This is a genomic window from Kamptonema formosum PCC 10802 (assembly GCF_000332335.1).
Lineage (GTDB): Bacteria > Cyanobacteriota > Cyanobacteriia > Cyanobacteriales > Oscillatoriaceae > Oscillatoria.
Genome location: NZ_KB235948.1, coordinates 2,936,570 through 2,994,240 on the forward strand (window position 1 = coordinate 2,936,570; position 57,671 = coordinate 2,994,240).

Annotated in this window: 53 protein-coding genes (1 of these 53 cut by a window edge); 24 read left to right on the plus strand and 29 right to left on the minus strand. The window is 54.2% G+C overall.

Annotated elements, in window-relative coordinates:
- The first annotated feature begins 303 nt into the window (after window positions 1-303).
- From sixA to OSC10802_RS0112570, 7 genes are all read left to right on the plus strand, one after another.
- The gene (gene sixA / locus OSC10802_RS0112535) at window positions 304-807 is read left to right on the plus strand and encodes a phosphohistidine phosphatase SixA (protein WP_017717112.1); all 504 of its coding nucleotides are present in this window, start codon (window positions 304-306) and stop codon (window positions 805-807) included.
- Between the two features lie 91 nt (window positions 808-898).
- Complete coding sequence (locus tag OSC10802_RS0112540; protein ID WP_017717113.1) at window positions 899-2,056, plus strand: citrate synthase; 1,158 nt, start codon at window positions 899-901, stop codon at window positions 2,054-2,056.
- Window positions 2,057-2,640: 584 nt separating this feature from the next.
- Window positions 2,641-3,759 carry an NADH-quinone oxidoreductase subunit NuoH gene (gene nuoH, locus OSC10802_RS0112550; protein ID WP_017717115.1) on the plus strand — a complete coding sequence of 373 codons (1,119 nt, stop codon included), beginning with the start codon at window positions 2,641-2,643 and terminating at the stop codon, window positions 3,757-3,759.
- Window positions 3,760-3,955: 196 nt separating this feature from the next.
- On the plus strand, window positions 3,956-4,540 hold the full coding sequence (ndhI, locus tag OSC10802_RS0112555; protein ID WP_017717116.1) for an NAD(P)H-quinone oxidoreductase subunit I: 585 nt from the start codon (window positions 3,956-3,958) through the stop codon (window positions 4,538-4,540).
- A gap of 92 nt (window positions 4,541-4,632) precedes the next feature.
- A complete protein-coding gene (locus OSC10802_RS0112560) occupies window positions 4,633-5,250 on the plus strand; it encodes an NADH-quinone oxidoreductase subunit J (protein ID WP_017717117.1) in 618 nt (205 codons plus the stop codon).
- A 121-nt stretch (window positions 5,251-5,371) separates the two neighbouring features.
- On the plus strand, window positions 5,372-5,677 hold the full coding sequence (gene nuoK / locus OSC10802_RS0112565) for an NADH-quinone oxidoreductase subunit NuoK (protein WP_198525267.1): 306 nt from the start codon (window positions 5,372-5,374) through the stop codon (window positions 5,675-5,677).
- A 272-nt stretch (window positions 5,678-5,949) separates the two neighbouring features.
- Window positions 5,950-6,870, plus strand: a complete 921-nt coding sequence (locus OSC10802_RS0112570) for an NAD(+) kinase (protein WP_017717119.1) — start codon at window positions 5,950-5,952, stop codon at window positions 6,868-6,870.
- Between the two features lie 47 nt (window positions 6,871-6,917).
- Here the strand turns inward: OSC10802_RS0112570 and OSC10802_RS55580 are convergent, their stop codons facing one another.
- Complete coding sequence (locus tag OSC10802_RS55580; RefSeq protein WP_255349133.1) at window positions 6,918-7,046, minus strand: hypothetical protein; 129 nt, start codon at window positions 7,044-7,046, stop codon at window positions 6,918-6,920.
- 271 nt (window positions 7,047-7,317) lie between these two features.
- Window positions 7,318-8,388, minus strand: a complete 1,071-nt coding sequence (locus OSC10802_RS44315; protein ID WP_017717120.1) for a peptidoglycan recognition protein family protein — start codon at window positions 8,386-8,388, stop codon at window positions 7,318-7,320.
- Between the two features lie 664 nt (window positions 8,389-9,052).
- Between OSC10802_RS44315 and OSC10802_RS0112585 the strand changes: the two genes are divergently transcribed.
- Both OSC10802_RS0112585 and OSC10802_RS56440 read left to right on the plus strand, forming a co-directional pair.
- Window positions 9,053-9,298 (plus strand): DUF433 domain-containing protein, encoded by a 246-nt coding sequence (locus OSC10802_RS0112585; RefSeq protein WP_017717122.1) that lies wholly within the window; start codon window positions 9,053-9,055, stop codon window positions 9,296-9,298.
- On the plus strand, window positions 9,298-9,588 hold the full coding sequence (locus tag OSC10802_RS56440) for a DUF5615 family PIN-like protein (protein ID WP_198525111.1): 291 nt from the start codon (window positions 9,298-9,300) through the stop codon (window positions 9,586-9,588). Before OSC10802_RS0112585 ends, OSC10802_RS56440 begins: the two co-directional genes overlap by 1 nt.
- A gap of 93 nt (window positions 9,589-9,681) precedes the next feature.
- On the opposite strand, the gene OSC10802_RS49655 is transcribed toward OSC10802_RS56440, so the two are convergent.
- Window positions 9,682-9,855: a hypothetical protein gene (locus OSC10802_RS49655; RefSeq protein WP_155967654.1), complete on the minus strand. Its 174-nt coding sequence runs from the start codon at window positions 9,853-9,855 to the stop codon at window positions 9,682-9,684.
- On the opposite strand from OSC10802_RS49655, the gene OSC10802_RS49660 reads away from it, so the two are divergent.
- Window positions 9,845-9,982, plus strand: coding sequence for a hypothetical protein (locus OSC10802_RS49660; RefSeq protein WP_155967657.1), 138 nt, complete (start codon window positions 9,845-9,847; stop codon window positions 9,980-9,982). The genes OSC10802_RS49655 and OSC10802_RS49660 overlap by 11 nt on opposite strands.
- A gap of 382 nt (window positions 9,983-10,364) precedes the next feature.
- Here the strand turns inward: OSC10802_RS49660 and OSC10802_RS49665 are convergent, their stop codons facing one another.
- Window positions 10,365-10,658, minus strand: coding sequence for a hypothetical protein (locus tag OSC10802_RS49665; protein WP_155967660.1), 294 nt, complete (start codon window positions 10,656-10,658; stop codon window positions 10,365-10,367).
- Window positions 10,659-10,696: 38 nt separating this feature from the next.
- Between OSC10802_RS49665 and OSC10802_RS0112590 the strand changes: the two genes are divergently transcribed.
- Complete coding sequence (locus OSC10802_RS0112590; RefSeq protein ID WP_017717123.1) at window positions 10,697-13,156, plus strand: serine/threonine-protein kinase; 2,460 nt, start codon at window positions 10,697-10,699, stop codon at window positions 13,154-13,156.
- A gap of 204 nt (window positions 13,157-13,360) precedes the next feature.
- Here OSC10802_RS0112590 and OSC10802_RS0112595 read toward each other — a convergent pair whose 3' ends face one another.
- Window positions 13,361-15,160 carry a DUF262 domain-containing protein gene (locus tag OSC10802_RS0112595; RefSeq protein ID WP_017717124.1) on the minus strand — a complete coding sequence of 600 codons (1,800 nt, stop codon included), beginning with the start codon at window positions 15,158-15,160 and terminating at the stop codon, window positions 13,361-13,363.
- Between the two features lie 245 nt (window positions 15,161-15,405).
- Here OSC10802_RS0112595 and OSC10802_RS0112600 point away from each other — a divergent pair, with 245 nt between their 5' ends.
- Window positions 15,406-16,734 carry an ATP-binding protein gene (locus OSC10802_RS0112600; protein WP_017717125.1) on the plus strand — a complete coding sequence of 443 codons (1,329 nt, stop codon included), beginning with the start codon at window positions 15,406-15,408 and terminating at the stop codon, window positions 16,732-16,734.
- 169 nt (window positions 16,735-16,903) lie between these two features.
- On the opposite strand, the gene OSC10802_RS0112605 is transcribed toward OSC10802_RS0112600, so the two are convergent.
- The 6 genes from OSC10802_RS0112605 to OSC10802_RS0112625 form a co-directional block, all read right to left on the minus strand.
- Window positions 16,904-17,776 (minus strand): lysophospholipid acyltransferase family protein, encoded by an 873-nt coding sequence (locus tag OSC10802_RS0112605; RefSeq protein ID WP_017717126.1) that lies wholly within the window; start codon window positions 17,774-17,776, stop codon window positions 16,904-16,906.
- Between the two features lie 165 nt (window positions 17,777-17,941).
- Window positions 17,942-18,166, minus strand: a complete 225-nt coding sequence (locus tag OSC10802_RS54340; protein WP_255349190.1) for an alpha-hydroxy-acid oxidizing protein — start codon at window positions 18,164-18,166, stop codon at window positions 17,942-17,944.
- Between the two features lie 6 nt (window positions 18,167-18,172).
- Window positions 18,173-18,391 (minus strand): hypothetical protein, encoded by a 219-nt coding sequence (locus OSC10802_RS54345; protein ID WP_017717127.1) that lies wholly within the window; start codon window positions 18,389-18,391, stop codon window positions 18,173-18,175.
- A 66-nt stretch (window positions 18,392-18,457) separates the two neighbouring features.
- Window positions 18,458-19,195 carry a DUF8692 domain-containing protein gene (locus OSC10802_RS0112615; RefSeq protein WP_017717128.1) on the minus strand — a complete coding sequence of 246 codons (738 nt, stop codon included), beginning with the start codon at window positions 19,193-19,195 and terminating at the stop codon, window positions 18,458-18,460.
- Window positions 19,192-21,180 (minus strand): excinuclease ABC subunit UvrC, encoded by a 1,989-nt coding sequence (gene uvrC / locus OSC10802_RS0112620; RefSeq protein ID WP_017717129.1) that lies wholly within the window; start codon window positions 21,178-21,180, stop codon window positions 19,192-19,194. Before uvrC ends, OSC10802_RS0112615 begins: the two co-directional genes overlap by 4 nt.
- A gap of 393 nt (window positions 21,181-21,573) precedes the next feature.
- Complete coding sequence (locus OSC10802_RS0112625; RefSeq protein ID WP_017717130.1) at window positions 21,574-21,981, minus strand: nuclear transport factor 2 family protein; 408 nt, start codon at window positions 21,979-21,981, stop codon at window positions 21,574-21,576.
- A 178-nt stretch (window positions 21,982-22,159) separates the two neighbouring features.
- Between OSC10802_RS0112625 and OSC10802_RS0112630 the strand changes: the two genes are divergently transcribed.
- Entirely contained in the window at window positions 22,160-23,980 is a 1,821-nt protein-coding gene (locus OSC10802_RS0112630) for a M3 family oligoendopeptidase (RefSeq protein ID WP_017717131.1), read from the plus strand.
- Between the two features lie 405 nt (window positions 23,981-24,385).
- Here OSC10802_RS0112630 and OSC10802_RS0112635 read toward each other — a convergent pair whose 3' ends face one another.
- From OSC10802_RS0112635 to OSC10802_RS0112670, 7 genes are all read right to left on the minus strand, one after another.
- Window positions 24,386-25,270, minus strand: a complete 885-nt coding sequence (locus OSC10802_RS0112635) for an NF038130 family PEP-CTERM protein (RefSeq protein WP_017717132.1) — start codon at window positions 25,268-25,270, stop codon at window positions 24,386-24,388.
- Window positions 25,271-25,614: 344 nt separating this feature from the next.
- The gene (locus tag OSC10802_RS0112640) at window positions 25,615-26,787 is read right to left on the minus strand and encodes an LL-diaminopimelate aminotransferase (protein ID WP_017717133.1); all 1,173 of its coding nucleotides are present in this window, start codon (window positions 26,785-26,787) and stop codon (window positions 25,615-25,617) included.
- Between the two features lie 99 nt (window positions 26,788-26,886).
- Entirely contained in the window at window positions 26,887-27,210 is a 324-nt protein-coding gene (locus OSC10802_RS0112645) for a thioredoxin family protein (RefSeq protein WP_017717134.1), read from the minus strand.
- A gap of 656 nt (window positions 27,211-27,866) precedes the next feature.
- Window positions 27,867-28,640 carry a PspA/IM30 family protein gene (locus tag OSC10802_RS0112650; RefSeq protein WP_017717135.1) on the minus strand — a complete coding sequence of 258 codons (774 nt, stop codon included), beginning with the start codon at window positions 28,638-28,640 and terminating at the stop codon, window positions 27,867-27,869.
- Between the two features lie 512 nt (window positions 28,641-29,152).
- On the minus strand, window positions 29,153-29,926 hold the full coding sequence (locus OSC10802_RS0112655; protein ID WP_017717137.1) for a PspA/IM30 family protein: 774 nt from the start codon (window positions 29,924-29,926) through the stop codon (window positions 29,153-29,155).
- 1,152 nt (window positions 29,927-31,078) lie between these two features.
- Entirely contained in the window at window positions 31,079-31,798 is a 720-nt protein-coding gene (locus OSC10802_RS39965) for a PspA/IM30 family protein (RefSeq protein WP_017717139.1), read from the minus strand.
- A gap of 265 nt (window positions 31,799-32,063) precedes the next feature.
- Window positions 32,064-33,329, minus strand: a complete 1,266-nt coding sequence (locus OSC10802_RS0112670; RefSeq protein WP_017717140.1) for an SPOR domain-containing protein — start codon at window positions 33,327-33,329, stop codon at window positions 32,064-32,066.
- Between the two features lie 376 nt (window positions 33,330-33,705).
- Between OSC10802_RS0112670 and OSC10802_RS0112675 the strand changes: the two genes are divergently transcribed.
- A complete protein-coding gene (locus tag OSC10802_RS0112675) occupies window positions 33,706-34,245 on the plus strand; it encodes a DciA family protein (protein ID WP_017717141.1) in 540 nt (179 codons plus the stop codon).
- A gap of 678 nt (window positions 34,246-34,923) precedes the next feature.
- On the plus strand, window positions 34,924-35,238 hold the full coding sequence (locus tag OSC10802_RS54350; RefSeq protein ID WP_026098422.1) for a hypothetical protein: 315 nt from the start codon (window positions 34,924-34,926) through the stop codon (window positions 35,236-35,238).
- 754 nt (window positions 35,239-35,992) lie between these two features.
- On the opposite strand, the gene menB is transcribed toward OSC10802_RS54350, so the two are convergent.
- The 6 genes from menB to OSC10802_RS0112720 form a co-directional block, all read right to left on the minus strand.
- Entirely contained in the window at window positions 35,993-36,826 is an 834-nt protein-coding gene (menB, locus tag OSC10802_RS0112690; protein ID WP_026098423.1) for a 1,4-dihydroxy-2-naphthoyl-CoA synthase, read from the minus strand.
- A gap of 116 nt (window positions 36,827-36,942) precedes the next feature.
- Window positions 36,943-37,167: a hypothetical protein gene (locus tag OSC10802_RS0112695; protein WP_017717145.1), complete on the minus strand. Its 225-nt coding sequence runs from the start codon at window positions 37,165-37,167 to the stop codon at window positions 36,943-36,945.
- A 389-nt stretch (window positions 37,168-37,556) separates the two neighbouring features.
- Entirely contained in the window at window positions 37,557-38,939 is a 1,383-nt protein-coding gene (locus OSC10802_RS0112705) for a hypothetical protein (RefSeq protein ID WP_017717147.1), read from the minus strand.
- On the minus strand, window positions 38,887-40,122 hold the full coding sequence (locus OSC10802_RS0112710) for a protein phosphatase 2C domain-containing protein (protein WP_017717148.1): 1,236 nt from the start codon (window positions 40,120-40,122) through the stop codon (window positions 38,887-38,889). The genes OSC10802_RS0112705 and OSC10802_RS0112710 overlap by 53 nt, the downstream gene beginning before the upstream one ends.
- A 9-nt stretch (window positions 40,123-40,131) precedes the next feature.
- Entirely contained in the window at window positions 40,132-40,845 is a 714-nt protein-coding gene (locus OSC10802_RS0112715; protein WP_017717149.1) for a VWA domain-containing protein, read from the minus strand.
- A gap of 73 nt (window positions 40,846-40,918) precedes the next feature.
- Window positions 40,919-43,786, minus strand: a complete 2,868-nt coding sequence (locus OSC10802_RS0112720; protein ID WP_017717150.1) for a right-handed parallel beta-helix repeat-containing protein — start codon at window positions 43,784-43,786, stop codon at window positions 40,919-40,921.
- A 211-nt stretch (window positions 43,787-43,997) separates the two neighbouring features.
- Here OSC10802_RS0112720 and OSC10802_RS0112725 point away from each other — a divergent pair, with 211 nt between their 5' ends.
- Both OSC10802_RS0112725 and OSC10802_RS0112730 read left to right on the plus strand, forming a co-directional pair.
- On the plus strand, window positions 43,998-44,207 hold the full coding sequence (locus OSC10802_RS0112725; RefSeq protein WP_017717151.1) for a hypothetical protein: 210 nt from the start codon (window positions 43,998-44,000) through the stop codon (window positions 44,205-44,207).
- A gap of 127 nt (window positions 44,208-44,334) precedes the next feature.
- Window positions 44,335-44,658, plus strand: coding sequence for a hypothetical protein (locus OSC10802_RS0112730; RefSeq protein ID WP_017717152.1), 324 nt, complete (start codon window positions 44,335-44,337; stop codon window positions 44,656-44,658).
- Between the two features lie 83 nt (window positions 44,659-44,741).
- Here OSC10802_RS0112730 and menD read toward each other — a convergent pair whose 3' ends face one another.
- The gene (menD, locus tag OSC10802_RS0112735; RefSeq protein WP_017717153.1) at window positions 44,742-46,508 is read right to left on the minus strand and encodes a 2-succinyl-5-enolpyruvyl-6-hydroxy-3-cyclohexene-1-carboxylic-acid synthase; all 1,767 of its coding nucleotides are present in this window, start codon (window positions 46,506-46,508) and stop codon (window positions 44,742-44,744) included.
- Window positions 46,509-46,569: 61 nt separating this feature from the next.
- Window positions 46,570-47,988, minus strand: a complete 1,419-nt coding sequence (locus OSC10802_RS0112740) for an isochorismate synthase (protein ID WP_017717154.1) — start codon at window positions 47,986-47,988, stop codon at window positions 46,570-46,572.
- A 191-nt stretch (window positions 47,989-48,179) separates the two neighbouring features.
- Here OSC10802_RS0112740 and OSC10802_RS49675 point away from each other — a divergent pair, with 191 nt between their 5' ends.
- From OSC10802_RS49675 to OSC10802_RS0112765, 5 genes are all read left to right on the plus strand, one after another.
- Window positions 48,180-48,485 (plus strand): hypothetical protein, encoded by a 306-nt coding sequence (locus OSC10802_RS49675; RefSeq protein ID WP_155967663.1) that lies wholly within the window; start codon window positions 48,180-48,182, stop codon window positions 48,483-48,485.
- Between the two features lie 11 nt (window positions 48,486-48,496).
- Window positions 48,497-49,405, plus strand: coding sequence for a 2-carboxy-1,4-naphthoquinone phytyltransferase (gene menA, locus OSC10802_RS0112750; protein ID WP_026098425.1), 909 nt, complete (start codon window positions 48,497-48,499; stop codon window positions 49,403-49,405).
- A gap of 160 nt (window positions 49,406-49,565) precedes the next feature.
- Window positions 49,566-50,369 carry a 2-succinyl-6-hydroxy-2,4-cyclohexadiene-1-carboxylate synthase gene (gene menH, locus OSC10802_RS0112755; protein ID WP_044170931.1) on the plus strand — a complete coding sequence of 268 codons (804 nt, stop codon included), beginning with the start codon at window positions 49,566-49,568 and terminating at the stop codon, window positions 50,367-50,369.
- Window positions 50,370-50,379: 10 nt separating this feature from the next.
- A complete protein-coding gene (locus OSC10802_RS0112760) occupies window positions 50,380-51,384 on the plus strand; it encodes an o-succinylbenzoate synthase (protein WP_017717158.1) in 1,005 nt (334 codons plus the stop codon).
- On the plus strand, window positions 51,369-52,787 hold the full coding sequence (locus tag OSC10802_RS0112765) for a 2-succinylbenzoate--CoA ligase (protein ID WP_017717159.1): 1,419 nt from the start codon (window positions 51,369-51,371) through the stop codon (window positions 52,785-52,787). The genes OSC10802_RS0112760 and OSC10802_RS0112765 overlap by 16 nt, the downstream gene beginning before the upstream one ends.
- A 16-nt stretch (window positions 52,788-52,803) precedes the next feature.
- On the opposite strand, the gene OSC10802_RS0112770 is transcribed toward OSC10802_RS0112765, so the two are convergent.
- The 3 genes from OSC10802_RS0112770 to OSC10802_RS0112780 form a co-directional block, all read right to left on the minus strand.
- Window positions 52,804-53,205 (minus strand): acyl-CoA thioesterase, encoded by a 402-nt coding sequence (locus tag OSC10802_RS0112770; RefSeq protein ID WP_017717160.1) that lies wholly within the window; start codon window positions 53,203-53,205, stop codon window positions 52,804-52,806.
- A gap of 671 nt (window positions 53,206-53,876) precedes the next feature.
- Window positions 53,877-54,065: a hypothetical protein gene (locus tag OSC10802_RS49680; RefSeq protein ID WP_155967666.1), complete on the minus strand. Its 189-nt coding sequence runs from the start codon at window positions 54,063-54,065 to the stop codon at window positions 53,877-53,879.
- A gap of 407 nt (window positions 54,066-54,472) precedes the next feature.
- The gene (locus OSC10802_RS0112780) at window positions 54,473-55,885 is read right to left on the minus strand and encodes an LCP family protein (protein WP_232731669.1); all 1,413 of its coding nucleotides are present in this window, start codon (window positions 55,883-55,885) and stop codon (window positions 54,473-54,475) included.
- Between the two features lie 241 nt (window positions 55,886-56,126).
- Here OSC10802_RS0112780 and OSC10802_RS0112790 point away from each other — a divergent pair, with 241 nt between their 5' ends.
- Entirely contained in the window at window positions 56,127-57,191 is a 1,065-nt protein-coding gene (locus tag OSC10802_RS0112790; protein ID WP_017717164.1) for a mannose-1-phosphate guanylyltransferase, read from the plus strand.
- Between the two features lie 186 nt (window positions 57,192-57,377).
- Window positions 57,378-57,671, plus strand: partial view of an ABC1 kinase family protein gene (locus tag OSC10802_RS0112800; RefSeq protein WP_017717166.1) — the 5' end (the start) only. The gene runs 1,356 nt beyond the window's last position; 294 of the gene's 1,650 nt are visible here — the first part of the coding sequence; it begins with the start codon at window positions 57,378-57,380; the stop codon falls past the right edge of the window.

Sequence of the window (57,671 nt, forward strand, 5' to 3'; positions counted from 1 at the left end):
GATTTGAGTTAGATATAGCAGTATGCACTTAGGTTAGAACATTAGACCTTCAGGGGGGGCGGGACGCCTGCCCTACGTCTATATAGCAGTAAGCATTTAGGAAACCTACATTCCGGCCTCCCTTGCTCCAGAGCTCCCGAAGCTTCTATTGTTCTAACCAATATGATTGCTGCTATAATGTCCGTTCCCTAAGGGGCTACTCCCCTACCCCAGCGGGGAACCTTTTGCTGTTACAATTTTTACAAATTGTCAATTTAGAATCACCGATTGTCAAGAGTAAATAAGTGTTGTGGGGAGAAGCAAGTGGCGACCGCAAAACTGTATTTAATCCGTCACGGAATCGCAGCTGACCGGCAAGACCGGCAAAAAGACGAGGAGCGAGCGCTGACGGAAGAGGGGACTCGCAAAAGCAAGCAAGTGGCCAAGAAGCTGCGGGATTTGGATATCCGCTTCGATTTGATTTTGACAAGTCCCCTGGTGCGGGCGCGGCAAACTGCTGAAATTCTGCGGTCTGCCGGCCTGTCGGGGAAAATAGAGGAATCTGCCTATCTGGCACCCGATGGCGATATCAACAGCTGGCTGGAGACATTAGAAAGCTGGCGCGATGGGGGTGGCAGCAGCTTGGCACTGGTTGGCCACCAGCCGGATTTGGGGAACTGGGCGGAAATCTTGGTCTGGGGGGAAGCGCGACAGGGGCTGGTGCTGAAAAAGGCGGGGATCGTTGGGTTGCTCCTCCCCGACACCGGCACCGCCGCCGGTCGCTGCGCCCTGTTCTGGCTGACTTCGCCCAAGTTGCTGGCCGTGTGACAGGGCATTAAATAATCCTTGCGAAAAAGGAACATTCTATGGACTTCTGGTAAAGTACCCACAAGACACAACGAAAGCAAAGGGTACAGCAATGACTGTCGCCAACGAAGTTAAGGCAGGGTTTGAATTTAAGCCCGGATTAGAAGGTGTTCCCGCCACGATGTCCAGCATCAGCTACGTCGATGGCAAGAAAGGAGTGCTGGAATATCGGGGGATTCCTATCCAAGAGCTGGCAGCAAAAAGCACCTTTTTGGAAACTTCCTATCTGCTGATCTGGGGGGAACTTCCCACCCAGGAAGAACTGGAAGCCTTTGAGCATAAAATCCGCTACCACCGGCGGATTAAGTACCGCATCCGGGACATGATGAAATGCTTTCCGGAGAGCGGGCACCCGATGGACGCCCTGCAAGCTTGTGCGGCGGCCCTCGGTTTGTTCTATTCCCGCCGCGCTCTGGATGACCCCACCTACATCCGGGCGGCTGTCGTGCGGCTGCTGGCGAAAATTCCTACAATGGTGGCGGCTTTCCAGCTGATGCGCAAGGGCAACGACCCGGTGCAGCCTCGCGATGATTTGGACTACTCGGCTAATTTCCTGTATATGCTTAAGGAGCAGGAGCCAGACCCCCTGGCGGCTCACGCCTTTGATGTCTGCCTGACGCTGCACGCCGAGCACACGATGAATGCTTCTACCTTCTCGGCACGGGTGACGGCTTCTACCCTCACGGACCCCTACGCCGTGATCGCCTCAGCTGTGGGGACTTTGGCCGGCCCGCTGCACGGGGGTGCCAATGAAGAAGTGATGACGATGCTCGAGCAAATTGGCACGGTGGATAATGTCCGCGCATTCGTGGAGAATTCCATTGAGCGCAAAACTAAAATTATGGGCTTTGGCCACCGGGTCTACAAGGTGAAAGACCCGCGAGCCATTATCCTGCAGCACTTGGCGGAACAGCTGTTCGAGAAGTTTGGCCACGACCGGTACTACGACGTTGCCCTGGAGCTGGAGCGCATTGTTGAGGAAAAATTGGCTCACAAAGGAGTGTACGCCAATATCGATTTCTACTCCGGTCTGGTCTACCGGAAACTGGGCATTCCGGATGATTTGTTCACGCCGATTTTTGCCATCGCCCGCGTCGCCGGCTGGCTGGCTCACTGGAAAGAACAGCTGGGAGAAAACCGCATCTACCGGCCCACCCAGATTTACACCGGCTCGCACAGCGCTCCCTACGTTCCTATGGAAGAGCGCTAGCCGGTGGGAACGGTACTGTCACTTTCGATAGGTTACTCATTTCATGAGGTTAGGGTGCAAAATCGGGAAGAGTCAATCTACAAAGCAATTCCTGGTTTACACCCTCTTCTATTTTTGGAGAGTAAACAGCCGGAAATGATAGCGGGGAGCCTGGCGCGCCCTGACTGCGCCCAACCCCTAAAGCCCGCTTGGGGAAAGCGCAAATTTCAATCCCTGACAGGGATTGGAGAAAAACAAACTCAGCGCCATTGCTCCGTAACAGCACATTCCCGGACCGGGATTGCATTCGGCCCTTTGTAAAAACCCCTCCCCTCTTCCCTCCCCACAGAGATCTCGGCTCAACCGGCCCCTATCTCTGGGAGCCCTTGAGGCCCTCTCTGCGCCCGCTACAAACCATCACGACGCCGCAGGGAAGAATATTATACAGCTTTAGGGGAAAAGTTTCAATATTTACAATAAAAATTTACAATGGCAGGTCAGCAGGATGTCTGATTGGAGATAGTCTTGTGCCAGCCGCGCAGCGATATACTGGAATGCGGTGGGGCAGTAAAAAATCTTCATAATCTGTGATCTAAACGGGAAACATGAACCCAGGAATCGACCTGCAAGGAAGTTTTGTACAAGCCCTCAAGGATTTGGGGGTGCCGCCGGATGTGGCCAAAGCGATCTGGATACCGCTGCCAATGTTGCTGATGCTCGTCGCGGCAACGGTGGGGGTGCTGGTGACGGTTTGGCTAGAGCGAAAAATTTCAGCCGCAGTCCAACAGCGGATTGGCCCAGAATTTGCAGGCCCTCTGGGCGTGCTGCAACCGGCAGCGGACGGACTGAAGCTGCTGTTCAAAGAGGATATCGTGCCGGTGAAAGCCGACGCGCTGCTGTTCACCCTCGGGCCGGTGATTGTCGTGATTCCAGTGTTTGTGTCCTACCTGATCGTGCCCTTCGGACAGGACCTGATCGTCGGCAATCTGGGAACAGCAGTGTTTCTGTGGATTGCCCTGTCCAGCATTCAGCCGATTGGCTTGCTGATGTCAGGCTACGCATCCAACAACAAATACTCCCTGCTGGGGGGATTGCGGGCGGCGGCGCAGTCGATCAGTTACGAAATTCCCCTGGCGCTGAGCGTGCTGGCCATCGTTATGATGTCCAACAGCCTCAGCACCATCGACATCGTGCAGCAGCAATCGGGCTACGGCATTCTCGGCTGGAATATCTGGCGTCAGCCGGTCGGCTTCCTGATCTTTTGGATTGCCGTGCTGGCAGAGTGCGAGCGCCTTCCCTTTGACTTGCCAGAAGCAGAAGAAGAACTGGTGGCGGGATACCAGACTGAGTATGCCGGCATGAAATTCGCCCTGTATTACTTGGCGTCCTATGTCAACCTGGTTCTCTCTTCCCTGCTGGTTGCAGTCCTGTACCTGGGGGGGTGGGAGTTCCCGATTCCGGTTGGGTTGCTAGCTGGCTGGCTCGGCGTCAGCGAGACGACGCCTTGGCTGCAGGTCGTGACGGCAACGCTGGGCATTACCATGACGCTGCTGAAGGCTTACTTTTTCGTGTTCCTGGCCATCCTGCTGCGCTGGACTGTGCCTAGAGTCCGCATTGACCAGCTTCTGGATCTGGGCTGGAAGTTCCTGCTGCCGGTGGCTCTGGTGAATCTGCTGCTGACTGCCGGTTTGAAGTTGGCTTTTCCTTTTGCTTTTGGGGGTTAATTAGAAAGGAACCGCCATAGGCGCGTCAGCGACTTCCCGTAGGGTAGACGCCAAGAACGCCAAGAGAATAGAGAGTTTTGGGGTTTGAGTTTTTGAGTAGCTCAGTCCTCAAGGCTCCTAACTTTATCTGACAGGAAAAAGAGCGGGAAGCAGAGAGTTTTAAGCGGTTAGCGAAGAAAGAGAGAGTGAGAGCGCGATGCTAAAGTTCCTCAACCAAGTTGGCGATTACACGAAAGAGGCGATTCAAGCTGCTAAGTATATCGGTCAGGGGCTGTCGGTGACGTTTGACCACATGCGCCGGCGTCCGATTACGGTGCAGTATCCTTATGAGAAGCTGATTCCTTCGGAGCGGTTCCGGGGCAGGATTCACTTCGAGTTTGACAAGTGCATTGCTTGCGAAGTGTGCGTGCGGGTGTGTCCGATCAACCTGCCGGTGGTGGACTGGGAGTTCAATAAGGAGACGAAGAAGAAACAGCTGAAGCATTACAGTATTGACTTTGGCGTTTGTATCTTTTGCGGGAACTGTGTGGAATACTGCCCGACGAACTGTCTGTCGATGACAGAAGAGTACGAACTGGCGGCGTATGACCGGCACGAGTTGAATTATGATAGCGTCGCCCTGGGACGGTTGCCTTATAAGGTGACGCTTGACCCAATGGTGACGCCGCTGCGAGAGCTGGCTTATCTGCCGAAGGGGGTGACGGAACCTCACGATTTGCCGGCTTCCTCTCGTCGCGCCGGTCAGCGCCCAGAGGAAATTCTGGAGCAAATGGAAAAGTAGGGTGCGGGCGCGTTTGGGCTAGGGGCTAGCAAGGTTTCCTAGCAACTAGCCACAAGCATGCAGGTAAAGGACAGAGGAGAAAGGACAAAGAAGTGAATTTAGCGGAAGGCGTTCAGATTGTTTCGTTTGGCTTGCTGGCTGTGATGATGATTGGAGCGGCTTTGGGGGTGGTGCTGCTCTCCAATATTGTCTACTCAGCCTTTTTGCTGGGGGGCGTTTTTATTAGCATTTCCGGGATGTACCTGTTGCTGAATGCCGATTTTGTGGCGGCGGCGCAGGTGCTGATCTATGTGGGCGCAGTTAATGTGCTGATCCTGTTTGCCATTATGCTGGTGAACAAGCGGGAGGATTTTCCATCCCTGGCCAATGCCTGGATTCGCAGAGGGGCAACGGCGCTGGTTTGTGCCGGCTTGTTTGCGCTGCTGAGCGCTATGGTCCTGTCCACTCCCTGGGCGGTGTCAGCTGCTCCGGCTGCTGGAAATTCTTCGATTGTGGTGATCGGAGAGCATTTCTTCAGCGACTTTTTGCTGCCGTTTGAGCTAGCCTCTGTGCTGTTGCTGATGGCAATGGTGGGCGCGATTATTTTGGCGCGCCGGGATTTTGTGCCGGAGGAGATTTCTCCGGATCTGCCCCAGCCGCCGGTGCTGACTCTGCCAGAGCGCCCTCGCGAACTGGCCGCCGCATCGAAAGATCGCACTCCATCTCCCTAAATCAGATAGGTTTTGTGGCGCAGGCGTCTCGCCTGCGCTGCCGGTCCGGTCTGGAGAATTTTAGTTCGGGTAAGGCGCTCAGCCTGCAGACATGTCGTAGAAAGTAAGAGGACTCATGCAACTGCAACTCCAGTATTTCCTATTGTTGGCGGCAGCGCTTTTCTGCATTGGCATTTACGGTTTGATTACCAGCCGCAACGCGGTTCGGGTGCTGATGTCGATTGAGTTGCTGCTCAATGCTGTCAATCTCAATTTAATGGGTTTTTCCAACTTCCTAGACCCGCAAAATATTAAAGGCCAGGTGTTTTCCGTGTTTGTGATTACAGTGGCGGCTGCTGAGGCGGCAGTGGGTCTGGCGATTGTTCTGGCCATCTATCGCAACCGCGATACGGTGGATATGGAGCAGTTTAATTTGCTCAAGTGGTGACATCTATTTGATTTGGACCTGTCAGCCGCAGATAAACCCGGAGGCAGCCGCGCAAGAGCGTTTCTGTTCGTGCCGGCTTCCCGCAGGATACGCAGATTCTATTTTAGCGCGTTTCTCATATTAGTCAGGTACTGAGAAACCCGGTTTCTTAAAGAAACCGGGTTTCTAGGCCGCAGTTCATCCAGCTGAGAGCGGCTATATCTGCTTTGCTCTGCGTTTATCTGCGGTGGCAAAAATATAATATGAATATATAAAAGCTTAAACTCTATAACGTGCAGCTAAAACAGGTTATTATTGCTCATAAGGCGGGAGACGCCCTGAGCCAGCGCTCGGCAGAAAAATGGGCGCGACAGCTGGAAAGTCGCGGGTGCCAGGTGCTGATTGGCCCGAGTGGGCCGAAAGATAATCCCTATCCGGTTTTTTTGGCGTCGGCAGCGCAACAGATCGATCTGGCGATCGTCCTGGGTGGAGATGGCACGGCGCTGACTGCAGCCCGGCAGGTGGCTCCGGATGGCATCCCGATTTTGGCAGTCAATGTGGGTGGCCATCTGGGGTTTTTGACGGAGCCGGCTGAGTTATTCCAAGACAGTGAGGGGGTTTGGGACCGGCTGGAGCTGGATCTCTATGCCGTTCAGCGGCGGATGATGCTGCAAGCGAGGGTGTTTGACGGGGGGCGCGAAAACCTCTCACCGGCAAGCGACAGATACCTAGCACTCAATGAGATGTGTGTCAAGCCGGCTGCTCTTGACCGCATCCCCACTTCGATTCTGGAAATGGAGGTGGATGGGGAGGTGGTCGATCAGTACCAGGGGGATGGGCTGATTGTGGCGACTCCCACCGGCTCCACTTGCTATACGGCTTCGGCCAATGGCCCGATTCTGCACGATGGCATGGAAGCGATTGCGGTGACGCCTATCTGCCCCCTGAGTCTCTCCAGTCGCCCGATTGTCCTCCCTCCCGGTTCGGTGGTCAGCATTTGGCCTCTGGCAGATCGGGATCTGAGCACCAAGCTGTGGATGGATGGGGTGCTGGCCACTTCTATCTGGCCCGGACAGCGGGTGGACGTGCGGATGGCGGACTGTTACGCTAAGTTTATTATTTTGCGGGAAAATTATTCCTACTATCAGACGCTGCGGGAAAAGCTGCACTGGGCGGGAGCGAGGATTCGCTACAGCAACAATCACCGCAATTAAGCAGTAAATGGGATGAGTGCCGGCGCGGGCGCATCGCGTTTTTGCAATTATGCCCCAGCGATTTTAAAGATGCTGTTTCCTCGTTCCGGGGCGTGGCGGGACGCGCCCCTACTGCCTGGGAACGCCTGAAAGGAGGCTCCGCCGACTTCTCTCCAACCAATTATAGCAGCAGTCATATTGGTTAGAACAATAGAAGCTTTGGGAGCGGGGGAGCAAGAGAGGGCCGAATGTAGGTTTCCTAAATGCTTACTGCTATATAGAGGTAGGTACGGCGTCCGCCGAGCCTGAAGGTCTAATGTTCTAATCTAAGTGGCTACTGCTATATAGCCTTTTTCATATTAATGATGTACTGAAAAACCCGGTTTCTTAAAGAAACCGGGTTTCTGGCATGTAGGATGCTCCCCACGGGCGCACCCCACTTCACAGCCTGAGTCTAGGATTTAGCCATCACTTTGTGGCCGGTGCCGCACCCATCCGAATGGAGCGGTCAGCGTTCCGATAGGTGAATGGAATGCTTAACTCCTTGCAGAAATCAGCCATCAAGACATAGGTTAAATTATTAATAATAATGCCTTGCATAAAAGGCCGGACGGGATACTTAGGGTCACTAATGGTTTGTCCTTCTGCGTCTTGTGGGCGGTTCATGTAAACATCAACAACGGGGTATCCGGAGATAAGAGGAGAGTCAGCCAGATACTTGGGGGTAAATTTAGACGTCAGCAAATTAACGTACCGGTGATTCTGGCTAAAGGTTACCGGAACGCCATAGGCGGCTGCCAGTTTAGAAAGCTGAGCGTAGCAGCGATTGTCGGGCAAAAGGTAGCCGGTGGTAATTAACTGAGACTCCAGATATATCTTGCATTCATTCGATGTCCCCGCCGGCGGTGCCGGTGAGTTGACGCTGATTTCTGGAACCGACATCTGACTCAGGTATTTTTTTATCTTGTCCCGCAAGATAAACCCTCCCTTACCTTCGGGATCGGAGGGTTTCAGCTGCCACAAATCCCAGCGCTCGACAAATCCCCCTGGCCAGCCGTCAAACCAAGAATAGGGGCCATAGTTTTCGTGCGGCATTCCCAACTCGCGAGCTTTGCGCACATAGTCCTCAACTTGCGGTGTGGAACTAGGCCACTTCCACTCTGATACCAGCTTGGCTTTTTCTAGGGGGAAGTCTCGATTTGCCGCGGCTTCCGCGTGAGTCATTACGCGAGTAATGGTGATCTCTTCTGGCTTCCAGCCTAATTTAAAGGCGAGTTGAGCGGCTTCCTTACACATATTCTCAATTTGAATATTGGTGGGAGGGTAGTCTTCCCAACCCCTTTCGCCCATACAGGATATAGCGATAGAAACCGACTCTTCATTGCGCCCTGCTGTGTGTTCTTTGAGCGGCTGGTCGTAGCCGGTGAGATGTTTAACTGCGCCATTTCCTAAAATGACGGTGTGATAGTGGCCCGGTTGCGCCCAGGAGTAATCTGTCGCTGTCCAGTGCAGGTAAATCTTTTTGATGTTTTGACCCATTTTTTTTGCCTTTATTGGATTGGATCTAAGAATAATAGAGAGTGCGATTGCATGAGAAAAAATTCGCCTCTCCAAATGGCTCGTGCGCCTCGCCCCGGCTGTTCAGTTTCTCTATACACCGGCTTTTTCAGCTCGCCGGCACAGGAAAAAAAAACCTAACAGCTAACAGGGAAAAATTCCCGAGCCGCGCTGAAGCCCCCGGCTGTTCGGTTTCTCTATACACCGGCTCGTGCCTCTCACCGGCACAGTTGGGAAAATAGCTAACAGCTAACAGCAATGAACAGCACTGCCGCTCCCGCACGGCTGCTTGCTACTTCAAGAGCCCGCTCCCGAAGCGGGGGATGGGGCGGAAAGACTTTTGGCGCAGGCGTTGCAGCTGGATACAGCAGGTAAGGCAGCCGCACTCCGGTGAGCCCTCACCCGCAGCGACGAGAATGGTTGTAGCAGGCGGGAAGACTGCTCTCCCCTTCGAGAGCGCGCAACTTCAGTCACACCGGCTCCCTTGAAAGGGCGGGTTTCTGGGGGGGAGAGTGCGGCTTTACTCCTGTGGGGACGGATTTTCGCGGCAGCTTCCAGAGCGCGGAAGTTTCTTGGCAGCAGCGTTTGCCTGACTATTTAGGCAAAAAATATGGTATAATTTCTAGGAAACTTTGGGCGAGCGCAAATGGACTGGCGAGAATACATTCACTCTGACCCCAAAATCTTGGTGGGGAAGCCGGTTGTAAAAGGAACTCGGCTGTCAGTGGAGTTCATTCTGGGGCTTTTTGCGGCAGGATTGACCCAACAGCAAGTGCTGGACAGCTATCCCACCCTGACACCAGAAGGATTGCGGGCTATATTTGCCTTTGCCGCTGAGTGTATGCGCGAGGAAGTGCTGTATACCATCTCGCTATCGAATCAGGCAGGTTGATGCGGTTTCTAGCGGATGAGAACTTCCCACTGCCGGGGGTGAGACGCTTGCGCGCTGCTGGAATTGACATCGCCTCTGTGAGCGAAGGCTCTCCAGGAGTGGCAGATTCCGATGTGCTGGCGCGTGCCGTTCGTGAGGGGCGAGTCTTACTCACTTTCGATATGAGGAACCCCACCCCCGAGCCCCCTCCCCGCTGGCGGGGAGGGGGAGAATTTATCGGCGCAGATGCCATCTCCAGTATGTGTCGTCTACTTTCGATATCAGCCGCTTGCGCCCGAGGATCCGGCTGAACATTTGCTTCGCCTGCTGCATGTAGAGGGGCTCTCTTTTGAAAGAAGGTTTACCGTTGTGGATCGCGAACGAGTGCGCCAGCGCCGGCTGCCTTAGAGCGCAGTTACAGATGGTGGAATCGTGCTAGTAAATCTTTGAGTCGCCTGCACTTTAGTTGGGCGGATGGAGAGTGTGGCGGTGCCGGTGTGGGAGAAGTGGCGATGGGTGACGGTGCTGCCGGTTGTGACAGGTGGCTGCGGTGGGGATTGAGGGCGATTGAGCACCACCGGCAACGGCTCCGATTCCCACTCCAATTGCCAGTCCGATGAAAGCTTCGAGAGTTTCGGCGGTGCCGGTGGCGGCGCGACAGTGGGGGTGAGGGCTCTTAACGCCTGTGCGGAGCGCGTGCCTTAGGCTGAACCGACTGGCGCACCATTGTGTCTACAGCGCCAGCTGGCCTGTAGCTCACCTGTGGCCGGTTCCTTACGCTGGTCTGTCCAGTCAAGCCAGAATTTCCTCACTCCTATGCAAAGAAACCCGGTTTCTAGTATTATTTAACTCAAGTTGTTACTGACAAGCCGTGAGCTTTTCCATCCCCCCAGACGGGGCGGGCGCGGGGGCACCCACGGAGACTACAAAAGGGGTGCGTTTCAAGTCCCCTCCTTCTCAAGGGGGGGCCAGGGGGAGGGAAGCCAGAATTTTTTGCAATCAGCGACTTGGGTTATTGAACCAGCGCCGGCTCGCCCTGCTGTCCCACCCTCTGACTCTCCCTGCCCAGTGGCGGGTGGGGGAATATTTATCGGACTTGACACATTTTGGCCTCACTCTCTGTCCCCTCTGACACCGATTCCTGTCTCCTTTCCTCCTTCGCCCCTCTTGCCGGTGGCAAAGGGCACCAGCGAGTGGGGGCGTCAGGGTGATTCTCCTGTGTGCCGGTGGCAGAGGGGCGTCTGGTAAGGGCTGGAGAGGGAGCGGAAAGTGGCGGAAAGTGAGGGGGTGTGAGGGCTAGCGGCATCCCGGCGGTCAAGTGCGCTCTTTGACTCCGATATAATATCAGCAATCCCTTCCCCGAATCTCCAAACTCTCTCACCGCTATGACTCCTGCAATCCCAAGAGTCTTAGTGTTTTATGTCACAATCTACCAACAAAGAGCTGGGGTGTGCCGTTATGCTTGGCCAACTTTTAAACAGACGCTATCGAATCACTGAAGTCTTAGGCGCAGCGGAATTTGGACAAATCTATCTGGCAAAAGACACTCACCGTCCCGGGCACCCCGAATGTTTTGTCAAGCACCTGAAGCCGTCGAGTGAGGAGCCTAAGCTTCTGGAAACTGCCCGCCGGCTCTTTGACAAAGAAGCGGAAATCCTGGAAAAACTTGGCCAGCACGACCAGATCCCCCAGCTCTTCGCTTATTTTGAGGAAAATAAAGAATTTTACTTAGTAGAAGAGTTTGTTCCCGGTCATTCCCTAGCGACTGAGATTTTGCCAGGGAAACCCCTGTCTGAGGAGCAAGTCGGCAGAGTGTTGAGGGAGGTGCTGGAGATTTTGGCCTTCGTGCACGGGAGTGGGGTGATTCACCGGGATCTGAAACCGAGTAACTTAATCCGACGCCACCCAGACGGCAAGTTAGTCCTGATTGACTTTGGCTCAGTCAAAGAAATCGGCACTCAAATCGCTCAGGGGCAAATGCCCCCGACCGTGCGCGTCGGCACCCTGGAGTACATGCCGGTGGAACAGTTCCAATACAACCCGCAGTTTAATAGCGATATCTATGCTTTGGGGATGATCGGCATCCAGGCGCTCACCGGCTTGCCGGTTTACGACCTGCCAAAATTGCGAGATCCCTACAATCCCAACAAGGGCGAAATCTTCTGGCGGCACCTCGCTATTGTCAGCCACGACTTGGGAGATATTATAGACAAAATGGTGCGCCATGACTACCGGCAGCGCTACCAGTCGGCAACAGAAGTTCTGGCTGACCTGATAAGAAGCAGCGATCGCTCTGGATTTCGACTGCCGAAACTAACAATATACCGCGAAGAGGTGGAGCGCCGCGTCACGCATCGCGGCGAGATTTCCGTGGTGGGGCGCAGCATACTGGACGCGCTGCGCAGCAGTCTGGAACTGAAGCCGGAAGAAGCTGAGTCCATCGAAGCAGAGATTTTAAAACCTTACCGCGATTACAAGAGCAAATTCCAGCGCTATGAGCAGGCGCTGGTAGAAGCGAAAAACCATGAAAACCCTCTCTCTGAGGCGACTCACGACGAGTTGAAGCGCTTGCAGCAAGTTTTGGGGTTGAGAGATGAAGATGTCGCAAAGATAGAAGAGAAAATAGCCCCGAATGCTATAGTAGTAAAGTTCCCCAACCCCTTTCCGGCGTTTATACGGGCGAAGGCTACGGCCTTGGGGCTAACCCGCAAGAACCTGGGGCCGGCCCTGAAAATGGCGCAAGGAATGGTTGGCCCCTACTTTGGCCCCAGTATTGCTGGGGGTGTGGCTCTGATCGCTGCCATCTACGGATTTGTCCGCTGGACAGATTTTTTACAGCGCCGGCAGCTGGAAACCCGACAGCTGAATGCGCTCACCGAGCTTTACGCGCAGAGGAACTATGAGGAGTGCCTCACGGAAGCGCCAAAAATCCCCACGCGCTCTAGCAAGTACGCCGGGGTTCAGAACGTTTTCAAACAGTGCGAAGCGGGCATTAACTGGAAAAACCTCGAAGTCAAAACCCTGGTTGCGCACTCAGACATTGTTGGCGCTGTTACGTTCAGTCGGGACGGGCGACTGCTGGCCAGCGGCAGTAAAGACGGGACGGTCAAGCTTTGGGATGTGGCTCAAGGCAAGCTAAGCCGCTCTTTTAACGGAGATTCATCGCCGGTTTGGGCTGTTGCTTTTAGCCCTGACGGCACTCAACTCGTTACAGGCAATTTTTTCTGGCGGTTAATGCTGCTGGACCTGACTGCAGGGGAAATGCTTCGCACTTTTGAGCACGACGGTGCGGTTTGGTCTGTGGCCATCAGCCGCAATGGCAAAACTCTCGCCAGCGGCAGTGAGGACAAGAAAATCAATATCTGGAATTTGGAGACAGGCAAACGCACTCACACTCTCTCCGATCATACAGACTATGTGTATTCCCTTGCTATCAGCCCCGATGGCAAAACTCTTGTCAGCGGCAGTAAGGACAAGACCGTCAGGATTTGGAATCTCGATACGGGGGAGCTGATTCGCACTCTTGAAGGGCATTCAGGTGAGGTGAGGTCTGTGGCCATCAGCCCCGATGGGAAAACAGCAGTCAGTGGGTCATATGACAATACCATAAAAATCTGGAATCTGGAGACTGGGGAGCTGATCCGCACCCTTGAAGGGCATTCAGACGATGTTGTCTCGGTGGCGATTAGCCCGGATGGGAAGACAATCGCCAGTGGCAGTAAGGACAAGACTGTCAAGATTTGGAATCTCAGCACTGGAGAAGCGATCAACACGCTGTCTGGGCATTCAGATGAGGTGTATTCAGTGGCCTTCAGCCCTGATGGCAAGACTCTGGCGAGTGGCAGCAAGGACAGTACAATTCGACTCTGGCGGCGATAGAGCCCGTGGGCTCACTCCCGCCGCTATCTACCTATTGTTTGCATATTTTAATATCAAGTCCGGTGGCACCGCTATTGCCCAATCGCTTCCTTTGTCACCGCCGATAGGGGCTGGAATTGCCAGCGCCCAGCGCCGGACGCCCGGTGCCCCGCACCGCAGGCATTGCAAAATCGATGCTAGCGGACATGATATCATACCTGCCGGTTACAAGCGCCAAGCCTTCCTGAGCATATCAACCAGCTCTTTCTGCCGGCCCTCAATGACTGCCGGTGTCCACTCCGGCTCTTCCAGCACTCGGGCCGTCAGCGCCAGGGGTGGTGCGCCTGTTTTCACGGTGAAATACTGCTCCTTTTTCATCTCAAAGTCGAAGCTTTGCGCTTCGGTGTTTTTCCGGCGCGGGAGCAAAACCAGGTTTCCCAAACAGTCCGCGTATTTCGGGCGCTCTCGGGCGTCGGGGAACCATTTCGCCCACATACTTCCAGGCGCTGGATTGAGCGGCAGCACCTGCTCCACCGTCAGGGGGCTTTCTTTGTAGGACGCTTCATTCCCCGATATCTCCGCCTCCAGGCGCAGCAAGACATACAGGCGAATTTTCTCATTTAAAAAGTCTGCGTCAAGGTTTCTGAGGATATCGATCCGCTCTTCGTGCACAAGCTGGAGTGGCGAGTCCTCTGCGTACAGGTTTTCCCCTGACTCAATCGCCGTTAGCAACCGGGCGTAGCGATCGATGCGCTTCTCCCGGTGCGTCCGCCGAATAAAGAACCCCGCCGCCAGACGCTCCAGATCCGCAAAGAAACACACCAGCTCCTCAGGGCTGTTATAATTCTCTGAGAGGTAGAGAATGGCCGGCGGCACCCAGTCAAAATTATCCAGCCAGTTTAACCAATTAAAGATTCTCTTCAGTTCCTCCCAGCCTACATCGCTTTGATAGGTCGCATTCTTGATATCATAAAAAGCATCGGCAAGAGGGTTCAGGGTTTTATCGATGAACAGCTGAGGGTTCTCAGACGGGCGGACATATTGCCGGAATTCCTTGAGGAGGCTTTCCCGCAGCTTGGCCTTCCGCTTAATCATTCGGATGTGCTCGAAAAGCTCTTGGAACATCTCTCGCCCCAGGTTAGTTTCGATGTCCTCCCACTTGACGCTGTAGGCTTCCTGTTCCTTGATGTCAGGGATTTTTCCAATGATCTCTGCTTTCAAGATGTCGGTGTGGGACAGATCCAGTCCCCGGTCGTTGAGCACGGAAAAGATCCGGTAGGCGGAGTCAAAGTCTGGCGTGGACACCACGACCAAAAAACAGCGGGTAATGATAAATTGCGCGAGGCGAAGTCGGTGAGCGTCGCTAAAGTCTTGCAAGCGCTGCGCGAACAGCTGGGCGTTGTCTTTGATGTTTTGCCGGCTGTCTGAAAGCTTGACATCCTTTAACTCTTCCAGCCTGTTAATCCCGCCCTCATCCTGAATGTATTCCTTAAAAAACTCCGCATCTCGCTCGCGCAAACTCAGACGGTAGCGGTTGGGGATGCCAGAAATCTTGCTGCCTTTTTGGTAGAGATAAGTCGTCAAGTCGTTGAAGTGCTCCTCCGGCACGGACGCCCGCAACGCCGCCAGCAATATGGTCAGGGTGGTGAGTCGCTGCTGTCCGTCCACGACTTGCGCGTCTGGCGTATCTCCCTTAATCAGCACGATACTCCCCAGGAAGTAGGGATTCACTTCCTCGATGGGCTGGCTGTCATCTTCCAGCGATATGATAAAGTCTTCCAGCATTTCCCCCGCCTGCTCTACAGTCCAGGCATAGGGGCGCTGGTACAGGGGAATGGTGAAGGCAAAGTCATCGCTGAAGACTTTCCCGATCGGGTACTCCTTTCCCTCGATTTTCACATTGCTCATGCTAACCTCTTCCGTTACGCGCAGCTGGCGATCGTCTCCCGAAACGGGATTGTCCCTGTGACTGGGCACAGCGTCAACCCTGGGAAAGCCGCCTAAATATTCTAATCCCCAGCTCACAGTATGAGCGGGGTTCCCCCACACACCAGCCTTTTTTAGAAGATGGAGTGGGGGCGACCCTTCTTGGCCCAGACCTTTTTGGCCCAGCTTTTAGTTTCCCGCCCCAGTCCACTCCCTCTCGCGAGGGGTGCGACGGCAATTCGCCGGCAACTGCGGTCTTGACCCTTCCCGGCGCGCGCGGATAGGGACGACCAATGCAACTGCTCCCTGATGTCAGGAACACCCATTCCAGTACAATTGCAATTATGTCATCCCCAAACACTCAAACTCTCTCTTCTATCCGATTTCTCCAGCGCCAAGCCGCTTCCCTGCTGCTCTACCAAGGCACACTCACCGGCCCCATCGGGAAAGCCTTCCTCAACCTGTTGCAATCCCTCCACCACAGCGATGCCGGCGGTACCGATTGCTCGCACGCTTACGGCAGCTGGTTCCAATCCCTAGCTGCCAAAAATCTCAGCTGGCAAGATTACCTGATCGAGCGAATCCTCCTCGACACGAACCCCTTCACCCTGCACGCTCAGCAAGCAGAATTAATTAGTTTGCCACCGGCACTGCTCGCCGCTGCCAAGCATGACTTGCAAGCTTTGCAAAGTCTCTACCAGTGCGCCGGAGAACAGCTGAGCCGGTGGGTGCAAACCGCCTCCGGGCTGCCGGTGGCACCCCCCGTCTGGGATTGCCGGCAAAATGGAGCCGCACCCGAGCGCTCACTGCCGATAATAACCTCTCTGCAAAAAGAAAGCAACTGGGCTGACATTCTAGAAGAGTTAGCAGCCCACTACCGCCAATATGGCACCGGCCTTTTTGCCGAATATCGCGCCCTGCGCTGGCAGTCCGGGCAACTCACCGGCATCGCGCACCCCGACCCAGTGAGGATCGCTGATTTAGCCGCCTGCGAATTCCAGCGCGACACCCTGCTGAAAAATACCGAATTTCTCCTAGCCGGACTGCCGGCACTTCACGTTTTGCTGTACGGCAGTCGCGGTTCCGGCAAATCTTCTTTGGTGAAAGCCCTCTTAAATGCATTCGGCGAGCGCGGTTTGCGCCTCATCGAAGTTGCCAAATCTGACCTCAAAGATTTGCCGGCAATTGTCGATATGTTGCGCGGCGCACCCCAGAAATTTATCATCTTTGTAGATGACCTCTCCTTTGAGGAGGATGACGACGCTTTCAAAGCTCTAAAAGTGGTTTTAGAAGGCAGTCTGACCGCACGACCGGCAAATGTGGCAGTCTATGCCACATCCAACCGGCGTCACCTGATTCGGGAGTTTTTTGACGACCGCCCCCGCCCGGGGGCCGGTGAGGAAGTTCACGCCTGGGATACGGTTCAGGAAAAGCTTTCCTTTAGCGACCGTTTCGGCTTAACTTTAACCTTCGAGCCGGCGAATCAAGACACCTACCTCACCATTGTCCGCCATCTCGCAGAGCGAGCCGGCATTTCTTTGAGCGCGGAAGAGTTACAGTTTCGCGCTCTCCAGTGGGCGACGCGCCACAACGGGCGTTCTGGGCGCACGGCCAGGCAATTTGTTGACTTTCTCAGGGCGGAGCTGGCAATTGCCGGTCAGTCAGAAAAATAGGCGGCTTGGGGATTGTTTTTTTGAACCGCCACAGCTAGATCGGTTTTTATCTGAGTCAGGTACTGAGAAACCCGGTTTCTTTAAGAAACCGGGTTTCTGGCACGTACTTCATCGAACTGAAAACCGCTATAAGTAGGAGGCGTTACGGCTTTCGCCGTAACGCACCCCACTACTCCTGAACCAAGCGGTCTAATTCCAGTTGCATCTGGCTGCGGACTTTTTCATAGCAAGCATCCACATAGTCGCGGTCGCCGGAGGCGTCGCGCCCGTAGCGCTCAAACACAATCGGGGCGCAAACGCGAGTGCGAATTTTCACCGGCAGCGGAAGATTTGGCAGCGGGCCAAAACTCAGCCCCCAGGGCAGCCCCAAATAAATCGGAAACACCACCGGATCGAGCCCCAGCAACCACGGCATCCCCCATTCGTGCAGCTGGCGCATTTCTTTGTAGATATCCGCCAGAACAACCAGAGTGTCGTGAGCGCCGGTGGAAATCATCGGCACTACCGGCACCTCTTCCCGCAGCGCCAATTTGATAAACCCCTTGCGCCCCGCAAAGTAAATTTGATTCCGCATGCTGTAGGGGCGGAAAACATCCTCAGCCCCCCCTGGATAGACAGTCACTGCTGCGCCTCTTCGCAGCGCAGCGGTTGCCATTTTGGGGTGAGCCATTATCGCTCCGAACTGCACCGCCCCTCGCGCCGCTAGAGGGAAAGCCTTCCAAACAGTTGGGTGCATCAGTCCATAGCTCAAGCGCTCTGTGCCAAACCGGCTGAACCAGTCATACATGAACATGAACATATCCGGTGCCGCTAAGCCCCCATTGTGGGAGCCGACAGCCAGAAATTTTCCCTCCGCCGGTATGTGATGCCAGCCATCGGTTTGAACCTGAAAGTAGTAGCGGTAAAACCACTCCCACATCGGCATTAAATATTTTATTACCTTCGGATCTCGGTCATCTAGCGACCAGCCATCAAAGCGATGGCGAGAGGTTTTGTTCGCTCTTCCGGAAGTGCCGGTGAACTCATTAAAAAAATTAAACACAGGTTCTCAACCGCTCTCAACAACGACATTGCGCTTTTTAAAAGATGGCAGCGCAGCCAATCAGTAAGTCAGCCCCACTAAACTGAACTTGCTTGCAGTGCGGCGTGCCGCCCTAACTCAATCCTAAAGGCCTGCGGAACTTAACGCCAACACGAACCGACCTTTTCAGTTTAATTTTCTTTCCCTACTGATTTCAGCCCAGTTGAGAGCCATCGGGATCTCACCCCGACTCGTCCCATCCCCGGCGGGAGCGCCTACTCCGCAGGGCCTTTCTCTCTCCCGACGCCCCAGCACCGGCGCACCCACCGTCAGGCACAAAGCCACATAACCAGCCGCCCCAGCCGGCTGTACCAAATCACAGGTGAGCGTCCGATCTCGGTGTGCGCACAGCTGAAATCACTGCGGCGTCTGCTTCCTAACCGCAGCCACCTCCTCCAAACCCCCACCGGCACCCGCCCCTGCGCTTGCTATTCCCACTTCCCCATCTGGATGCGCCAGACACGGGAAAGCCATCGGGGCGATTGGAATTGCCATCCGCAGCCATTTCCCCAGAATTTTCGCGCTTGTAGCGGTTTTCGGTTGGAGCGAGCCAAGAAACCCGGTTTCTGTAAGCAATCGGGTTTCTCAGTACCTCAAAAAGGATGAAAAACGCTACAGACCACCGGCGCTAGCGCTTCGCAATCAAACAGATTCATCGGTTTGTTCGTGGCTTCCTTTTTCTCGGGAAACAGGAGTGTCTTGTTGCAGTCGCTTCGCAACAAACAGTAAAATACCAAAGACAATCACCGTCTCTCCTAGAGCTTCCGCAAACTCCTCAAAAGCCACCCTTGTCTTCTCCACAAACAGGATAAAATGCGGGTGGTGAGGGAAAAACCTCCAGAGTAGGGGCTGCAAGATTTTGTATTTGATAATTTCTGCCCCAAACCCGCCCAAAGCAAAAATTCCCATTCCCAGCAGCGCTAAGAAAGTCTCTCTGCGGTATAATTTCCAGATCCCCACAAAGTCTCGCAAGAACACTGTTGGAACCATCAAAAATATCAAGATATACCCTCGCAGCCAGTCCCGGTCGTGCGGGGTGTGGAGCAGGCTGTGAAGCTGGAGGTGAATTTTGAATACTTCATCGGCAGACGCATACATCATAAGGACGCCAACTGTCAAGAGGAAAAATCTAGATGGGGGCTGGGAGGATGAGCGATCGACTTTGAAAAAGATCAGCGAGATGAATCCAATTGTAAACAGCAGGAAAGCTTGCAATAAGGACGGGACTGTCATTTGCCCGTCCATGTCAAACGGAGGATAGGGTTTGCCGGTGAGCAAAATGCTGCCCAGATAAATCACGACAATCAAAACTTCAAACAGGATGAACCCAACGAGCAGGCGATGGCTCGCCCGCTCCAGTGCTTTTGGGTGGAGTTTCATGGGTGAAAATAATCGTAGATTTGCTGGGCCAAACGCGGGCCAATGCCATCAACCTCAGCCAGCTGTTCGGGAGTGGCTATCCGAATGTAATCAATCGAGCGGAAATGCGCCAGCAGCTGTTTTTGCCGGTGGAATCCCAAACCCGGAATTTCGTCCAAGCGCGACCGCCGCATGCGCTCGCTCCTCTGCTGCCGGTGGAAGCTCACCGCAAACCGGTGCGCCTCATCCCGCAACCGGCGCAGCAGCTGCACCCCCGGCTGCTCAGCCTCCGTTTGAAGCGGCAACGATTCACCCGGAATAAAAATCTCCTCTCGCTGCTTTGCCAGACTCACCACCCGCAAATCTTCCAGCACATTCATCTCCTGCAGCACCCCAACCACTGCCGAAAGCTGGCCCTTGCCGCCATCAATCATCACCAAATCGGGCCAGTCGGGATTGCCGGCGCGCTGCAATTCGGGATTTTCTGCATACTTGCGGAACCTGCGCCCGATAACTTCAGCGAGACTGGCAAAGTCATCCGAGTGACCGGCACTTACCGTTGGGTTCTTAATCTTGTAGTGCCGGTAGTGCTGTTTTGCCGGCAATCCATCTACAAACACCACCTGCGACGCCACCGCATCCGAACCCTGAATGTGCGAGATATCGTAACCTTCAATGCGGCGCGGACTTTCCGGCAAATCCAACAGGTCCGCCAAATCTCCCATCGCTTCCGCATTGCGCTCGCCCGATTTCAGCAGGCGAGCTAATTCGTAGCCGGCGTTGCGCTCCACCATTTCAATTAATTCTGCCTTAGATTGCCGCTGGGGAGCTAATATCGCCACTTTGCGCCCCTTGCGCTCGCTCAACCAATCCGCCAGCATCTCCCCTTCTGGCAACTCGTGCTGCACCAGAATTTCCGCTGGAATCTCCACCGGCTCAACAGTTTGATAGTGCTCCTCCAGCACCCGCTGCAAAATCGCCCCAGATTCTATTGGCGGGTGAGGGAAATCCGACTCCCCCTCTCCCCTTGTGGGAGAGGGGGTAGGGGGGTGAGGGGAAACCGACTCCCCCTCTCCCCTTGTGGGAAAAGCGGTTGAAAGGTGAGGGGAAACTTCCGCCACAAACCCCAACCTTCCCACCAGCTGACCGGCGCGAATTTGGAACAGCTGGATGCAGGCGTGTTGAGTGTCAGCCGCCAGCGCAATCGCATCCCGCGACAAAGTATCATTAGGCAGAGACACCTTTTGCTCCGCATTCAAAGACTTCAAACCTTTAATTTGGTCGCGAATTCGCGCCGCCAGTTCAAAATTCAGCCCCTCAGCCGCCTGTTCCATTTGCGCCGTCAGGATATCCTCCAATTCCCGCACCCGCCCCTGAAACACCATCGCCACCTTCTGCACCGTCAAGCGGTAATCCGAAGGCGAAATCAGCATTTGGCAGACCCCCGGACAGCGCCCGATGTCATAATTCAGACAGGGGCGGTCTTTAAACAGTGGTTGCGGGCGCTGGCGCAGCGGGAAAATCCGCTTCACCAAATGCAGCGTATTCCGCAACAGGCGAACATCAACATAAGGGCCATAATACCGGTCTTTTGCATTTCCCAACCGGCGCTTGCGCGTCATGAAAATCCGGGGGTAGTCCTCCGACCAAGTAATGCAGACGTAAGGATACTTCTTGTCATCCTTGAGCAGCACATTAAAATACGGCTGGTGCTGCTTGACAAGATTCGCTTCTAGTGCTAATGCTTCCGCCTCAGAGTCGGTAACGATAAACTCAATCTCCGCCACCTGCTGCACCATCAAAGCGATGCGGGGGCTGAGATTTTGTGACTCGCGGAAATAAGAGCGGACGCGGGAGCGCAGCTTCTTGGACTTGCCAATATAGACAATCCGGTCGCTCCCGTCGCGCATCAAATAGACCCCCGGTTCCGGCGGAATCTCTTTGAGCCGGCTTTCCAGGCGCTCCGGGTCTTTAATCAGTGGTATAATTTCAGTTGATGCTTTCACAGACAAAATTTTAAAGGTACAATATCAAATGTAACTCTTTACGCCCTTTTTAATTTTAGCTTATCCCTCGTTCCCAGCTGACGCTGGGAACGCCATCCAGTCGGCTCTGCCTCCTTTGGGCAGATAGGAAGATTAAAAGCCTAAAAGCTTAGCGGCTCTCAGTTCGATGCAGTGCGCATAAGAACCCCGGTTTCTTTAAGAAACCGGGGTTCTCAGTACACTAATATCAGAGACGCGACAAATCCCTGTCTCTACAAGAAAGCTATAGCGGCAGCCACTTAGGTTATGACGTAGGACAGGCGTCTCGCCTGTCCCTGTCCTTACTAGCAAGTGAGATGCCTTGTTCTACACTGACTGTCTATTGCTATACCGAAAGATTTCCGCCGAACTGTATCAGGCGCGACCAAAAGCAACCAGAGCGGCGGCGGTGTCCGCGTATTCCCTGAATTTTGCCACTTTCCCCTCACGCAGCGCCCAGACCATTACCCACTCGCTCTCTAAAGTGCGACCTGTGGGTTTCACCCTTATCCGAGAGAACCCCAGCACCACAACTCTATCTCCCTGAGCGATGAACTCCCGTGGCTCAAACTGCACAAACTCCAAATATTCGCCTATTTTAGCATAAAACTGCACCACTTCCTCGTGTCCGCGCCACCGGCCCCCGATGGGGACAGCCTCTCGCGCAAAGGGAGTTTCCCACTCCACATCATCGCACAGCCGAGCCAAGATGGCCGCAATGTTACCGCGCCCAAAGGCGGCGTAAACTTGCTGCACCAGATGCACGTTTTCCCGCTCGCTCATCACTTCATATCAAATCTGCTGGCAATTGTTATTATATAGTAGCGTTCCGCAAAGCGGAACGCACCCTACTTGTGATAATATTAACAAAAGTGAGACGCTCCCGCCCAAAAGATATAAAGTCCAAATAATCAGCAAAACACTACAATATCGCAGGAACGGTTTGCGAAGGAGTTCTACCTTGGTTCAGACATCACCATCCCCCGCCCTCGCTCAGCTGGACAGCCCCCAAGAATGGGACTTGTCCGACCTCTATCAGGGGTTCGACGACCCCCAATTGGCCTTAGACTTAGAATTACTGCAGCAGACAGCCGCCGAATTTCGGCAGACTTATCGCGGTAAAGTGGGGGAACTGGCACCGGCAGAGGTGGCCAATTGCCTGCAACAGCTGGAAGCGATTAACCAAAAAGCCGGGTATCTCTACGCCTTCCCCTCCCTCGTCTTCTCAGCAGACACCCGCAACACCGAGGCGAAGCAATTCCTCGACAAGGTGATGGAAGCGCTCACCGGCATCGAAAACCAGCTGCTGTTTTTCGACCTGGAACTGCAACAGCTCGAAGTCGAAAAGTTTGGCGAGTTGCAAGCCTCACCGGCACTCCACAATTATACCCACTACCTGCACCGCATCGCCGAATTTCGCCCCCACCGGCTCTCCGAAGAAGTCGAGCAAACCCGCAACCAAGACAGTCTAACAGGACGGCAGGCGTTTATCCAGCTGCGCTCTGTCCACCTCGGCGAGCAGGAATACGAGCCGGTGTCTGCAGGTTCGGGCAAAACCGCCAGCACGGAAGCAGAACTGGGGGCGCTGCTGTTCCACCCGTCACCCGAGGTGCGCTGCGAAGCTTACTGCTCCCTGCGCCAAGTGCTGCGCCAGCACAACTCGCTGTATGGCTTCATTCTCAACACGATCGCCCAAGACCACCGCATGGAGAGCCAGCTGCGCGGCTACACCTCTACTTTGCACAAGCAGCTAATGGCAGATGAGGTTTCCGAGCCGGTTTTCCGCGCTATAATGGAAGGCACCGGCAGCCGGTTTGACTTATTTCAGCGCTACTACCGGCTCAAGGGCGAGGCGCTGGGGCAACAAATCCGCATCTGCGACATTTACGCGCCGTGGACATCTGCTGGCGAGCCGGTGCCGCCCATAAACTACAAGACGGGTGTGGGAACGCTGCTCTCAGCATTGGAGCAGTTTGACATTAACTACGCCCGCCGCGCGGAAGAGTTCTTTGTCAAAAACTGGGTGGATGCCAAAGTGCGTCCTGGCAAACGCGGCGGCGCTTTCTGTTCCTACACCCACGGAAAGCACAGCTACCTGTTACTATCTTACACCGATGATTACAGCTCGCTGTTCACCCTAGCGCACGAAATGGGGCACGGGCTGCACTTTGCCTCGATTGGCGACCGGCAGACCTATTTCAACAGCAGCCCCCCGATGGTGCTGGCGGAAATTGCCTCCACTTTCAATGAATTGCTGCTGCTGGATTTTCTGCTCAAACAGTCTGTCGGTGACAAAACCCTCAGCAAATCGCTCCTGACGCGCCAGCTGGAAGACCAGCTGAATTTGCTGTTCCGCCAAAGCACAATTAGCCGGTTGGAGTTGGCGATTCACGAACGCGCGGCGCGAGAGGGCAGTTTTGACCACAAGTGGGTGAACGAGCAGTGGGTGGAACTCTACCGGCAGCTGTGCGGCGATGCGGTGGAATTGCTCCCAGAACACCAGTACGACTGGGCGCGAATCGCGCACATTTTCTTCAAGCCGTTTTACTGCTACCAGTATACCGCATCTACTATTGTCAGTCTAGCCTGCTACCAAAAATATCTGGAAATCGGCAAAGATTTTCTCCCGGGATATTTGGAGTTGCTAGCTGCCGGTGGGTGTGAGAATCAGGTGGAAGCCTTGCGCCGGTATGTGGGTGTGGACATCGAAAATCCCGACACCATCCGCGACGCACTCGGCTACGTCGAGGGGCTGCTAGACCAGCTGCAAGCCGCCCTGTGAGCTGCCGGCAGGAGCACAGGGATGAGCGCCGGTAAATGAGCTAGGTTGTTGCGCATTTAATTTGCGCTATCTATATCTATCTCTCGTTGCAACACTTTACCTGGAAATGCAGTTTGGAGGCTCTGCCTCCTTTATTTAGTAAGCAAATTAAAGGCTTCTTAACTTAATTGTAGCAGCAGTCATATTGGTTAGGGCATCAGTGGCCTAGGGATAAAAGGCGTAGGTACGGCGTTCGCCGGGCCTCTTGATCTAATGTCCTAATCTAACTGGCTACTGCTATATCTGCGTCCATCTGCGTTTATCTGCGGTTAAAAATACCCAACCCGAAGCAGTTAATTCCCACGCAAAAAAAGTGCGCAATTTGCGCACTAAATCCTTGTCTTTGCACTGTCGGTCTTGTAAAAACTAGGCATTTTTCATCTTGCGCTTGGCAGCCAAGAAACCGCCCACACCCATTAGGCCCAGCATGGCAGAGGGTTCTGGCACTTTTGCTGGGGGAATGCCGGCAAGCAGCAATTCGTAGTTGCCGGTGTGAGAAATGCCATCGCCTTGTTCAACTAGGCCAGAGTTTGTGGCGCTGAAGTTGTAGAGGTATTGAGCCGGCCCACCGTCATAGGATACCTTGACTATTTCACTAGCCTGTATAGTTTTCCCTGCGAGCAAGGGTTGCAGGCTGGGCGGAACAACAGGTAGCAGTAGGGATTTGGCATCCAAGTGACCCGCTAGGCCAATGCTAATCTGGCCGGTGGTGTCATTTTGGTTGACGTAGGAGATGTTGGCGTCACTGAACCGCTGGCGGCCACCACTGAGTTGAAAAGAGGTGTAGGCGGTATTCCCTGTCGTTGTGCCAATCAGGCTTCCCAGGCCATTGTTAGTCAAGGCGTCATTGAACCACTTCTGAGCCAAGGTCAGCCCACCGCCAACATTAGTGGCCCAGTCAGCTGCTGTCAGGCTGCTCAGGGTGATGTTCCTGCCGCCAATTTGGCCACTTAAGGTTGTGACTGTACTGTAAGTGCTGAATGCCGTGTTATTCAGAGTTTCGCTGTTGGCGAATAGCTCCACGTTGCCGGTGGGACTGCTGCTGCTGCCGGTCAAGATGGTGGACAGACTGGCGGCGTCATTCCGGTATGTATTTGTCGCATTGGCATCGTAGAGGTAGTAGTCAGTGCCATTCACACCCGTAATGGACGCGCCGGTGAGGGAGCCGGCTTTCGCTGGGGCGCTCGCGAGGGCGGTGACACCGGCTGCTAAGGTTGCGCCAACCAAGAGTTTCTTGACGAGTCCTGCCATTGTTTTGTCTCCTTAAAGTTCAGGGGCTGAGGGATAATCCCGCAAAGATGCTGGCACCAGGGATAGGCAATACGCTTTATTTCATTGCACCCTAGAACTTCCCAGTCAGGCTGTGATTCGTCTCACATCTTTTGTGTGATAGTTGAGGCAACACCACCGGCATCTGGACGCCGCACGCCTTTCTGCCTAGCATCTGCAACTCGGGTTGAGGTCACTGGCTGACAGTCCTAATCCTTTTATTGCTGATTCTATTCTACACACCCCTGCCGCTACAGTTTGTAAAGTTTCGGTAAAGTTTATCGATTGCTTGACTAAAGATTAGACCAATTTTGGCGTGCTGCCGGTTATGCCCTTTCCAGGAAATTACCTATTCTCCCCACCGCTGCTTCTAAAATTGTCGGCTCGTGTACTAGGGCAAACCGCACATACCCTTCCCCTGCTTTGCCGAAACCGGCACCTGCAGACGCCGCCACGCCGGTATATTCCACAAGTCCCGCACAAAAGCCGGCGGAATTGTTCTGCCAAAATTCAGGCAGTTTCGCCCAAACATACATTGTGGCTGCCGGCACCGGCACTGGCCAGCCAATCCGATTCAGCGCCCCCACAAAAGCATCCCGCCGCTGGCGGAACGTTTCGACGGTGGCTCTCACGCCCTCTTGTGGGCCAGTCAGGGCTGCGATTGCCCCATTGAGAATGCCCCGGTACTGGTTGAAGTCAACGGCGGCTTTCACCTGCCGCAGCGCTTGAATCAGCTCGGCGTTTCCTATGGCGTACCCTATGCGGAAGCCTCCCATATTGTAAGACTTAGAGAGGCTGAAAAATTCAATGGACACACTTTTAGCCGGATCGGCTTGCAGAATCGAGGGTGGGGCAGTGCCATCAAACACCAAATCTGCATAGGGAAAGTCGTGCACCAGCACGAGATTGTGCTTTTGGCAGAACGCAACGGCTTCTTGGAAAAAGGACAGGGGTGCGACTGCGGTGGTAGGATTGTGGGGGTAGCTCAGTACCATCATCCGCGCTTGCGCCAGCACCGGCAGTGGCACATCGGCAAACACCGGCAAAAACCCGTTTTCCGCTCGCAGGGGCATCGGGTAAATCTGGCCACTTGCCAAATATACCCCACCGGCATGGGAGGGGTAGCCCGGATCGAGCAGCAGGGCGAAATCTCCGGGATTCAATAGCGCCAGTGGCAGGTGGGCGGTGCCTTCCTGGGAGCCAATCAGCGGGCAAACTTCTGTTTCTGGATCGACCGGCACGCCATATTTTTTTGCGTACCAGTTCGCTGCTGCTTCCCGGAAATCTTTGGTGCCCTGAAATAGCAGGTATTGGTGGGTGAGCGGGTTTGGCAACGACTCGGAGATCGCTGCCAGGACGTGCTTTGCTGCCGGCTGGTCGGAAGATCCCAGGGATAAGTCTATCACGTCTTGTCCCGCCGCCCTTGCTCTCGCTTTGGCCCGGTCCATGTCGGCAAATACATTGGAGCGCAGGGGTTCTAAACGTTTGGCAAATTGCATATTTGCTTATTTTTCATTTTTCATTGCTAATTTGTCAGATGTAGAGATACGACAATCGCGTTCTAGATGTCGCGTCTCTACTTTGGACAAATAACTTTATCAGAGGTGTGCTTCCAGCAAGCTAGCCAATTTTTGTTTGCTAATCGCTCCCTCGTGAGATTGGATCTCCTCACCCCCCTGAAACAGCCTCAGGGCGGGAACGCCTTCTACTTGGTACTGTTTGACAGTGGCGGGATTGGGATCGACTTCCATTTTCACCACCTTCAGGCGATCGCCGTAAGTGGCAGCGGCCCAGTCTACCGAGGGTGACATCAGCCGGCAAGGGCCACACCAAGACGCCCAAAAGTACACCAGCACCGGCTTTGCCGATTTCAGAACTTCGGTTTCAAATTGAGCATCGGTAATGGAAATGACGCCGCTCATGGCAACCCTCACACAAAATTTGCATCATGTTAAAGCATTTGTATTTTGACGCTTTTTGTGCCGCCTGAGCAAATCTCAGCCCCATCCAGCCCGCCTCCCGGGCAGGTATAGCAGTATTCACTTAGATTAGGACACAAAGGACAGGCGGGACGTCTGTCCGACGCCTTAGATAGCAGTATGCACTTAGGACACCTACATTCCAGCCTTCCTTGCTCCCCTGCTCCCGAAGCTCCTATTGTCCTCGCCCAATATAGCAGTAGGCACTTAGGTTCGTACATTTCGGCCTCTTTTGCACCCCCGCACTCCGGCTCCTATTGTCCTAACCCATATTACCACTGGGATATAGACGTAGGGCAGGCGTCCCGCCGGGCCTGAAGGTCTAATGTCCTAATCTAAGTGGCTAATGTTATATCACTTCTGCTATAAATCTTATGATTTCCTTTTGATTGATTTTTCTAAAAAATAGGAGCCAAATGCTGTAAGCTTTTATGTGAGAGCTTTTTGCTATTATGTGAGCAATCCCAATCAGGAATAGATTATCCGAAATGGATAGAATGGCCCTGCTAGACCGGCGGCCCTCGGCACAAACCGGGGGATGGCAGGGAGTCTAGCAAGGTGCCGGCGGTTTGGATTGTAGGGCTGCGGGCCGGTGCGGCCTAAGACTCGTTGAGCTGCCGGCGCAACTGTTCGAGCTCCTCATCAACAGCTGAGCCGGTTTTCGGGGCAGCCGTTTGACCGGCACCGGGGAGGTGACCTGTGGGTTCCGGAGAGCCAGCAATCAGCCCAGCCTTCATCGCCGCCAACTCATCGTCAACATCGCTGCTGCCTTCGAGCAAAATAAATTTCTCCTCGATCGAACTGCCGGCGAGTTCAGCTGCTGTCTGGGAGCGGGCTTCCATCTGCAACACTTTTTCTTCCATGCGGTCGAAAGCCGCCATAGCGCTGCTGCTGCCTATGTTGCCAATAGCGGTTTGCAGCTGCTCGTTGGCCTTAGCTGCGGCAAACCGGGCCTTGAGCATGTCCTGTTTAGTCTTGGCTTCGGAAATCTTGCTTTCCAGGGCGATCAGGTTGCGCTTGAGCGTCTCCACCTGAGTCGTGTGCTGATCCACCTGGGCTTTCAAGCTAACAGCTGTTTCAGCGTGGCTCTTTTTACGAACCAGCGCTTCCCGGGCCAGATTCTCATCCCCTTTTTGCAGGGCCAGCTGAGCCCGCTGCTGCCAGGTGCTGGCTTGTGACTGGGCCTGACTGTACTGTTGCTGGGTGCGTTTTTGAGTGACAATCGCACTGGCCACAGCCTGGCGCAACTGCACCAGGTCTTCCTGCATATCAATAATAGACTGCTCGAGCATCTTTTCTGGGTCTTCAGCCTTGTTCACCATGTCGTTGAGATTTGACCGGATGACTCGGCTAATGCGATCAAACAATCCCATGATTTGGTTTTCCTTTTGGGGTGTGCGAGGGGTGCCGGCATCCGACTTGTCAGCCGGCTGGGCGAGGCTTCAGTTGGCCAGAGTCTCAAGGGGTTCAGGCAACAGACAGCTGTCCCCAACTAATATCTAGTTTAGGTTGTTCTTTTCAGGGAGACAGAAAGCTGCGCTTGGAAGGCAAGCCTCACACAAAATCTGCATCATGTTAAAGCATTTGTATTTTGACGCTTTTTGTGCAGCCTGAGCAAATCGCAGCCGCATCCAGCCCGCCTCCCGGGCAGGTAAATTCTCTAACTTCCTTTTGATTGATTTGTATAAAAAAGTATCTGTAAATGCTGGAAGTGTTTCTGTGATAGCCTTTAGCTATTGTGCGCTTCATCCCAATCAGGAAGAGATTATCCGAAATGGATAGAATGGCCCTGCTAGACCGGCGGCCCTCGGCAGGAGCCGGGGGATGCCAGGCAGTCTAGCAAGGTGCCGGCGGTTTAGACCGTGGGGCTGCGGGCCGGTGCGACCTAAGACTCGTTGAGCTGCCGGCGCAACTGTTCGAGCTCGTCATCAACAGCTGAGCCGGGTTTGGGGGCTGCCGTCTGACCGGCACCGGGGAGTTGACCTTTGGGTTCCGGAGAGCCAGCAATCAGCCCAGCCTTCATCGCCGCCAACTCATCGTCAACATCGCTGCTGCCTTCGAGCAAACGAAATTGCTCCTCGATCGAATTGCCGGCGAGTTCAGCTGCTGCCTGGGAGCGAGCTTCCATCTGCAGCACTTTTTCTTCCATGCGGTCGAAAGCCGCCATAGCGCTGCTGGTGCCGATGCGGCCCATAGCGCTTTGCAGCTGCTCGTTGGCCTTTGCAGCGGCCACCCTGGCCTTCAGCATGTCCTTTTTGGTCTTGGCTTCGGAAATCTTGCTTTCCAGGGCGATCAGGTTGCGCTTGAGCGTCTCCACCTGACTCATGTGCTGGTCGAGCTGGGCTTTCAGGGTAGCAGCTGTTTCAGCGTGGCTCTTTTTACGAACCAGCGCTTCCCGGGCCAGATTCTCATCCCCTTTTTGCAGGGCCAGCTGAGCCCGCTGCTGCCAGGTGTTGGCTTCTGACTGGGCCTGACTGTACTGTTGCTGGGTGCGTTTTTGAGTGGCAATCGCACTGGCCACAGCCTGGCGCAGCTGCAGCAGGTCTTCCTGCATATCAACAATAGACTGCTCGAGAATCTTTTCTGGGTCTTCAGCCTTGTTCACCATGTCGTTGAGATTTGACCGGATGACTCGGCTAATGCGATCAAACAATCCCATGATTTCGTTTTCCTTTTGGGGTGTGCGAGGGGTGCCGGCATCCGACTTGTCAGCCGGCGGGGCGAGGCTTCAGTTGGCCAGAGTCTCAAGGGGTTCAGGCAACAGACAGCTGTCCCCAACTAATATCTAGTTTAGGTTGTTCTTTTCAGGGAGACAGAAAGCTGCGCTTGGAAGCTTCCTTTCTTTGGCTCTCTTTCTCCAGTTTAAAAACTTCCAGCTTTAATCGGCAGAGCGTGGCAAATGTCTTTCGATCGGGGCTGGCAGCTGTCTCGCCTTGCCCGAAGTTCGGTTTTGCGCCCCAGTTGCGGCATTTCTAAGGGATTTGCTCGCCGGCGGGCGAGGGCCTGGTGCTGGCCAGTCTGGTGGGGGAGGGGAGGCAACTGCCCGCACCTGAGGGAATGAAATTTTTTCCGGTTGGAAACTATTCGTTGAGACTCCAGCGCGGCAGCCGGCGCTCAAGTCGCTCACGGTGCCGGCTGCCAAGTTAGAGAGCCGGTCTGGTGTTCTTGTGAAACGGGAAGAAAGCGGGAGCGGAGGGAGTGCCGGTAGCCGCCCTGCGGCTAGAAGGTTAGAATTTCTCTCCTCCCAGCCAAAGAAACCCGGTTTCTAGTATGGCGTCACGGTGCCGGTGTGAAGTTAGAGAGCCATCTTTTCTAACCCATCTCAACTCTAAACTCTGAACTCGCTCTGACATTCTGCTGTGTTCTGCGCTCTCCAGTAGCTGGAAGTATAGCAGCAGCCACTTAGATTAAAACATTAGACCTTGAGGGCAGCCAGACGCTGGCCTACGTCTATATAGCAGTAAGCATTTAGGAAACGTACATTCCGGCCTCCCTTGCTCCGCCGCTGCCGAAGTTTCTATTGTTCTAACCCATATGACTGCTGCTATAAAATGCGCCCCGAGTGCGGTTTTTCTGGCCGGCCTTCAATCGCGTCCACTCCGAGCTCTTTGGGTGCCTTCTCCAAGGGAGAGGCCCCCAACTTCTGTGACAGTGCGCTGCGATATCTAGCTCGGTCCCAGTTGGTTTGTGTGAGTCCCTGTAAGGGATTGAAAAAGGGATTGAAAACGGGATTAAAATTCAGGGATTGAAATTTTAAATAGCCCCTAACGGGGGAAGGAATCCCACAAAGGGGATTGAAACCAGCTCACCTCTAGATTTCGGGATTTTTGTCAGCTGGCGAGTGGGTGGGGGGTAACTGGGCTGGCTTGCTGCCGGTGAGCATTTGAGCCTTCATGGCCGCCAGCTCAGCCTCAACGCCGCCACCGTCTTGCAGGGAAGCAAATTTTTGTTCTAAATCTTCCGCACCCATTTCAGCGAGGGCTTCTGAGCGAGCTTCTAGCTGCAAGACCTTTTCTTCCATGCGGTCGAAGGCGCTCAAAGCGCTGCCGGTGCTGAGCTGTCCCATCATCTCGCGGATTTTCTCAGCCGCTTTGGCGGAGCGAGCCCGGGCGATGTAGAGGTCTTTTTTGCTTCTGGCTTCGGAAATTTTGCCCTCCAGAGAGCGCATGTTTTGCTTGAGCTGGCTGACAGCAGAAGTTTGCAGTTCGATCTGCTTGCGCATCGCCTCTGCGGTTTCCTGGTAGGATTTTTTGCGGGTGAGGGCTTCCCGCGCCAAGTTTTCATCGCCCTTTTGCAGGGCGAGCTGGGCGCGCCGGTGCCACTCATCTGCGGTGGACTGGGTTCTGGAATAGTCGCGCTCAGTGCGTTTCTGAGTGGCAATCGCCTGAGCCACCGCTTGCCGAAGTTGAATCAGATCCTCCTGCATGTCATGCACAGCCTGTTCCAGAACTTTTTCTGGATCTTCGGCACTGCCAATCAGACTGTTTATATTGGCGCGAATCACCCGCATGATTCGGTCAAAGAATCCCATGACGGCTCCATTTTTGGTGCTAGGGTTTACAGGCATTCCTTAGCGGCTCACACCAGCAGGGCGGTTGCTCCCGCTCTCTATTGGCCCAGTATAAATCTGAGTCGCTGGCGGTAAATTTTCTGGGGGTGAGGGGAGAGACGTCAGCTGGGAAGCAGGTCTTGCGTAAAGCGGTTTACCCTGCCCCCCTCGCCCGCCGCCACAAGAAAAATTTACAGGTGCGCTGCTTTTATGGTATCGCACCGGCTCTGGGGAGGGAGCCTGAGAGTTAAGGCCGGTAGACCTTGGCCGACAGCCCCTGCCGCTGCAGTTGCTCCACCAGAGTTTTGGCGGTGGCGGCATCGTTGAAGGCCCCGAGCTGGATGCGAACGCCGGCGGGGAAGTCGCGAAGGTAGGCGTCCGCGACGACTTGCTGCGCCTTTTCCAGGCTTGTCGGGTCGGTGTAATCCGTGACAACGAAGTAATAGTCGCCTTCTACGGGTACATAGGGTTCAGCGGCGGGGGGTGGCGCTGCCGCTGATGGCGCTGTCTGTGCGGGCACCACCGGCGCTGGCAGGGGTTGCCCCGTGGCCGGTGCGGCTGGCTCTGCCTGGTTTGAACCCGGCAGCAGCGCCGCCGAGAGATTTTCCAGCCCTTTGTCGGCTGCCGGTGGGGGAGCGCTCTCCTGTGGCGGGAGCGTCACTTGGGGGAGGGAGCGCTGCTGCGGTGAGGGCAGCGCTTGGGGAGTGGCAACCGGTGCCGGTTTGGGAGTTAGGGTGCTGAGGCTGCCCAAATTCAGGTCCACAAACTCCCGGGAGGCTAAATCGGGAGTGGGAGCCCCACTGCTGGCCTCCGGCCCGGTGCTGGCCGGATTGGGGGCGGCGGCGGGGGTCTGTTTGGCCGGCTGCCGGTTGCTCGCCACATTATTGCTGCCATTGGGATGGGTGACGACATAGCCGAGAGTTGCGCTGGCCATTAAAAACAGGAGCATTGAGCCGATTCCCAAGGGGTTGAGCAGGCTCTCTGCCGGACTCCGTTCTGCTTGTTTTGGCGGGTGTTCCTCTGCCAGACTTTTGAGCAGGACTTCTGAGGATTCCAGATAGTCATCCGCAGCTGAGTTTGTTTCTGCAACCGCCACACTCTCACCGGCTGCAGCCGTGGCTGCTGGCGTTAGGTCAGTCCCGCCAGCACCGGCGCTCCTGCCCGCTGCTGTGTCCGCCTCTTCCGGTTTGGGGGCAAAAGTCAGCAGTGCCGGCTCGGATGGGGGAGAGAGCGCTTCCGGCGATGGCTGTGGCTGCTGCTGTGGCGGTGATGCCGCTTCTGGGTTGGTTCTGCCGCCGGTGGCTGTCACATAAATCAAATCCAGAGGTTGCCTGGGAAGGCGACCCATTTCCCGGTAAGAAGACAGTGATTTTTCCGAGCGTCGCTGGCGTCGGTACCGGCTTAGTTCTTCTTCTAGCTTGACATCCAAACTGCTCAAGGCCGCCTGTAAGGCCGGCTTTAAGGACTCGGGCTTTGAAGGGGTGGAGGACTCGACGGATAAACGTTCGCTCATGGTGTGCGGCTCCTACCGGCTGTTTCAAGCGGGCATCAAAGGAAGGGAACAGTCCCTCAGGTGCTGGCTGCCTGTTGCGGGCGCTCACGGGCTGTACCGATTTAAGGATATTTCAATCTCCGATAGTATTCAACGCGATTCCCCTCAGGCAGGCTGGAACATCGGTGTAAATCTGAACTATAGCAAAAGCGGGCACCTGACACAGTGCGGGCGTGGTCTTATAGCGGGTTTCGTATGAGTGAGGTATCCAGAAACCCGGTTTCTTTAAGAAACCGGGTTTCTGGGGTGCACTGACGCCCCCACTCACCCTAACAATTGGGGAGAGGAATGGCTCGCGGCGCGCCAGTGATGCGGTTGTGAATTTGGAGTTGGCACTATGGGATTTGAATCTCTCAATCGGGCTCTGGGCTCTCTGGGGAATCAGGCACAGTTGCAGCCACTGCAAGAATTCCAGCGCCTCCGGTCCTGCTGGCCGGACGCCGTTGGCCCGGTGGTGGCGGCCCAGACTCGCCTCCTGTCGGTGGAGCGGGGCGTGCTGAAGGTGGCGGTATCCAGTTCCGTTTGGGCGCAACAGCTGACGTTTCAGCGCCGGCTGATTTTGGCTAAGTTGAACGCCTGTCTGGCTGCGCCGCTGGCTGACATTCGCTTTTCCACGGCTCAGTGGGTGCTTGCGCCCCAGAGCGATGAGTCTGTGGCGGGGGATCATCCCAGCCGCCTTCCCCACCCGCACCAGCCACCGGCTGCCGGCAGTGCGCCCGCTCCTCCTGACGCTCTGGCGGCTTTTCAGCGGTGGGCCCAGGGAATACAGGCGCGAGGGCAGTCTTTGCCGCTTTGCCCCCAGTGTGACTGCCCGGCACCACCGGGAGAGATCCAGCGCTGGGGCGTTTGCGCCCTGTGCGCTGCTCAGCAGTGGTGAGCCGCCGGCTGTGTTTTAGGCGTTGGGTTTGTGTGGGGGTTTTGAACAGGGGGTTCGGGGAGAGGCGGGGAGGTTTCCGGTTTCAGGGGAAGAGGGAGTTTCAATCCCGTTTCCGGGATTCAGCTGGCCAGAAATCTTCTCCTCCTGCCCCCTGATGAAATCATTGTGGCATTGATATGGGCTTCTTTGCAAAACCGGGATGCTCCCAACAGGGACACCTGACCCCTGACCCGCCGGTGTCAGGTTTTGGGTGTTAGGTGGTCGCGTGTCCCTCTTGTTCGCAAGCCCCTCACTCCCGCTTCCCCCCTAACCCCTAACCTCTAACCCTCGTTCCCGGGCGATCCCCATTAACGAGATATACCCGGGGTGAATTTCTTCCTTTGAGGGCTTGTTCTTTTCGCGGAATGGGTTCCGGATGCCTGGCTCCATTTGTGGTTTGACTTGATCCCCGCTGGGTTTTCTCCTAAATGGGTCTAGTGGCTCCCGAGCTTCGGGGATCTTTTTTAAGCGTGAGTGAGCCGGTTTTTCGAGGAAATCTAAAAAAAAGATAAAGGTTTGCAGGAGCTTGGGGATCGCTAAAACCCATACGCAATATAGGGTTGCAGGCTGTTTGGGGCGGAAAGCGCTTAGATAACAATTAAAGAAGAACATCACTCACAGCTCCAGCGCGAGAATTCTATGAAGACCCCAAATTGCCTTACTTCAGCTTGTCGTCACTGCCGGTTCTACCAGCCAGAGGGACGTCGCGGCGGTCAGTGCCAGCAACTGGGCGTGCCGGTGCGCGGAACCTGGAAGGCTTGCCAGCTGGCGATCCCACCCTTTGCGCCCTCTTGGGAAAATCTCGAAGAAATTATGATCTGGCAGGAGAAAATGCTCATCGGCCAGGAGTCTCTGTCCCGGGCGGGATCGCTGGATTTTTCTCCCGAAGATGTCCCCTCTCAGGAAAGCGCCCCCACACCGGCAGCCCCAAAGGCGGCTATTCTGGCGAAGTGAAACAAAAATTCATAAATAATCGGGCTCCCACTTCAGCACGGGCGAAATCTCCCTTTAATTTTTTAAGACAGATCAGAGGCATCTAGGAATTAACTAAATTTAGCTGTCCCTGCGGCAGAGCAATGGGACTTGCCCGTAGGGTTGGAGTCGGGATGCAGAGGCACAAAGGGCTGAACCCCGAGAGTGCCGTGACAGTCAGGCCTATGATTGAAGCCGGTAACACCCGCTGGCCGTTCGGGCCAAACAGGGGTGAAACTGCTGCTGGCAATTTTCAATCCATTTCTGCCTACATAAGGCTGTCAGCAGTAGCCGATTTGCATTCCACCTGTCGAAATATGCTATGATTTACTTGGTGCAACCACCCCGACCTGAAAACCATGATTGTGGGTGGCTGCCAATGATTCAACTGCCACCCCGACCTCAGAACCATGATGGTGGGTGGCCGCAAATGATTCAGGCGTCCGTTTTTATAGCCTCATAAATTGGCAGACGGGCTCTGGATTGAAACCATTATGGTGTTCGTGGGATTTGACTGCGGGCATGGGTTGATACGCCTTGGTTGAGAGACTCTCTCAGCTTATGTATTTGTTAGCGACTGTTAAATGTTGCTAGCCAAAAAGTATCGGTGAGTAAGAATTCTCATGGAAAATCGCACCGGCCATTGAGGCTGGCGCGATTTGGCCGTTTATTTCAAGTTGGCAATTGAGAATTGAGAGCTGAAAGCGAACGTGACCTCTAGGGTGCCTGGACAGGGCTAGGGCAGCCAGGGGTATTGCCGAAAATCGGGGGGGCGCTTTTCCAGGAACGCCTGCTTGCCCTCGGCTCCTTCCTCAGTCATGTAATAGAGTAAGGTGGCGTTGCCGGCCAGTTCTTGCAAACCGGCCTGTCCGTCGCAGTCGGCATTAAAGGCGGCTTTCAGACAGCGAATGGCAATCGGGCTCTTTTCTAAAATTTCCTGAGCCCACTCGATCCCCTCCTCCTCCAGCTGTTCCACCGGCACGACGCAGTTGACTAAGCCCATTTCTAGGGCTTGCTGGGCGCTGTACTGCCGGCAGAGGAACCAGATTTCCCGCGCCTTCTTCTGTCCGACGATGCGGGCGAGGTAGCTCGAACCAAACCCGCCGTCGAAGCTGCCCACTTTCGGGCCGGTTTGCCCGAAGACAGCATTATCTGCCGCAATTGTCAAGTCACAAATAATGTGCAATACATGACCGCCGCCGATGGCATAGCCGGCAACTAGGGCGATCACCACCTTGGGCATGGAGCGGATCAGGCGCTGCAAATCTAACACGTTGAGGCGGGGGATGCCGGCATCATCTATATAGCCTGCTTCCCCCCGCACGCTTTGATCCCCGCCGGAACAGAAGGCGTATTTGCCGTCCGTGTGGGGTCCCGCGCCGGTAAATAATACTACACCGATACTCGTATCCTCACGGGCGTCGCAGAAGGCGTCGTAGAGTTCAAAGACGGTTTTGGGGCGGAAGGCATTGCGCTTGTGGGGCCGGTTGATGGTGATTTTGGCGATGCCGTCACATTTGTGGTAGCGGATGTCTTCGTAGGTTTTGGCAGTTTGCCAGTTGATTTGCATTTCTGTTGGGATGCGGATTGTAAAGACAAGGGCCGATCTGGTCTGGGAAATCTGGCCACTGCGGGCCAGCCCTAGGAATTGTATCGCAGCGCTGAGGTCAGGGCGAGCCGTGGCCATCAATCTCCAACCCAGATCCATCCTTTTTGCAAACCGTCAAACACTCGCTTGAGTAGGGTGTGCTGTTCTGGGGTGATTGAGTTCTGAGAGCAAAGTGCGGATTTCAACAGCGAGTGGTCAAGGGAAGTCAGTTGCCGAAAGGCACAGATCCGCTCTACGACTTGCTCGAGTGTCACTTGACCAAAACCCACTGGAGATTGCATCAGACTCAGTAAACTCGCCATCTTTAGTGTGCGAGATGGCTTGACAGAGGGCGGTGATTGATGAGGTTGATGCTTTGTGAGAATTCCCTGCCGGCTGAGTGAGTGGAATCTGCGAGGTTTTGTGATGGAGATGCTGCCCGCTTTGTGATCTGAGTCACTGATGCTGGGGGGAGGAATGCGCTAATGCCGGTGGAATTGATGCCGGTGTGTGCCGGGGGGATTGCCGGTGGGAGCTAGGTACTGAGAAACCCGGTTTCTTTAAGAAACCGGGTTTCTGGCATGTACTTCATCCAACTGAAAACCGCTATAAATTTTGAGAAACCTGGCTCGTGGGGCCAGAAACCGGGGAACACCGGTTTCTTACCCCCTGCCGGCCTTAACAATAAATTTATAAATCCTCTCTGATGACTTTATTCCACCACCCGCACCAAACGCTTCCCATCCCCAAAAGACAGCACTAAACCCCGGCGCAGCGCTACCGACTGTCCGGGTTTGACAGCACCACTGCCGCCGGTAACAATTGGCCAGAGGGTGTCGCTTTTATTCACCAGCTGAAACACACCTTTTGCTGAATTCCATTCCGTATATCCCAGCACCGGCACATTGCGGCGGGTGAAAGGAGGTCGCCCTCCCGGCTCGATGATATCAGCAAATAGAGGCAGCCCGCCATACAGGACGGCAGGACGGGCGGGGGTGTAAATTCCTTTAATCTTTAAATCCAACAACTCGATTACAACCGGGAACGGCGGTTTGTCGCTAGTGCCGCAGAAGGGACACTGGCGGCGCTGTGGCGGCTGCAGCCAGTAGGGATAGAGATAGGAATGGCTACAGGCGGGACACTTGACTAGCAGGTCGTAGGCTTCCGCCAAAGCGCGTTCCCATTCCCGCACTTGCGGACGTTTGTTGGGATCGTGCAAACCTTGGATCAGCGCTTTTACTGTCAACTCCCGCAACTTGGGAGTCAGCATGCGGAAACTCAGCGCCCCACCCCTAAACAGGGGCATGCCGGTGTTAGGCAGCCAATTGCGGCGGTCGTTGGGATTCTCGCTGAAACAGGCTTCTTTACCGTAGCCTAACTTTTGGTCATTTTCTTCGCTCTCATCGTCATAGCAAACTTTGGCTTCCATGACGTTGCGGAAAAGCAGAGTCCACAAAATCAGCACCGCAGCACTGTGCCGGTCAGTGGTTTCTGAAGGCGAGGCTAGACCCATTTCAACTTCCGGGGCAATAAATCCGTGCACTCCCAAGACTTGCGGTGGTAAAAAGCCTTTAACGACTAAACCATCCAAGTCAATGAGGACAGCCTCGCCGGTGCTGATGTCCGCTAGAAAATTTCGCCACTGGATGTCAGCGTGCGCCATCCCTTTCCCGTGAAGGGTGTGGACTGCGGCGGCAATGCTCCGAGCCATTTTTAAGTAGTTCATCCAGGTGTGCCCCTGCTGAAATTGCTCGCGAACATTTCTGGGGCTGTGCGTCAGTTTGAATAGCTCTACATAGGACTTTGGTATCCGTCTCGTAATGCAGCCGACACATTCTTCACTGTCCAGTTTTTCTGCGATCCCCAGGGGCCAAGCCAAAAATTGTTCTGCCTCACCCAGATTGTTTCCTAGAGGGAGGATTTGCTGGAGTAACTTTTTTTTGTCGGGGGATGGCCGGTGATAAATTTTGACAGCGTAGCGGTCATCGGCGGTAAAATAGATTTTGCCCTCACCGCCGGTGCGGGCGGGCTTGTCGCCAATTTCAAGTTGGTTGGGCAGATTCCGGCTGCCCGGTAGCAGGCTGATTTTGGGCATCTGTTTTAGCTGGTTTGCGGGTAATTACAACCAAAGTGCGGTCGTCAAAGCTGCCGGGAACTTGATAGGTAGCTAGGTAGTTTAATAGACCGGCAGCAGCCTGTGCGGGACTGGGGGAGTTTAGCAAGTTGCTGTTTATTTTTCTAAACCAGTTTCTCACAGTCTCTGACTCGCTGGAATAGAGTAAGTCATTGGACACTCCATCGGTCATTATAAAGAAGGCTGAGAAAGATTCATTTATATTGGCATTATACTTCAGGTGTTTGGCCAAGTTAGAGCTATTGATTGTGTGAGTTGACTGCGGGTCAGTGTTTTCATCTTCTCTGACCAATTCTTGTAACTTCTCTTTTGCTGTCAAGCCCAACACAGCACCGTCGCCTATTTGTCCCACTGCTAATTCGCCGGTGTCTGCGTTCAGAAGCAATCCCAGCGCAGTGCAACTGAGGTCGCTCAGATTGACTTCTAAAGACTTAGCCTGATATTTCAGCATGTCTTGAACTTTCTGGAAAGACTCAGTTACCACAGTGGATAAATCCGGGAGATTTGAGGTTATTCTAGATTCTGCTGCCGATATGCTCCTGTAACCCCAACCAGCTGTTGCAGCTTGTTGGGCCTCAAGATTTAAACTATTTTTGGTAATTTCATCTTGAATATTCCAGTCATTCAAGCTTTTTATGAGAGCTTTTATTTGAGTTTCACTCTCCTGTTTGAGCCGAGCGTTATTTATTCGCTTGATTTGCGTTTCAATGTCTGTTATGCAATCACTTTCCCACTCAGTGTCAGGCAGATCGAGCTTCATCTCTTCAATTCCTAGTCGTGAAGCCCGCTCTGAAGCACCCGATGGGGGAGCCACTGAGCGTAAAGTTTGCTCCCCTGACTTCAACTTCAGGACAAAGGGACGCAGCAACATGGATGCCAGCGCTTCGGCAACATAGGTCGCGCCATAGCGAGAAAGAGGGCGCGAACCCACGCCATCGGAGACACCGACTGCTACCCAAGGGCCATAGGAACGGATGGCAAAAGCATCGTCTCTAGGCGTTTTTTTGGCTAGATGTATTTTGCCGACCGCACTCGCCCCGACTATCAGGCAGTCGTTGAGCGTGGCATGGGCAGCACTGTAATCTGGGTGGGTATCGCCAGACAGACTCAAAATCCGGTCGCCAATGGAAAAACCTGTTGCCATAGCTGCACTTTAGGGGATAGGTATCAGACCGGAGGGAATGGACACACCGGCCAGAGGGTTGTCTGGGTTGGCACCGGCTTGTACTGAGTTAGCGATACTCATGGACAGGTACTTGAAAAGCCCTACAAAAGCCGCTTCGCTGGTTCCCATGCGAAAAGCTGTGCCGGTGCTGATATCTTTGAGGGTGGCATCTCTCACATCTGGCCCGCAACCGACTGAAACAATCAGGCTCGGTTTTACCATTCCTTTGTCACGGTTAACTGTAGCGTCCCGCTCAGGTTTCCACAGACGGTCGGTCGCATAGGCATGCTCGTCGGTGGGTTCCCCATCTGTGAGCACGAAGACTACTGGTTTGTAGTCACCTTTTTGGCCGCCTTTAACGGTTCGTTTCAGATCCCGGTCAAATGATTCGCGCAATACTTGGAATGCCCGATCTAGCCTCGTGACTCCGGAAGCAACAAGCTCCGGCACTCGCAACGAGCGAATGGGCTGTAATTTACCTGTGAATAGCTCGGCGTCATCGGCAAAAGTGATGATGCCTGCATGAACCAAATCGCGAGCTATGTCGTCCTGAGCTACTTCGCTTTGGAATTGTTCCACTCCCAGACGCACGGATTCGATAGGCGCTCCTTCCATACTGCCAGAGGTATCCAGCAGCAGGTACACCGGCAGCCGGCGCTGGCCCTCCGGCATGGGTGGCATGTCCCAGTCCATTGCATTCATATCATTTCCTCTCTTGCTGACAAGTGATTGAGATTATAATACTCGATATTTGGCTTCTTTAAGCATTCAGACATCATGGGTTGCGTCTCTGGTCGTTGACGTTCTTACTGGCATTGCCAGAACAGATGTTGTCTTTTAGCTGAGGCCCAGTTGTGGGAGCTGCATAGATCCCATCTTCGCCGTTGTTGAGGCACTGGTTGTTTCGCGCGATCCCGCCGGCTTGCTCCCAATAGGAAATGCCATCCGTTTTATTGTGCTGGCAGATGTTAGCTTCTAGAATGGGAGCGGCTTGCTCTCCCACATAGATGCCGGCATTTTCGTTGCCCGTGCAGGTGTTTTGACGGGCGGTGCCGGCGGCACTGCCGGCGTATAAGATGCCGGCTAGTTTATTTTCGTGACAAGTGTTGGATTTTAGGGTGGGTTGCGCTGACTCTGCCACTAAAATACCATGCTTTTCGTTGCCGGTGCAAGTATTTTGACGGGCGGTGCCGGCGGCGCTGTCAAAGTAGGCGATGCCCAGCCCCAAGTTTACTTGACACCTGTTAGCTTCTAGAATGGGATGCGCTTGCTCTCCCACATAGATGCCGACATTTTCGTTGCCGGTGCAGGTGTTTTGACGGGCGGTGCCACCGGCACTGCCGGCGTATAAGATGCCGGCTTGTTTATTTTCCTGACAAGTGTTGGATTCTAGGGTTGGCTGCGCTGACTCATTGATCAGGATGCCATTACTCTCGTTACTGCTACAGGTATTTTCTGTAAGCGCTGGCTGCGCCTGTCCTCCCAAGTATATGCCATTACCTCCGTTGCTGCAACAAGTGTTTTGGCTGGCGCTTCCAGCTGCGTCGCTCCAATAGCCAATGCCGTTGGCAGCATTTTCTTGACAAATATTACCTTTTAAGGTAGGCTGCGCCTGTCCGTCGATGGCTATTCCATGAGTCCCGTTGCCGGTGCAGGTGTTTTGACTGGCTGTGCCACCGGCACTTTCCCAGTAGGCGATGCCGCGCAGTTGGTTACTTTGACAGGTGTTGCCCTCAAGGTTTGGGTGCGCTTCCTCGGACACTTTGATGCCATCGCTTTCATTGCCGGTGCAGCGGTTCTGACGAGCGGTGCCGGCGGCGCTGCCTAAATATGAGATCCCATATTCTTTATTCCCCTGACAGGTGTTGCCTTCTAGGATTGGCTGCGCTTCCTCTTTTACAGATATGCCAGCTGCATTGCTAGTGCAGCTGTTTTTACGGGCGGTGACTGCAGCTTTGCTGGTGCAGGCGATGCCACTTTCTTGGTTCCCCTGACAGCTGTTGCCTTCCAGATCCGGTTGCGCTTGTCCGCTCACGGAGATGCCGTTTTCAACGTTGCCGCTGCAGGTATTTTGCCAGCAAATCCCACCGGCACTGCCGGCATAAAATATGCCATTCTTTTTATTTTCCTGACTCCTGTTGGCTTCCAGGGCCGGTTGCGCTTGTCCACTTACGGAGATGCCGTTTTCCAAGTTGCCGGTGCAGGTGTTTTGACGGTAAATCCCCCCGGCTCTCCCCACATAGGAAATCCCATTATACTTGTTCCGCTCACAGGTGTTCCCTTCTAGTGCCGGTTCCGCTCTCTCTCCCACACAGATGCCCTGCAGTTCATTGCTGGCGCAAGTGTTTTGACGTGCGGTGCCCTTGGCGCTGCCAAAATAGAAGATCCCGTGCTGTTTGTTCTCCTGACAGGTGTTAGCCTCTAGCGCCGGTTGCGCCTCCCCGCACACGGAGATGCCATGATTCTGGTTGCCACTGCAGGTATTCTGTCGCGCACTGCCTTTGGCACTCTCGAAATAGGCGATGCCACTGTACTTATTCCCGGCACAGGTGTTGCCCTCCAAAACCGGCTGGGCTTGATTGCCCACGGCGATGCCGTGCAAGCCGTTATTGCTCACCTGACATTCCGCAACAGTACCGCGCACTTGTCCCAGCAGGAAAAGACCGGCTAAACCGCGCCGCCCCTGCGGGTCAAAAACCCCTCCTGTTATGCGACACCGACGAAAATCCACTTCACCCGCCAACACCTCGACGACATTAGCCCACTTAAGTCCTTGATGCTGGAATGTTAAATCGTGGGCAAAAAACAGGCCCTGAGCTGCAAACCTGACCGCATAGCCCTCACCTTCGCAGACTATTTTGGTTTTATCCATTCCTTCCCCAATCAGTGACAGGGGTTTGTCAATCTGCAAGGGATGGCTCAAATGGTAAGTACCGGCTTTCAGGTAGAGAGTAGCGCCCGCCGGTGCAATTTTGGCGGCTTCTTCGAGAGTGCGGAAGTCCCCGCCGCCGCTGGGGTCTACTTTCAGACTGCTTGCGGGCTGGCTGGAAAACCACTGGGCTATCACCGGCAAAGACAGGGTTTCCCAAGCACTTACCAGTTTAATCTCACTCCAGAGCAGACCGCTAAACGGGAGCCGCGCTTCTACCCGCAGTGTGGTAGTTCCAGCACCAAATTGTGCCGGTGTCACTCGCAGTTTGTCACTCTCGACGATTACTTCACCCGCGCCACCCTCAACCTGAAATTCCGCTACAGCAACCTGCCCTAAGGGGAGTGCGCCAAAGTCGAGCCGGTCTGTGCTGGTTTTCAACAATCCCGCCCGAGGTGCCGGTTGACTGCTGCGGGATGCTGCCACAAGAGACACTGCCAGCATTGCCGGCGCTTCTGGAATCCCCCGCATCATCAAAGCTCGTTGGGCCACTTCTTGCCTGCCGGTGTCTGCCAGTCCTCGCACAGCTTCCAGCACTCTTGCCCAGCGTTCCAGTTCACCCACAGCCCAATCTTCCTGCAAATCGCCGCCCAAAAGCAGCAATTTCAGGTCTTCCAGCTGCAATGCACCCCGCTGCTGCACCATCTCAGAAATATGCCGCAGTGCTGGAAGCAGCCGTTCCAGCCGGTCAGTGGACAGAGGCCCAGTGTTCACCTTTGCTCAGGAAATTAACGACAGTAGTATTTGACATTCCATTGTAGTTGAGGCTGTCAAAACTGTACAGGGCTGACTGACCGGCAGAGTGCAGTTTGGTGTTGGCCCGACGTCTAGCCTTTTATAGGGATGGGGCTACCGTGAGAAGCGGCGGCGCGGTTTAGGGAGGAATTGCGCTAAAGTACAATCAATAAGATAAGGAGCAAACAGCATGACCTCACCCCTGTTAGAACTACAGGGAACCTGGGAGGAAATTGTTGCCCAGTCAGCAAAACTGGCCGGTCGCCGGATTCGTGTCATCGTTCTCCCTGAGGAACCACTGCCCTCCTCAAAAGAAAGCTTTCGGCAGGCATGGCACGAAGTAAAGACAGGGAAGACCAGACCTATCTCTGAACTGTGGGAAGGGCTCGATACCGAGTGAACCCCCCTCAATCGGGGTCAACTTTGCTGATAAATATAAGCGAAACTTACGCAGTGTACCAAAAAGTAACGCCACAGACAAATTGCGCTAAAATAAAACCAATCAGACAATTCCAGGAGGAAACCAGATGACCTCACAATCGCTAGAACTAGAAGGAACCTGGGAAGAAATCCTCACCCACGCGCCCGAACTCGCCGGTCGCCGGCTTCGCGTTACCGTTCTCTCCGACGAACCGCAGCCTAACTCTGCTGAAAAGCCTGCTAATTTCCGCCCCGCTTCCGGTCGTTCCCTGTTAAGACACGCCGGCACATGGGCGGGTGACGACTTGTCCCAGTCTCCTCCTCCCTCTACCGCCCAGTCTCTCTTGAAGTGCGCAGGGACTTGGGAAGGAGATGACCTGCAAGAATGCCTTCGCCTTGTTTACGAAACCCGCTCTCAGCTGGAATTATAAAATTGTACCTCCAGAAAGAATGTCACCAAATCATTTAAAATGGAAATATTAGCAAAAGCGGGAAGCTGAACCGCAGTAGCGGTTCAAATCCCTCTTATCTCCCCCGCAAACTTCCCTAAATTCTCCCGCCGCCACCGGCTGTCCACCTTCCTACTGGTCCTCACTTCCAACACCCGAATTCCCCTCTCAGGCAGAGGATTCAACAGCCGCGCCAGCTGCTCCCAAGAACTAATCAAATTATAACCCACATTATAAGTGCAGCACAGCTGCTCAAAATCAATATCCTGCGGCGTAGCAAAAAACTCCTCAAACGGCGGTTCAAACTGAGCCACCGGCAGCATTTCAAAAATACCGCCCCCATTATTATTGATCGCAACAATCGTCAGGTGACCGACAAACTTATTCCTCAGCAAAAAGCCATTCGTATCGTGCAGCAGCGCCAAATCTCCCGTTAGCATCACACTGCTTTGATTGCGGTGGGCCACACCGAAAGCCGTGGATAAAGTGCCATCAATCCCATTAGCGCCCCGATTGAAATAGGGCTGAATTCCAGAATTGTTGGGTGCCCAGAAAAACTCCACATCGCGCACCGGCATGCTGTTGGCAATGAATACCGGGGTTGCCGGTGGCAGCACCTGCGACAGCAACCAGGCGACTTTCGGCTCAATTATCTCCTCCATCGCCGCCATCGTCCCGTCAACCGCTGCCCTGACTTTGGCTTCGGCATTATACCACAACTGGAGATATTCGCTGCATGCAAATCCGACTTTTCTATTTTGCAGAGCGCCAAGTCCCATTTCTACTGCAGACAGCCGCAGGTGGGCTGTTTTGCCGTGCAGCGGGTCGAGGTTGTCGTAGCTGGGATCAATCGCCCACCGGCGCGGCTGGGCTGACTCCAGCCAGGTTCGCAGTTCCTTACTCGTGGGCAAGTCCCCCACCTGGATCGCCACAGCCGGCTTCAGCTGCTGTGCCAGGTGCCGGTTGCGCAGAATCAGGTCATAGGTAGAAATGACATAAGGGTTCAGCTGGGCGTAGTTTCTCACCGGCGACAGCCCCTCAGCCAGAACCGGCCACCCTAAAGATTTGCAAAGGTGGGCAATCGCCTCACAATACTCTTTGGGCTGCTTTGGCTGGGCCACTCCCGCGATAATAATCCCCCTCTCACATTCGAGCCATTCCTCCTTTAAGTGTGCAGTAAGGACTTCAGTCCTGACCTCCAACCGGCTCAACAGGGGTGACACCGCGCCAAAGAAATCCTCTGGCTGCAATTGGGACATCAAGGCACCGGCTTCGGGTTGGGGAAGCGGCGCGAGGGGATCGCGAAAGGGGATATTGAGGTGAACTGGGCCAGGAACAGGAAACAGGGAGCTATCCCAGGCGTGGATCGCCGTCTGCCGCAGATAAGCCAGCATGGACATTTCCAGGGAGGGTGTGGCTAATTCGGTTTGCCAGTTGGGGTAATGGCCATATAATTTCACCTGGTCAATGGTCTGCCCGGAATGGCAATCGCGCAATTCTGGGGGGCGATCTGCGGTCAGCACCAGCAGGGGAACCCGACTCTCCCTGGCTTCTATGACAGCTGGGTAGAAATTGGCAGCGGCAGTTCCAGAGGTGCAAACTATTACCACAGGTTGCGCTTTTTGTCTAGCTATCCCCAGGGCAAAGAAGCCGGCAGAGCGCTCATCCAGGACGGAAATGGCTTCTACTCTGTCGTGTCTGGCAAAGGCAATGGCTAGGGCGGTAGAGCGAGAACCGGGACAGATGACGGCGGTGGTTAAGCCGAGGCGCTGTAATGTCTCGACTAAGATGGAAGCCCAGAGGGTGTTGGTGTTGCGAAAATCGAGAGGCATTTGGGAGAATGAACCGCAAAGACGCACAGGAGAAAAGAGGGGCTGACAATTGCCCGAGCTGCTACACTAAGGCTTTGAGAAGTGCCTGGAGTTTGAGCTGGATTTCTGCCAGTTCTTTTTCGGGAGCGGAACCGGCAACGATACCCGCACCCGCAAAGAGTCTAGCGTGACAGCCGTCTATGATTGCCGAACGAATTCCGACGATAAATTCACCGTTGCCCTGGTGATCCAGCCAGCCCAGGGGTGCGGCGTAGACGGAGCGGTCAAAGGTTTCGTACCGGCGAATCTCCTGACAGGCGATATCCCTGGGGACACCGGCAACCGCTGGGGTGGGGTGGAGTTCGCCCACAATGTCTAAAAGGGAAATCTCTGCCGGCACTCGCGCGTGGATCGGTGTCCATAAATGCTGGATGTTGGCCAGTTGCAGCAGGCGTGCCGGTGAGGACAGCTGGGGTGCCAGACCTAGATGGGACAGGCGCTCTACGATAAAATCAATCACCACCTGATGCTCGTGCCTGTCCTTTTCACTGTTGAGCAGAGCCTGGGCCAAATCGGCGTCCTCCGCTGGGGTTTTGCCCCGTGGCGCTGAACCGGCGAGGGCGTCTGTGGTTAGGTGGCGCTCGTGAAGGCTAACTAAGCGTTCTGGACTGGCACCGATGAAGGTCTGGCCTTTGCCATTGCCGGTGGCAAAGATGTAGCAATCGGGATGGATTTTCCGCAGCTGATTTAAGGAATGGAAAATATGAAAAGGTTTTTGTGAAGTCACATCAATCGCCCTGGCGAGGACTATTTTTTTATACTGATTGGCTTGGATTGAGTTTAATGCAGACCGAACAGCAACTTCAAACTTATCTGGCGAATTTCCTGATTTTTTGATAATTTTATCTGGACTGTTACCCGCCTTAAATAGGTTGGGTATGGCAGCATTAACTCGCCCTATTTTTTTCCAGAGACTGCCAGATAATAAACTTATATTTACTTCGGAATTAATCCTGAAATTGGCCACTAAAACACAGCGGTTGTTCCGACGAGCCACCTGCCAGCGCGGCAAAAAGACTGTGGCAGGTGGAAAGGTCGAACCCTCTGGCCGGTTCTGCTCGAAAAACGTGAAGCTACAGAAGAAGTGAGGCCCAGCAAAAGGGAGGTGCAGGGGGCCGGTGGCCATCGTGTGAGCGAGACATGAGCGAATAAAATCCTGGGCGCGGGAGAAGCGCTGTTCCCCTTCTACTGTTAAATGCAGCGCCGAGCCAACCGCCGCGACAGCTTGACTTTGACTGGCTTTTTCCAAGTAAAATATCAGCTGATTTGGCTCAGCAAACGCCTGCAGTACCGCCAGCGGGTCAACCGGCTGAATTTCTAAAGAAATGCTAACAATTGTATCGGGCTTGGTTTTAAGTAAATTTTTCTGCAATTCTACAAGAAACTGGTATAAGGTCTGATAATCTTCAAAGAGATTTGGACAGTGTGGGATGACTGGCATGGAGGTGAGAAAAGCAAAGTTGGCTGAACTTGTGTTCTCAATTGTCGCAGACTATTGAGAATGAGGCTGCAACTGGATAGGATACCACCCCTACTAAGGATACAGGGATCAGCGGCGCAATCGCGCCTCAGGCCGCCGGGGAGTGCCAGTACCCGCGCGCTTCGGCCCACGAGCGGTGGGGCGAAAGCCCTATGACAGACGGTGGGGCTAAAGCCCTACTGCAAACAGCCACCGGCGATCCGGGACTGGAACTGGCCTTAGGGGACACGCCCTTGGGGCAAAGAACAGTCTGCTCTATTCTTGAAATACCCGCCCGATGCAAGAGATTGACAGGGCGAGTTACGAAGAAAGCCAGTTTCAGATCGCCGCCCGCAGCCAACAGCTCGGCAGTGGCCCATCTCTCCCCATTCCCCGCCACCCGAGCGCTGACGGCTGACGCGGCGAGGGTTCCCCAGACGGCCAATTTGCGCCGGCTGTGCCGCTGTTTTTACTACTAAATCGCACAAGGATGACTACAGAGTTACTCGAACGCCCGAAAAGTCCATCGAAAAGTAAACTGTGGATGGCAGCAATTAAGCCTCCCATGTACAGCGTGGCCATTATTCCTATTTGGGTGGGAACTGCCGTAGCTGTTGCGGAAACCAAAACTTTCCACAGCGGCATATTTTCAACCTTTTTAATCTCAGCTATCTTGATTCTTGCCTGGTTGAATATGAGCAACGATGTGTTTGACTCAGAAACCGGCATTGATGTAAACAAAGCCCACTCCCTCGTCAACTTAACCGGCAACAAATCTTTAATCTTCTGGCTGGCGAACCTCTTTTTAGCTATCGCCATCCTCGGAATAGCCGCCATCTCTTGGTGGCAGCAAGACCTCACCGTAACCGGCACAGTCCTGCTCTGCTGCGCCCTGGGCTACACTTACCAGGGACCCCCCTTTCGCCTGGGCTATCAGGGTTTGGGAGAAATTATCTGCTTTATTGCTTTTGGTCCTTTGGCGCTCTCCGCAGCTTACTACAGTCAAACCCAATCTTGGTCACTCACCAACCTCGCCGCCTCCGCGATTGTGGGCATTAGCACCAGTTTGATTCTGTTTTGCTCCCACTTCCACCAGGTTGAGGACGATATAGCCGCCGGCAAACGCTCCCCCATTGTCCGCCTCGGCACCGCCAGGGGTGCCCAGCTACTGCCCTGGATTTGCGGCAGCATTTTCGCGCCGGTCGCCTTGTTCGCAGCTTTGGGAATCTTCCCCATGCCGACGTTGCTAATCTTTGCCAGTTTGCCCTTTGCTATCAAACTTTGCCGGCACGTCGGCACCTATCACGACCAACCTCAGAAAGTCAGCAATTGCAAATTTATCGCCGTTAACCTGCATTTTTGGAGCGGGTTGCTATTAGGACTGGGATTCATCCTTTAGTCTCCGGCAGGGGCCTAACTGTGCAGTTTGGCCCCTCTATTATAGCGCTTTGCAATGAGGTCTTATTTTTTTTGACCGCCGCCGTGAAGGAGCGCCAAGAAAAAAGAGAGGATATCACAAATAAAGTCTAATATTTATATGGGTAAGAATGTTTATGGAGATGAGAGGGACTGTTGAGGGGTATAACTTTCACTATACTTTAACCGGCAGCCGGCACAACCCCGCTCTCCTGTTCCTGCACGGCTTTATGGGCAGCAGCAATGACTGGACTGGCGTCATTTCCGGGTTGGCCGATCAATTTTTCTGTCTGGCTGTTGACCTTCCGGGACACGGCCAAACCAGGGTTAGCGGCGGGGAGGATCTCTACTCTATGCCCAACACTGCCCGCGCCTTGATTCATTTCCTCGATGATTTAAACATTGACAAATGTTTCTTGACCGGCTATTCAATGGGCGGGCGACTGGCTTTATATCTGGCACTCCACTTTCCCTCCCGCTTTCCTAAAGTTATACTGGAGTCAGCCTCTCCGGGATTGAAAACAGAATCAGAGCGCTCGGCACGCCGGCAATCCGACCAGCTGGTGGCCCGCCAGCTGGAAACAACCGATTTCAAGTCTTTTTTATTAGACTGGTACAGTCAGCCCCTGTTCCAGACTTTACAAAACCACCCGGAATATGATAAAATAATAGAATGTCGGTTGCAAGAGAATCCCTTGGAGCTAGCCAAGTCCCTCCGCAATATGGGAGCCGGCAGCCAGCCGCCCCTCTGGGATAAACTTGCCCAAAATAAAACGCCTCTCCTGTTGCTCGCAGGAGAATACGATCATAAATTCAGAGCCATCAATGCAGAGATGGCCGAGCTGTGTCAGATCCCCCAGTTGAAAATAATCCCCAAAAGTGGGCATAATATTCACTTGGAAAACCTGACAGAATGGCTGGCCAATGTCAGGGAATTTCTTGGCTAACAGGAATTTGATGCCCTACCGATTTGAATTTCGCCCCTACCGGCGTCCCTTCCAGCGCCCCCTGCAAACCAGTCACGGCACCTGGGAAGTCCGCGAGGGCATTATTATCCGCCTCACCGGCAGTGCCGGTCAAGCCGGCTTCGGTGAAATTGCCCCCCTCAGCTGGTTCGGTTCCGAAACCTTCGAGCAAGCCCTCGATTTTTGCCGTCAATTGCCAGCTGAGATTCCAGAAACAACAATTTTCTCCCTCCCACCGGCACTCCCCGCCTGTCAATTTGGCTTCGAGTCCGCTTGGGAAACCCTCTGTGAGAGCACAGGCGAGACGCCTGTGCCTACGCCTAAAAGACGTAGGACAGGCGTCCCGCCTGTCCCAAAACTGGAAACGAAGGAATACAGCGCCCTACTCCCCGCAGGGCAAGCAGCTCTGTCCGCATGGCCGCCACTTTGGCAGCAAGGCTATCGCACATTTAAATGGAAAATTGCCGTCGCACCGGCACCAGAAGAACTCCAGATTTTTCACCGGCTCACCCAAACCCTGCCGGCACCCGCAAAGCTGCGACTGGATGCCAATGGCGGGCTTAGCTGGGAAGACGCCAACCAGTGGCTGCAAGCGTGCGACTCCTGCGGCGCAGTGGAATATCTCGAACAGCCGCTGCCAGTGGGTCGGTTTGATGCCATGCTAGAGTTAAGCAAACGCTATTCTACGCATTTAGCTTTGGATGAATCCGTGGCGACACTCGCCCAGATGCAAGACTGTTTTCTAAAGGGCTGGCGCGGGATTTTTGTCATCAAACCTGCCATTGCCGGTTCCCCCTCCCAGCTGCGCCTGTTTTGCCGGCAACACGGCATTGATGCCGTTTTCTCCTCTGTGTTTGAAACGGCAATTGGCAGACAAGCTGCGCTGAGACTATCCGCTGAACTTTCCCGTCACAATCGCGCCGCCGGTTTTGGCGTCAGCCACTGGTTTGGCGAGGATGATGAAACCTGGCTTGAGAATTTATGGCAGACCTATTGACAGATATCGAAAAACGTGCTAATCAAGATTGGGTGATCGGTGGCGACTGCCGCCGGGTTTCCGAAATTGCCAGTCAGCTGTTACAGGAATTAAGCCAGCTGGCTAACCGGGAAACTAAGCCGAAAATCTTGCTAGCGGAGCGAGAGCCGGTGCGGTTTCTAGCCAGTTTCACCGCTGCTGTGACTGCCGGCTGTCCCGTTTTTCTCTGCAATCCAAGCTGGGTAAAAGAGGAATGGCAGCAAGTTTTTGACTTGGTGCAGCCAGATTTAATTTGGGGGGAAGAGGCACTCCACAACCAGCCAGAGGAACATTCTTCAATCCAAAATCCAAAATCCAAAATCCAAAATCGGATTATGATTCCCACCGGAGGCTCATCTGGGCGGATTCGCTTTGCCACCCACACTTGGGAGACTTTGATGGCATCTGTCAGGGGGTTTCAACACTATTTTCTGGTGCCGCAGGTGAATTCATTTTGCGTGCTGCCGGTGTATCATGTTAGCGGGTTGATGCAATTTCTGCGTTCGATAACCACGGGGGGGAGATTTGCAATTCTGCCATTTAAAGCCTTAGAAGCCGGTGAGCGGTGCGATATTGAGCCGGGGGAATTTTTCATCTCCCTAGTTCCAACCCAGCTGCACCGGCTGCTGCAAAACCCAGAAACTGCAAGCTGGCTGTCGAGCTTTCATACTGTGCTGTTGGGCGGTGCGCCGGCTTGGGCAGAACTTTTGCAACTCGCCCGACATCGCCGCATCCGGCTAGCGCCCACCTATGGCATGACAGAAACCGCCTCGCAGATTGTCACCCTCAAACCGGAAGATTTTCTAGCCGGCAATAACAGCTGCGGTCAAGTTTTACCGCATGCCAAGGTGACAGTGCGGACTCCCTCTGGGGAGATATTAGGCGCGAACCAAACCGGCATCATTACTATAGAGGCAGATTCCCTAACACTGGGTTACTATTCCCCTGCAGAAAGCTTCAACCCACAATCCAAAATCCCAAATCTAAAATCCGACGATCTGGGGTTTTTTGATGGCGGGGGGTACTTAAATCTTGTAGGGCGCAGCAGTAACAAAATTATCACCGGCGGCGAGAATGTGTTCCCCGCTGAGGTGGAGGCGGCGATTCAAGCGACTGGTTTGGTGAGGGATGTTTGCGCGATTGGTTTGCCCGATCCGCAGTGGGGGCAAGCTGTTACAGCGGTTTACATTCCGCGAACTCCAGAGGTAATGCCGGCAGCGCTGCAAGCGGCGCTGGAGGAGAAATTGAGCAAATATAAGCGCCCGAAATACTGGGTGCCGGTGGAAAGTCTGCCCCGCAATGAGCAGGGGAAAGTGAACCGGGAGGAGTTGCAAAAAATTGCTATCTCTTCTCTTGGCGCTCTTGGCGTCTTGGCGGTTTATTAAAAGTTTATTAAAAAATCTATCCCCACCGGCGCAGCCACTGGATCATATCATCGGGAAGAGGCTGTTTAGTTCTGCTAGCCGGTGCGATGCAGACATGCTTGGTCATTGCCTTTGCGGCTAGCTTATCTGTAGCAAAAATTTGGTAATCTATTTCAAATTTATGCTCGTTTATCTGTTTGGGGATTAAGTGGATTTCCAGCAAGTCACCGCAAAACATGGGGCGAAAGAAATCGGCACCGGCACCGGCGATGGGAATGGCCACAGCTGGGTTGCTGAAGAAAAGCTTGAGATTGATTCCAGACGCCGCCAGAGAAGCTTCATAGGCTTCATGGCACATGGCCAAAACATTGGCAAAGTAGACGACGCCGGCGGCGTCGGTTTCTTGAAATCGAACAGTTCGGGGATATGTGAAGGGCATCCAGAAAGCAGAATGAAGAATGTCTTATTTTGAGTGAGCCGGCTTAATCAAGCATAACATAGCCCCTGCCAAAAACTGATTGCAAGAAACCAGGTTTCTTTAAGAAACCTGGTTTCTGGTAGCGCAGCTGCCTAATCTGGATGCCGGTGGCGTTGGCGACTCACTGATAGCGGAATGCTACGGTAGAGCTGTGCCGCATCCTGAGCGCCTAATACTTAATACCTAATACCTGATATTGTGGGGTTTTGCCACGCTCTGAGGCGACTGCAGCACCAGCGCACCCCTCTTTCCGGTAGAGTTGACTTCACTCTCTCAAGTGCCGCAGCTAAGTCCAAACTTGGCAAATTTTCTGAGTTTGAGCAATCAGTCAATTCCCGAATCTGCCCAATTTCCCATTACTAATGCTATCATGTAGACAAATAAGACAGAGTGAAAAAATAGTACACTCATCATTCATTCCCTCAAGATTTGTAGTGAATTTTGCGAAGCCCCGAACTCCCCACTGGTCCTGTTGTAGGTCGAATTTGAGCCGTTTGCCTCTTTTAATCAACTGGCGAGGCGAGGGCTGCCCTCAATCATCTAAACTGTTTTAGTTTAAGTTAAAGGGCGTCTGGAGTGCACCCTCGAATGGGAAGATTTCAAGCGGGCCAACTGAGGATTATATTAGCGCACTAAATCAGGGTCAGGTTGCCAAGATGGCAGCTTTTTTTCCGCTGCCGGAAGTCAGTCTGGATAGAGCTTTCAGAGAGTTGGCTGAGGGAATGGCTGGGAATAGGGAGGTTTTCAGTTGGATGAAGTGCGCCCCAGAAATCCGGTTTCTTTAAGAAACTGGGTTTCTCACTCACTATAGCAGTAGCCACTTAGGTTCGTACATTTCGGCCTCTTTTGCACCCCCGCACTCCGGCTCCTATTGTCCTAACCCATATTACTACTGGGATATAGACGCAGGCCAGCGTCTGGCTGCCCTGAAGGTTTAATGTCCTAATCTAAGTGGCTACTGCTATAATATGAAAAACGCTATAAATCATCCTCCTAAAGAGGGAAAAGGGTAAGGGCAAGGGTATGAGGTTGCCCTCTCACTCTTGCTCTTACCCTCACCCCGGATGGTTTTAGAGCTGGAAGTCGGTCACTGACGCCCTGTGCCAGAGTCAGTCGAGCGAGCAGTATTTCCCAGAGGCTAGCGCAGCGGCGGCGATCGCCGGCACCCCAGAGGCTGCTGTTGTGCTGCTTGCCGCCAGTGGCGAAGTAGATGCAACCGGAAAGGAGTTTAGGGAGACGCTGGAGGGGATTCCAGGTAGGACTTGACCAAATCGTCACCGATGCGAACCGTCAGGTCAGAGTCCAGATCACCGGTAGAATCGGATTCGATCTCGCCTAAGCCCAAGGCTGTTTTGAGGTATGAGGCTCCTTGCAAATCACCTTTCTGGACAATGATTTGCGTTTGGAGTTGCGTGTCGGGCCAATCCCGCACGACGTATACATTGTCAAAGCCCCGGTCTTCGAGATACTGGGTGATAACGTCGCCAATCTCAGGAGAGCTAGAGGCATTCTGGATGGCAATTTTCAGGGGGCTGTGCAGCCGGCGATCGGTCTTGCGCTCCACTAGGGGCTGGCGAGGGAGGGGCTGGGATGCGATCTGGAAATAGTCGCGCACCAGCCGGTTGCGCTTTTCCTCGTCCATAATCCAGTAACTGGTCGGATATTCCTCAGGGGCGCTGAAACGACCGGGTAACAGCACCATTCTCACATCAGCCTGCTCGATCTTCATGGCAAAATTAACCACAGCCAGCATTTCTTCGAGGCTGAGATTGGTGTCAACATACTTTTGCATCACCTGGATAATTTGAGGCAAACGCGGCAGCACCCCCGGACTGGTGAGCCGGTTGCGCAACGCCTTCAGTAAAGCCTGCTGCCGCTGCACCCGCCCAATATCTCCGTTTATCTTGTCGCGGAACCGCGCGAACTGCTCCGCCCGTTCGCCATTGAGGGTTTGCCACCCTTCAGCGAGATCGATATGCAGCTTTTGCGTTTCGTCCACATAGTACATGGGTTTGGGAACAAACACCTCAACGCCACCCAACAGATCCACCAGCTCCCGAAAAGCGCCGGTGCTGACGCGCACATAGCGGTCAATCGGTGCGCCGTTGAGCGTAGCGCTCACCGTCCGCGCCGCCAGGGCTGGGCCCCCTTTGACATTGGCGCTGTTGATCTTGCCGGTGCCCACTCCCGGAATTTTCACCCGGGTATCCCTGGGAATGGAAAGCATATTCACTTTGTTTTCCCCGGGATTGAGCCGCAGCAGCAGCATTGTATCGCTGTTCCCCGTGAAGATTTCCGGCGAGTGTTCCCTCGCCGTAAGAACCCGGTCAATCCCCATGACTAAAATATTGACAGGGCGCGCCAGCCGGTAGGGCAAATTGTACTCCCTGTCGGCTGCCCCTGGCACTGCAGACTGCCCAGAAACACTCGGCAGCGACAGCGGCGCAACAAGGGCCACTGTTGCCCCCAGGGTGGCAGACATTGTTGCCGTCAGAACCAATCCAAAACTGCACAGCAGCGACTTACTGACTGCCAAACCGGCTCTGCGCAGTGCCAGCCGAATGCCGGCACTCGCTCTAGCCTTAAGGAAGCCCGAAGCATGGGACTGTCCAGATTTTGCGTCTTGTTGAAGCGGTTCCACTGCTTCTTCCACTTTGACCTCACCCGCACCACATCGGTCTAACGGGAACGATTATAGCTGACCCTATCGGGCAGCCGCATCCCAATACATGCTGAGTGCCGGCGCAGCCGCCAAGTTTTGTCCTCCCCCACCGCCACCGGCAGCTTCTGGAGATATTCTCCCGACTGAGGCAGAACCGGAAAAAACCTTGTACGATCAGGCGCAGTAAGTAGAGCTAGCAACGGGCTAATTGCCAACAACCATGTATCGCTCCTTGATCCCTGTTATTCTTGCCGGCGGCAAAGGTGAGCGCTTTTGGCCACTCAGCCGCTCGTACCGGCCAAAGCAATTTTTAAGTCTGGATGGGAGCGGTAAAACTCTCCTGCAATCAACCGCTGAACGGCTGCTCCCACTCGCCGACGAGGGTTGGGCGCGTTTGTGGGCGGTCACCTCCGCCCCTCTGGCTGAGGGCGTCCGAGGACAGCTGCAAGGGCTCTACTGGGACAACTTGCTGGTCGAGCCGGAAGGGCGCGACACCGCACCGGCAGTCACTTGGGCTACCCTTGAGATTGCTCGGCGCTATGGGGAGGACGCCGTGGTTGGCTTCTTCCCCGCCGATCACTGGATTGGAGATCAGGTAGCGTTTCAGAAAACCATCCGCGCTGCCATCTCTCTGGCCATCGCCACTGACGCCATCGTCACCCTGGGGGTTAGACCCACCTACCCCGCCACCGGCTACGGCTACATTGAGCAAGGGCAACCTGTGGGCATATTCGGGAGGTTGCTGACTTACCGGGTGAGCCGGTTCACGGAAAAGCCTGACTTTTGGACGGCTCAGAGCTTTCTCTCCACCGGGCGCTACAGCTGGAACAGCGGCATGTTTGTCTTCCGTGCCGGCGTGTTTCTCAGGCAACTCAAGAAACACGCTGAGGAGATTTACATTCCCCTGAAAGAAAAAGGGCCAGCTATCTATTCCGAACTGCCCAAGACGAGCATCGACTACGCTTTGATGGAAAAAACCGAGCTGGCCTTTGTGCTGCCGGCAGAGTTTGGCTGGGACGATCTCGGAGACTGGAACACCCTGGAGCGCCTGCTGAAAGGGGACAAACCTAATGTCGAGTTCGCCAATCATGTGGGGATGGACACCTACAGGACTATTCTCTACGACACAGACCCCGATGAGCTAATTGTTACCATTGGTTTGGAGGATGTGGTCGTTGTTCGCGACCGCAACGTCACCCTGATTGTGAAAAAACACCGCACCCAGGAAATTAAGCAGGTGCTCAAGCTCCTGCAAGATGACCCAAAATACAGGCATCTTCTGTAGCCATCATTTCCTGTTGGGTACCGCCCCCGGGCATAGGGCATGGGAAAGTTCTGAATTCTTAAGGCTATTCAGAATTTTACTATTCGGTAAAATTTCCGAACATTCAATTTAAAAATTCGACTTATTTCCCAGCGCCCTATCTCTAAATTTTGCGGTAACAGACGCAATAAAAAATTAGCAATAACCATGCTTTCTTTAACTAAAACCAGTTCGCGCCAGGGAGAAATCCTGGAAGTCGTCTTCCGCAACGGCTGGGATTACATGCGGAGTGTCATGACCGGTGGGAAGGCTGATGAGCCTCAACTGCCGCCGCCGGCTGTTCTCCGCAATATTTTGGTGGAGTTGGGGCCGGTCTATGTCAAACTGGGACAGCTGCTGAGCACGCGCCCAGACCTGCTGCCGGCAGAATACATTGACGCCCTCACCGATTTACAGGCCAATGTTCCGCCGGTTCCTTGGTCAGAAATAGAACTTGTCATC

Coding starts and splice junctions, on each gene's coding strand:
- OSC10802_RS0112600 (WP_017717125.1), top strand. CDS start 15,406: ATGTCATCCCCAAACACTCAAACTCTCTCTTCTATCCGATTTCTCCAG.
- OSC10802_RS0112790 (WP_017717164.1), top strand. CDS start 56,127: ATGTATCGCTCCTTGATCCCTGTTATTCTTGCCGGCGGCAAAGGTGAG.
- OSC10802_RS0112655 (WP_017717137.1), bottom strand. CDS start 29,926: ATGGGATTGTTTGATCGCATTAGCCGAGTCATCCGGTCAAATCTCAAC.
- OSC10802_RS44315 (WP_017717120.1), bottom strand. CDS start 8,388: ATGGGTCAAAACATCAAAAAGATTTACCTGCACTGGACAGCGACAGAT.
- OSC10802_RS0112670 (WP_017717140.1), bottom strand. CDS start 33,329: ATGAGCGAACGTTTATCCGTCGAGTCCTCCACCCCTTCAAAGCCCGAG.
- OSC10802_RS0112760 (WP_017717158.1), top strand. CDS start 50,380: ATGCCCTACCGATTTGAATTTCGCCCCTACCGGCGTCCCTTCCAGCGC.
- nuoH (WP_017717115.1), top strand. CDS start 2,641: ATGAACCCAGGAATCGACCTGCAAGGAAGTTTTGTACAAGCCCTCAAG.
- OSC10802_RS0112590 (WP_017717123.1), top strand. CDS start 10,697: ATGTCACAATCTACCAACAAAGAGCTGGGGTGTGCCGTTATGCTTGGC.
- OSC10802_RS0112740 (WP_017717154.1), bottom strand. CDS start 47,988: ATGCCAGTCATCCCACACTGTCCAAATCTCTTTGAAGATTATCAGACC.
- OSC10802_RS0112615 (WP_017717128.1), bottom strand. CDS start 19,195: ATGAAACTCCACCCAAAAGCACTGGAGCGGGCGAGCCATCGCCTGCTC.
- menD (WP_017717153.1), bottom strand. CDS start 46,508: ATGCCTCTCGATTTTCGCAACACCAACACCCTCTGGGCTTCCATCTTA.
- OSC10802_RS56440 (WP_198525111.1), top strand. CDS start 9,298: ATGCGGTTTCTAGCGGATGAGAACTTCCCACTGCCGGGGGTGAGACGC.
- OSC10802_RS0112730 (WP_017717152.1), top strand. CDS start 44,335: ATGACCTCACAATCGCTAGAACTAGAAGGAACCTGGGAAGAAATCCTC.
- menA (WP_026098425.1), top strand. CDS start 48,497: ATGACTACAGAGTTACTCGAACGCCCGAAAAGTCCATCGAAAAGTAAA.
- OSC10802_RS49675 (WP_155967663.1), top strand. CDS start 48,180: ATGACAGACGGTGGGGCTAAAGCCCTACTGCAAACAGCCACCGGCGAT.
- menH (WP_044170931.1), top strand. CDS start 49,566: ATGAGAGGGACTGTTGAGGGGTATAACTTTCACTATACTTTAACCGGC.
- OSC10802_RS0112675 (WP_017717141.1), top strand. CDS start 33,706: ATGGGATTTGAATCTCTCAATCGGGCTCTGGGCTCTCTGGGGAATCAG.
- OSC10802_RS0112710 (WP_017717148.1), bottom strand. CDS start 40,122: ATGGCAACAGGTTTTTCCATTGGCGACCGGATTTTGAGTCTGTCTGGC.
- OSC10802_RS0112705 (WP_017717147.1), bottom strand. CDS start 38,939: ATGCCCAAAATCAGCCTGCTACCGGGCAGCCGGAATCTGCCCAACCAA.
- OSC10802_RS0112725 (WP_017717151.1), top strand. CDS start 43,998: ATGACCTCACCCCTGTTAGAACTACAGGGAACCTGGGAGGAAATTGTT.
- OSC10802_RS0112770 (WP_017717160.1), bottom strand. CDS start 53,205: ATGCCCTTCACATATCCCCGAACTGTTCGATTTCAAGAAACCGACGCC.
- OSC10802_RS0112635 (WP_017717132.1), bottom strand. CDS start 25,270: ATGGCAGGACTCGTCAAGAAACTCTTGGTTGGCGCAACCTTAGCAGCC.
- OSC10802_RS0112695 (WP_017717145.1), bottom strand. CDS start 37,167: ATGGCGAGTTTACTGAGTCTGATGCAATCTCCAGTGGGTTTTGGTCAA.
- OSC10802_RS0112640 (WP_017717133.1), bottom strand. CDS start 26,787: ATGCAATTTGCCAAACGTTTAGAACCCCTGCGCTCCAATGTATTTGCC.
- menB (WP_026098423.1), bottom strand. CDS start 36,826: ATGCAAATCAACTGGCAAACTGCCAAAACCTACGAAGACATCCGCTAC.
- OSC10802_RS0112650 (WP_017717135.1), bottom strand. CDS start 28,640: ATGGGATTGTTTGATCGCATTAGCCGAGTCATCCGGTCAAATCTCAAC.
- OSC10802_RS55580 (WP_255349133.1), bottom strand. CDS start 7,046: ATGACTGCTGCTATAATTGGTTGGAGAGAAGTCGGCGGAGCCTCCTTT.
- OSC10802_RS39965 (WP_017717139.1), bottom strand. CDS start 31,798: ATGGGATTCTTTGACCGAATCATGCGGGTGATTCGCGCCAATATAAAC.
- OSC10802_RS0112765 (WP_017717159.1), top strand. CDS start 51,369: ATGGCAGACCTATTGACAGATATCGAAAAACGTGCTAATCAAGATTGG.
- OSC10802_RS0112625 (WP_017717130.1), bottom strand. CDS start 21,981: ATGAGCGAGCGGGAAAACGTGCATCTGGTGCAGCAAGTTTACGCCGCC.
- OSC10802_RS0112645 (WP_017717134.1), bottom strand. CDS start 27,210: ATGAGCGGCGTCATTTCCATTACCGATGCTCAATTTGAAACCGAAGTT.
- OSC10802_RS0112715 (WP_017717149.1), bottom strand. CDS start 40,845: ATGAATGCAATGGACTGGGACATGCCACCCATGCCGGAGGGCCAGCGC.
- ndhI (WP_017717116.1), top strand. CDS start 3,956: ATGCTAAAGTTCCTCAACCAAGTTGGCGATTACACGAAAGAGGCGATT.
- OSC10802_RS0112540 (WP_017717113.1), top strand. CDS start 899: ATGACTGTCGCCAACGAAGTTAAGGCAGGGTTTGAATTTAAGCCCGGA.
- OSC10802_RS54350 (WP_026098422.1), top strand. CDS start 34,924: ATGAAGACCCCAAATTGCCTTACTTCAGCTTGTCGTCACTGCCGGTTC.
- OSC10802_RS0112585 (WP_017717122.1), top strand. CDS start 9,053: ATGGACTGGCGAGAATACATTCACTCTGACCCCAAAATCTTGGTGGGG.